The sequence below is a fragment of the Pseudoalteromonas sp. OANN1 genome, from assembly GCF_024124685.1.
GTDB lineage: Bacteria > Pseudomonadota > Gammaproteobacteria > Enterobacterales > Alteromonadaceae > Pseudoalteromonas > Pseudoalteromonas piscicida.
This window is the reverse complement of the sequence record NZ_JAMXSE010000002.1, coordinates 173015-230685: the sequence shown is the minus strand read 5'-3', so window position 1 is coordinate 230685 and position 57671 is coordinate 173015. Positions and strand designations below refer to the sequence as shown.

Below are 57671 nucleotides of genomic sequence, written 5' to 3'. Positions count from 1 at the left end.
GCAACCAGTTGTCCTCGCCAAACAGCACAAATGGCCGCATGATTAACCCTTGACGCATCGCTTGCTCCACAAACTGTTTGTCGGTTAGCTGTAAAGTAACAAAGTTGCCTTCGCCGCATAATATTGCGCTTACGAACTCGCTGTCTTGTAGCCATTGTATAAGCTTCTTTTTTGCTAGGTTCAAAATAGAGACTTGCCGACGCATCTGCGTTATCGCATCTGACGTTAACGCTGTTGCTGCTATTTGTGCCACAACTGTAGAAACAGGGTAGGGCGCAATCACTTTTCTCACTGGTGCCAATAGCGCTTCACTCGCTAGCATAAAGCCAACGCGAAGTCCTGCCAGTGCAAACGCTTTAGATAGTGTGCGTAGCACAACAACATTTGAGAACTCTTTGATAAGCTCAACGCAGGTTTTTTCTTCACAGAACTCAATATACGCTTCATCAACGACCACGATTGCACGGCCTTTAAGCTTATCAGCAAGTGCAGCGACTTTGCTGGCAGGTTGCATTGCACCGGTTGGGTTATTTGGATTACAAACGAAGACAAGTTTAGCGTCGCCAATTGCAGCGGTTAGTGTATCCACATCGTCATTTGCAAGCTGATCTTGGCTTAATTCATTAATAGCGATGTTGTGGGTGTCTGCCGTAACTTTGTACATACCATAAGTAGGGGTAAAGATTGCAATACTATCTTTAGCCGGTTCACAATATGTGCGTACTAATAACTCAATGCCTTCATCGGCACCACGTGTCATCAATACATTTGTTTGCTCGACCTTTGCGTAGCCTGCATAAGCATCAATTACCGTTTGTGGCTGCGGATCCGGATAACGGTTTAAGTTATCAAAGCGCATTTCAAGCACACGAGCGTATGGACTTTCATTGGCATTGAGCCACGTAGTACCTGTTAGCTTTGCACTTTTCGCAGAACTGTAGGCCTTAAGCTTTTCAATGTTATTTGGTAGCGCAATATTAGTCATTATTATTCTCCAACCTCACTTTGACGGCGTTCGCATGTGCATCTAGTCCCTCAGCTTGTGCCAAAGGTAAAATGGCAGAGCGCAAACCACGCAGGCCTTCTTTTGTGATGGTTTGTACTGTGTAAGCCTTATAAAAATCCATTAGGTTTAAACTTGAGTAGGTTTTTGAATAACCATAGGTTGGCAATACATGGTTGGTGCCAGACGCATAGTCACCTGCTGATTCTGGCGTATAGTCACCAACAAACACTGAGCCTGCGTTTTTTACTAGCGGCAGGAAACGCTCTGCATCCCTTATCTGTAAGATAAGGTGCTCTGGCCCATACTCTGCTGAGATCTCAAATGCTTGCTCTATGCTCTCAACTAAAATCAGCGTGCTATTTTTAAGCGCAGCTCTGGCAATATCAACGCGACTAAGCTTGCTTAGTTGACGCTCGATTGCAGCTTCAGTTTCTTCGATTAGTTGACTGTCGGACGCTAATAATATTACTTGCGAGTCTTCCCCATGCTCCGCCTGAGAAAGTAGATCGGCGGCGATAAATTCTGGGTTAGCGCCCTTATCTGCAATCACTAACACCTCTGAAGGGCCAGCTGGCATATCAATCGCAAGTCCCGGCACTGACTGAGAAAGCAGCTGTTTTGCCATTGTGACAAAACTATTGCCTGGACCAAAAATTTTGTTCACTTTTGGTACGCTGTTAGTACCTAGCGCCATGGCAGCAATTGCACCTGCACCACCACATTCAATCACATCGGTAACGCCACACAATTTAGCCGCATACAAAATCGCAGGATGTATTTGGCAATCACCTTTGACCGGCGTCGCCAACACGATTGTTTTTGCACCACTTAGTTGCGCACACACGCCTTGCATCAATACAGAAGAAGGCAGTGGCGCACTACCACCTGGCACATATAAACCTACGGCTTCTATCGCTTGATATCTGAGCTCGCAGGTCACGCCTGGCTGAGTCTCAATTTTCTTGCTTTGTGGTAACTGCAACTGGTGAAACCTCTTAATGTTGCCATACGCTTGGTCAATAGCACTTTTAAGTTCAGGTGTTAATGCAAATTCGCTTTCAATAAGCTCTGATCCCGTTACCCGTATTCTTGGGCTAACACGGGCGTCAAACTGCTCGGCATAAGCAAGTAATGCGTTGTCGCCGTTGTGAGCGACGTTATCAATTATCTTTTCAACAGTTGCTTTTACCTTATCACCCACTTTGACCGCAGGACGGCTCAAGCATTCGCTGCGTTGCTCGCTGGTGGCTTGCTGCCAATCAAACATGCTATTACTCCATCATCTTTTCAATTGGCATGACGAGAATTGAGTTAGCACCAAGCGCTTTTAACTCTTCCATCGTCTCCCAAAATAGGGTTTCAGAGCTGACCATGTGAAGTGCTACATATTCATCGCTGCCAGCAAGTGCAAGTAAAGTTGGCTGGCCTGTGCCAGGAAGTAATGCACATACTTCATCTAACTTATTCTTTGGTGCATGCATCATGATGTACTTGCTTTCTTTTGCCTGTTTCACCCCTTTAAGGCGTGGCATTAGCTTATCGATCAGCGCAAGCTTACTTTGGTCAGTCAATGCTGCATTTTGAATGAGGCAAGCATTAGATTCTAAGATGGTATCGCCTTGCATCAGGCCATTAGCCTCAAGCGTTGCACCGGTTGATACTAAGTCACAAATGGCGTCAGCAAGGCCTGCTCGAGGTGCTACTTCTACCGAGCCTGTTAACATGACCACGCTGGCATCGATGTTCTCACGTTTTAGATATTGCTTTAAAATCTCTGGGTAGGTGGTTGCGATGCGTTTGCCATTAAACCACGCTTTCTCCTGTTGACCTATCTCTTGTGGCCACGCCAGCGCTAAGCGGCAAAAACCAAAGTCCAGTTTTGAAAGCTTAGTGACCTCAGCAAACTGCTCGTTGCGAATACGCTCAGCTTGAGCTTCTTCTAACACGTTTTCACCTACAATGCCTAAATCACAAACGCCGTCCATTACAAGGCCAGGGATATCGTCATCACGTACTCTAAGTACATCAATAGGCATGTTGGTAGAGTGGGCGATTAAACGTTGTTCACGTAGGTTTAGTTTTACACCAAGTTGTTTGAGTAGGGCTTGGCAATCCTTTGAAAGACGGCCTGATTTTTGGATTGCGATTCTTAAACGGTTGCTATTGCTCATTATTTATTTCCTAATTCTTTAAACGAAAAACCCCGAGGCGGAACCTCGGGGCGAAATAAATATTAACTCTAGTTTACATCTCGCCGGAGGTTCCTTTCAGGAATAACCCACCAGCGAAATAACTGACAGGCTATCCCGTATGATGATGGTGATGATGTTTTGCTGTCAGTGTCATTAGCATGATGTTACCTTTGTAATTAATATGCTATTCAAAAAGTTCATTTATAGATAAACATAATTTTGTTCTACTTGGCAATCATTTTTTTACGCAAATTAAAGAATAGCTTATAACAGTCGATAATAAGTAAAACCAACAGTAGGTTAGTGGGGGAGCAGATGGATGCTTTTAAACCTTTTTTAGGCCCAATCGTACGGCTAGATGTAACTCATAAGTCTGCATTTCATGTAGCTGGTGTGCAGCACTATAAGATTGAAAAAGTTAAGAAAGATCTAAAAACCGAGATTGAACTTAAACGCCAAGCTGCTGAGCATGAAAAAATTAAAGAAGGCGAAGATGAAAAAGATGAGGAGGAAAAATCTCACGAAGAACATAAGGGTGAGAATCTAGATACATGGGCGTAGATTTATTTTGCACAAAATAACCTATTGAACATTTCTCAATACCTGAGTGTATCTATTCCCCAACATATCCCACCCGCTTTTTCGAACCTAGCTTATGTATCGTCTAGTCCAGCGAGAGCCCGGTGAATATCTCGCTCAGTTGAACGCATTTTGGTGAGATTCAATGCCTGAAGGTACGTACTTCTAGCCTTTTCGTTTTGTTTCAGTACACGGTATAACTCAGCCTGAAGCATTAAATACTCCATATGCAGCTCATCCTGTACTCGCTCTTTTCCCAATAAGCGCTCCATAGCATCAACAGCCCTAGGCTTATCACCGTGTTGCTGAAGCGCTAAATAAGCCGATGAAACACAAACATCTCTCCACGTTGGTAGTTGGCTTAGTGCAATATGCTCAATCAGGCACCCGTTAGTGAATAAACGCTGCGCTGCATCTTTCGCTGAAAAAGTCCACAATAAGTTAGCAGCTCGATGGATCAAAACGATATCTTGCGCATAATGTTGACCCACATAAGCTACCGTTTTTAGGGCTAACTCTTCATTTTGTGTGTTTTGTAAGTAATCCATAAAAGCCAAGTTATAGTAACGGTCATCCATTGCTTTTAGTCTATCAACTATCGCTTTTGATGCTTTTTTTTCAGAATCCCAAAAGCCACTTTCTATAGCTAATGCTTTCGCTGCAGATACTAAGTACTCAGGATTATTTGGCGCCAATTCTGCAGCTTTTATAAAGTGCTTGTTAGACTTTTCAACTAAGCTAAGTTTATTAAAAAGGTTTGACTGTTGCTTTATTTGATACCATAAATTACCAGCAGTAAAATGCACCTTTGCATTGTCTATATGACGCTTAATCAAGGTGTTTAACAGTGCTTCTTTATTATCATCATTTTGCGCAACCGCAACTGACACGGCCATTATTTCAGCATCAAGCTCTTTATCTTTTAGCGTGTTAAGGATTTTAGTGACTTGCTGATACTGACGATGATAAAAAGCAGACTCAAGCATTGTTATTTGAGAATTGGGTTGCTGTGCATATGTTAAAGCACTATACAAAATAATAACCGCGCAAGAGGTATAGATAAGCGATTTAATAAACATGTTGTGTCCTTTTTTAGTGTGTCCGTTATCACTATTGTATGTTTTCTAACGTAAGCTTAATTTGCAGTTTTGATACCAGCTTTTACTTTCTATATTTTTATTCATACAATCAATATGATGTAGACTGTTATCGCTTTACTCTTGCTGTATTTTGCGTGCCATTATCGATACACTCGCCATGTTCTGTTTCGATACCGACACATTTGATAGTTCTGTTTGTATTCAGTAATTCAAACAAAGTTGCATAAATTAACGACCATTTATTTAAGGAGAAATAACATGTCGTATAAGTCAGTAAAAAATCTCATAGGTTGGTTCGTTGTAGGTCTGTCTGCGCTAGCGTTAGCTCCCAGTGTTGTGCCCGGTAGCATGGCTGTTTTAGCATTTTACTTAAGCCTTGCACTGCTCTTAGTTTCCTTGTTTACCATTTCTTCAGCCAATCACCGCCACTTTCAATTGACAGCCATCATTGTCGGTGTCGGTATGCTGGTTTTGAACGATTACTTGCGTGTTATCATGCCTTCTCCAGAGCCCACTTGGCTTAACCGCATCGCTTTATATCTCGTGTATCTCACTATTTGTGGGATAGGCATGATTAAGGTTAAACGACAACTTAATAGGTAATACCAGTTGTATTAAGTAAATGATCTATTTTGAAGCAGGGAAATAGCTTTAGTAGCTAGGCAAAAATTTTGCTATTTAGTGTTCTAAATGAGAAGTTTTTAACGAAGCTAATATGCTATTTCACCCTTCAAATTGATTAGAGAATTAATTCAATTGGTATCAACACTCAGTTATTGCCAAACAGCGGTTGCGATTTGCTGCTTAGCCACATACAATTTCGCGACCTGTCTGTTTGTAAACTACATTACTTTGGCTGTATCTACGACTTTCTCTTCTACGGGGCCTTTAGCCCAGCATTTCCCGGGCTATCAACCAAGACAGCCTCAAATTGATATGGCTATTGCGGTAGAAGAAACCATACAAAATGGTGGACAATGCATCGCCGAAGCAGGAACAGGGACGGGGAAAACGTTTGCCTATCTCATTCCTGCCTTTCAGTCTAAAGGTAAAGTCATCGTCTCAACCGGCTCTAAGGCCTTGCAAGAGCAATTATTCCATCGCGACGTACCGACCCTAAAAAAGGTGCTTAACAGTGGTAAAAAAGTCACTTTGCTAAAGGGGAGAGCCAATTACCTTTGCCCTTACCGTTTATCACAGCATTTAAGCCATGTGCCAACCGACGACCCAGATGTTATGCACCAACTTGCCATGGTTGCAAAGTTCGCTTCTGAAACACACAGTGGAGACTTAGCTGACTGTGTGGGTATCGAAGAAGACGCAAAGGTATTACCCTACGTTACCTCAACTGCAGATAACTGTTTAGGAAAAGAGTGCCCAGACTACGAAGACTGCTATATCCGAAAGGCAAGATTAAAGGCAGTCGATGCCGATGTTGTGGTGATCAATCATCATTTATTTTTTGCCGATATGGCCGTAAAAGATTTAGGCTTTGCGGAGCTAATGCCAACCGCGGATAGCTATATCTTCGATGAGGCACATCAATTACCAGAAATAGCCAGTGACTACTTTGGTGAGACTATCAGCACTAAAGCTTTACAAGCGCTTATTAACGATTTAAGAGTGATCTACCGTTCTGATATTCCAGATATGTTGCAACTTGGCAAAACACTCAATAAATTGGAAACCAGCGTCGCCGATTTGCGTTTGGTATTTGGTGGCGATGGTGCCCGTGGTGATTGGCGTGAGGCGCTGTCGAATAAACCGATTTGCGATGCCATGCATCGAGTGATAGCTAACTTAGACTTTCTCTATAAAGTGCTCAAGCTTTGTCTGGATAGAAGCGAAAAAATAGAACACCCATTTGAAAAGGTTATGACCTTTAAAAATCAGTTTGAACGTGCCTTTGATACCAGTCAAACTGGATTTAGTTACTGGTTCGAAACCACAAGACGCTTTTTATCTATTCATATCACGCCGCTTGATGTATCAAGTAAGTTTGCACAAATTGTCAAAACCACTGAGGCAAGCTTTGTATTTACCTCCGCCACCTTATCCGTTGATAATTCCCTAGAGCATTTTAGTCGTAGCTTAGGGCTTAAACCGACCTCACAATTTATTGTTGATAGTCCATTTAATTATAAGCAGCAAGCCTTACTATGCCTGCCACGCTATCTGCCAGAAACCCGTGACGACTTAATGCCACATGCGCTGGTAAAGCTTGCAAAACAGGTGATTGAAGCTGCAAAAGGGCGTACATTTTTACTATTTACCAGTTATCGCGCGATGCATTTAGTGTACGAAGGACTGAATACGGCACTGCAATATCCTATTTTTATGCAGGGTCAAGCATCGAAACGGATAATTTTAGAGCAATTTATTCGTCACGGTAACGCCGTACTACTTGGTACAGCCTCCTTTTGGGAGGGCGTGGATGTGAGAGGTGACACTTTGAGTTGTGTTGTCATTGATAAGCTACCATTTGCTTCACCAGATGACCCTTTATTGCAAGCGCGCATGCGAGACGCTGAAATGCGTGGATTAGAACCCTTTGATGCAATACAACTCCCCCAAGCTGTTATAGCGTTGAAACAGGGGGTTGGGCGATTAATTCGTGATGCTAACGATAAAGGTGTACTGATTATTTGCGATAATCGCTTAGTTACGAGAAAATACGGCCAGACGTTTTTAAGTAGTTTGCCTGATATGTCTCGCACGAGAGACTTAAACAAGGCAATTCGATTTTTAGAGAATATTGATAAAAATGAAAAATAACCTGTTGGCCATAGACGCCTCCACCGAAGCACTCAGTATTGCATTGCACTATGAAGGCAAGTTTATTCGCCACTTCGAGGTTTGCCCACAGCAGCATAGCCAAAAGATACTTCCCTTAGTTGAACGTATTTTACGCGAAGCCGATATCACCCTTCGTGAGCTTGATGGCATTGTATTTGGACGTGGTCCTGGCAGCTTTACTGGTGTGAGAATAAGTACAGCGGTTGCTCAAGGCTTAGCATATTCTTCAGGTCTTAAGTTGGTTGGTGTTTCAACTTTGCAGGCTATGGCGCAACAGGCATACATGGAAGCAGCCAAGTCCAGTGTAGTGTCGGCAATAGATGCACGTATGGGTGAGATCTACTTATGCCAATACAACGGCGAAACTAGTGGTGTTATTCAACCAAGCACCGAAGAAACAGTTATTAAACCTGAAAATATCGACTTTACATCAAGTGGTGCGGCTGGTGTTGGTACAGGATGGCAAGCATTCTCAGAGCTTGCCACACAGCTTGAATGCGAAATCATTGACAATATCACGTTACCTGATGCTTATTACATGCTGTTTATAGCTGACGATAGTTTCACACAAGGCTTATCTGTGGATGCTGCTGACGCCCAGCCACAATATGTGAGGGATACTGTGACGTGGAAAAAGTTGCCAGGTCGAGAATAAAGGCGTATTTTTATACAAGCATATCGTATTTATTGAGCTAAACCGTGAAACTAAATTCAATCATTCAACAAGCAGGTACATATCAAGTAAAGCCACAGCCTAAAAAGGCAGTGAATCCTACTGTTGAAGCAGGAAATACGGCTAAGCTCAATACCGCTCAGATCAAAACCAGTGAAAATGGCATTGCGTTGGTGGAGCAGTTCCAATCTCAGCAACGCTCTACTATCTACGACCGCCCTAACTTTCGTACTGGACAAGCAATTAGTGAATACAAAGCAATTGCAACCGAAGCAAGACGAGATGAGATCAAAAGTATGATTGGCGTTTCTGTTTACGCGTAATATCTCTTCCAAGACTCGAGAAAAAGAAGGTCCGCAAATGCTGACCTTCTTTGTTTTTGAAAGTAAATGAAGATTTTTACTTTTTTATAAATCCAATCAGTTTATCAGCAATTGCAGTATTGTTTTGCGAGCCGATAAACGCTTCTTTACCTTTACCATGGGCAAACACTTGTACATCGATAGCGGTGTGACCACCCGTTGTCCAACCAGTGAAAGATGCATCACTAACTGCCTCTTTTACGACAACACTAAGCGCCTTCGGACCTTGTGAAAGTGCTTCTTTTACTTTTAGCTCAGTCGCACTGTCATATTCGAGACCTGTGAGATCTTGCCATGTTGCTTTAACGTCTTTTGTCTTTGCGAGTGCTTTTGCTATCTCGCCCGCTGAACCTTTCACTTTAGCGATAATATCACGCTCCCAGCGATACTGACCATTCGCACCAAGCGTTAATCCACCGGTAGAGTGATCTGCTGTGATCACCAAGATAGTGTCAGGGTTGTTATCGACAAAAGCCTTTGCCAACTTAATTGACTCTGCAAAGTCGTCCATTTCATGCATAGCACAAGCGATATCATTAGCATGTCCACACCAGTCAATCTGACTACCTTCAATCATTAAGAAGAAGCCTTTATCATTCTGGTTTTCCAATAATGATAATGCCGTTTTAGTCATTTTAGTTAGGCGCTGCGGCTCTTCATCAATTGCGAATGGCAGACCTACTTCTGCGAACAGACCCATCGCAGGAATTTTATTTAGCGTATCAAGCTTAGATAAAGCATCGACGTATTGATAACCTGCGTCTTTAAATTCATTAACTAGGTTTCTATCTTCACGAATGAAGTATTTAGTGCCCCCACCAAGCATAAGATCTACAGGTAATTTTCCTGCGATTTTATTGTCGATGTAATCATTGGCAATGTCGTCATAGTTACGACGTGATTCATTATGAGACGCGAAACTTGCAGGTGTTGCGTGGTTGATTTGCGATGTCGCAACAAGCGCGGTTGTTTTACCTTTTCTTTTCGCCACTTCAAGCATCGTTTCCAAATGTTCTTTATGGGTATCTACCGCAATTGCGCCATTATAGCTTTTAGTTCCTGTACTTAAGGCGGTTGCGCCCGCAGCACTGTCTGTTACAACCGTGTCGTCGTCTGGGTAAGTATGCGCCATACCTACCAAAATAGAGTCAAAAACCGTTGGGTCAACCACTTTCGTTGAAGGGTCATCTTTAAAATAACGGTAGCCCGTAGTGTAAGCCGGCCCCATGCCGTCGCCAATCATATAAATAATGTTTTTTGGAGCAGCCAATGTCGGAGCCGCAAATACTAATCCAACAAATGAGGCCAAAAGGCTAGTTTTGAAATTCATTGTTATTCCCGTGTACTTATTGTGATAGAGGTATGTGATTCTCTACTATTTGATCGATTTAAAACACATTCTTAATAGAATGGATGTTCGATAAAAATATTTTCAACAAATCAAAGTAGTAAGTTCAAATATGTCACGGTAAGATGATAAATCAATGATGGTACAATGAACACTAAAAGAATTCGTCGATGTCTCTATATGCGATAAAAGAACAAAAAATCGGGCCATTCTCCTACCAAAGCTGGGGAGAGGGAAAGCAAACCGTTATCTACCTTCATGGTTGGCAAGACAACAGCAACAGTTTTGTACCGTTTGCGCCATTTTGCAATACACAGTACACACATATCGCACTTGACTTAGCAGGTCATGGACACTCCGATTGGAAAAGTGCCGACGCCTTTTATTACTTTATCGATTATGTCTATGACTTAAAGTGCTTTTTAGATTTAGCACAGATCAAAACGTGCCATATTGTTGGCCATTCTATGGGGGCAATGATAGCTAACTTGTTTGCAAGCTGCTATCCAACACGTTGTTTATCGTTGGTACTAATCGAGGGAATAGGGATCGTGAGTACCTCAGAGAGTGATACCAAAACCCAGCTCATTAATGCGTTTAATTCCCGAGATAAATTAAAACAATCTGAACCACGGGTTTATCCTGATATAAATACACTTGCGCAACTGCGTAGTAAAATCAGTGATGTTTCTTTAGAAATAGCGGCGCTGCTTGTGACAAGAAATACCCAGCCGCATCCTGATGGTGTGCAACTTAGATTGGATCCCCGACTAAAGCATCACTCCGGATTTAGGTATTCCATCTCTCAAGCAAAATCGGCGATTAATGGGATATCCATTCCAACCTTATTGGTGTTAGCGGAACAAGGCTATGACATGATTGTCAGACAATATAGTCAATTTAAAGGCTGTTTCGATTCACTCAAGCTTGAGAAAATACCTGGCGGCCACCATTGCCATATGGAAAACCCGGAAATTTGCTATAAGCTAATTGAGGCACACCAAAACTGCGACAAAACATCGTTTACAACTGAAGGAGCGTAAAGAATAAACTAATCATGGAAAGAAAAGTTCACAAAGAGCGCTAAAGCCCACGTTTCAACAGCATCTAGATTGTAAATCCTCAGATATTGTGGGAATATGGCGTTTTTAGAGTATTTGCTCAATTGTTAAAGTGCCTTACATCGTTTATGGTTTAGGGTGAATATAAAAATAACGAGAACACAGGAGCTAAGAGTGGAAAAAATCTGGCTTAAGCGCTACCCAGAAGGTATGCCTGAAACTATCGACCCAGAGCATTACAACTCATTGCTTGAATTATTTGAAAAAAGTTTTGCAGATTATGCTCAGTATCCAGCCTACACCAATATGGGTAAGACACTGACTTATCAGCAAGTTGATGAAAAAACCAAAGCAGTTGCTAGTTATATACAAAATGAATTGAAACTTGGCCGTGGCGATAAAGTTGCTGTCATGATGCCAAACTTGTTGCAAACTCCAGTTACTATTTTAGGTGTGCTACGTGCTGGCTGTACGGTTGTAAACGTTAATCCGCTATACACCGTGCGCGAATTAGAGCATCAGCTAAATGACTCCGAGTCAAAAGCTATCTTTATTCTTGCAAACTTTGCCCATACACTGGAGCAAGCCTTACCAAAAACCAGTGTGAAGCATGTAGTGCTGACAGAAATTGGTGACATGTTAGGTGGCTTCAAAAAGCACTTGGTGAACTTTGTTGTTAAGCACTTCAAAAAAATGGTGCCTGACTTTAGCTTGCCAAATACCATTCCTTTCAAAGAAGTAATTGCAGCAGATCCTACAAAATATCAGAAACCTGATGTGACGCTAAGTGACCTTGCCTTTTTGCAATACACAGGCGGTACAACTGGCGTATCTAAAGGCGCGATGCTTACTCATGGCAACATGGTAGCAAACCTTGAGCAGGTCTCTGGCTGTTTAGATAAAGTATTAGATAAAGGAAAAGAGGTCGTTATCACGGCGCTACCGCTATACCATATCTTTGCATTAACAGCGAACTGTTTGACCTTTATGAAGTACGGCGGTCACAATATCTTGATCACCAACCCGCGTGACATGCCTGCGTTTGTAAAAGAGCTGGCAAAGGTGCCATTTACCGCTATCACTGGTGTTAACACCTTATTTAATGGCTTGTTGAACACACCAGGTTTTGCCGACTTAGACTTTTCAACCCTAAAAATGTCTCTAGGTGGTGGTATGGCCGTACAACGCCCTGTCGCTGAGCGCTGGCAAAAGGTGACAAAATCAAAGCTGATGGAAGGGTATGGCCTTACAGAATGTGCGCCGCTAGTTACTATTTGCCCACATGATCTTGAAGCCTACAACGGTTCTATTGGTTTACCTGCACCAAGCACTGACATTAAGATTGTTGATGACAACGGCAATGAAACACCTAAAGGTGAGCCCGGTGAGTTGTGTGTTAAGGGCCCGCAGGTGATGGCTGGTTACTATAACCGTCCAGACGCAACCGCCGAATGCTTAAAAGACGGCTGGTTTGCAACAGGTGATATCGCTACTTATGATGATGATGGTTTCTTCTACATCGTTGATCGTAAAAAAGACATGATCTTAGTGTCCGGCTTTAACGTTTTCCCTAATGAAATCGAAGAAGTCGTTGCTATGCACGAAGGCGTGTTAGAAGTTGCGGCGGTTGGCGTGCCACACGAGGTTAGTGGTGAGCAAGTTAAAGTTTTTATTGTTAAAAAAGACCCATCTTTGACAGAAAAAGATATAATTGCACATTGCCGAGATAATCTAACGAACTATAAAGTACCAAAGCTAGTTGAGTTTAGAGATGAACTGCCAAAGACTAACGTTGGTAAAATACTGCGTAGAGCGTTAAAAGAATAACAAATAGAGCCGGCACTAGCCGGCTTTTTTATAGCTAGTATGATATGGCTAGTTATGTAAATTGCATGGGAGTAACAGTGCAGTATCAAGTTATTGAAAGCCAAACAGCACTAGATGAATTTGTCTTGTCTATTTCGAAAGCCAAAGTGCTTGCCGTCGACACCGAATTCATGCGTCGCCGCACCCTATACCCAGAAATTGCTCTGTTACAGATCTTTGATGGTAATCACCTTGCCCTTATCGATCCACTAGCCGATATAGATTTTAGTGAGCTGTGGACATTATTTTCCGATACTAGTGTTTTAAAAGTACTTCATTCTCCATCAGAAGATATCGAAGTATTTCTAAAGTTTGCAGGTTTTATCCCATCACCAATATTCGATACCCAGTTTGCTTTACAGTTGTTAGGTGAGGGTAGTTGTATTGGTTTTGCTAATATGGTGAAGCAACTTAGAGACGTGGACATTGACAAAAGTGAATCCAGAACAGATTGGTTACGCCGCCCTTTAACTCAAAGCCAATTAGATTACGCCGCCTCCGATGTATATCATTTACTACCATGTTTTGAGACTATTCAAGCTCGAGTAAATGAAAAGCAGCTATTTAACATAGTGCTTCAAGAGAGTGAGTTGCTAGCCCAAAAGAGAAGCTTCCGTCAACCAGATGAAGTGCTTTATCTCGATGTCAAAAACGTGTGGCAACTTAAGCCTAGAGATCTTGCTACCCTACAAGAACTTGCAGCGTGGCGCAGAGCCAAGGCAGAGAAAAAGAACTTAGCGCTAAACTTCGTGCTTAAAGAACATAACATGGTAGAAATTGCCAAACGTCGTCCAAGCTCACTGGGCAGTTTGCGCAATGTTCCAGGTGTTGAACCAATGGAAGTCAATCGCTCTGGTAAAGAAATTCTTGCCTGTATAGAAAAAGCAAAAGAAGTGAGTGAACAAGATTGTCCACAGCGCGTGAGAAGACTTATCGACTTTAAAGGTTACAAAGCAGCATGCAAGGATATCAAGCAGGTTATCGCCGAAGTTGCCAAAACTAACGATATTCCGGTTGATGTGTTTGCTTCGAAAAAACAAATCAATCAGGTGATCAGCTGGTCTTGGAAAAAGTCACCGGAAGAAAAGCAATTACTGATGAAACCCGATCTTGCTTTAGGCTGGAGAGCTGAGCTTGTTGGAGATAAGTTAGACAGTTGGTGGCAGTAGCAGCACTCCTGTCGAATAAAAGGTGAAAGATAAAAAGCGAAAGCGATAGTAACATCCACCTTCCTAAGAAGGTGGATGTTACTAAACTAGTCTTTTGGTTGTTCGATACCAAAGTACACGCAATGTAACACAGGTAATACAATCAACGTCAGTATGGTCGCAAAACCAAGACCGAACATAATGGTGACCGCCATGGATTGGAAGAACACGTCAAATAATAGCGGGATCATACCCAGTATGGTTGTGATTGCAGCCATAGACACCGGCCTTACACGACTCACACCAGAATCAAATACCGCTTGGTAAGGGGACTTACCAGAGTCAATTTCGATATTGATTTGATCCATCAGTACAATACCATTTTTAATCAACATGCCGGATAAACTGAGCAAGCCTAATAGTGCCATAAAGCTAAATGGTGCTTGTAGCAATACGAGGCCTGCCGTTACCCCAATAATAGCAAGCGGCACGGTAGACCAGATCACTAATGGTTTTTTCACCGAGTTAAAGAGTAATACAGTGATCATAAACATCGCTAAATAACCGATTGGTAATGAGCCAAAAATAGCTTTCTTCGCTTTGCTTGACGACTCATACTCGCCGCCCCATTGCATTTCGTACCCTTGGGGTAGTTCAATGGCTTCGATATCCGCTTTGACTCTTGCAAATAACTTAGCTGGGGTTTCATCGCCGATAACATCATGATCAGCCATTACGGTGATGGTACGTTTGCGGTCGCGGCGCATGATCAGGCTATCTTCCCAAGTGACACTAAAATCATCCACGATTTGTGAAACAGGCACGTAGACGCTAAGGACAGGGCTGAATATTTGTAAGTCACCTAGATTTTCAACATTTAGCCTCTCTTCCTCTGGAGAGCGTGCAATGATAGGCAACAGTTGCGTACCATCTCGATATAACCCAACCTTGTTACCTGACACCGAAGTCAGTAGCAACTGATCTAAGTCAGATTTACTGATCCCCAAACGACGCGCCTTCAATTCATTAAACTGCGGGCGGATCAACTTGGTTCTCTGTCGCCAGTTATCACGAATATTAAACGCTTTATCGTCCTGGCTGATAATACCTTTGGCTTCTTCAGCTAGTTGGCGTAACACAACAGGATCTGGTCCCGAGAACCTAGCCTCAATTTTTGCGTCGGTTGAAGGACCAATTTCCATGCGCTTTATTTTGAGACGCCCATCTAGCTCATTTTCAAGCTCATAATCACGAAGCTTGGCAATCATAGCCACTACGGCATCGCGGTCTTTTACACGTACAATTAGCTGACCATAAGCGTCATATTGTTTTTCAGGCGAATAGGTCAACATAAAACGAGGCGCGCCTTGACCAATCGTTGCCGTTACTTCGTTAACCATAGGGTCAGCCAGTAAAAAGGATTCTATTTTCTCAACATTTTTCGCCGTACTGCGTATATCGGCACCTTGATAATGCCAATAATCCACATAGAACATCGGTGTATTTGAAGCCGGGAAGAAGGACTGCTTAACCGATTTAAAGCCAACAACTGCAGCAACTAATAGCAGTACCATAGAAATAATGGTAATAGCACGATTTTTAAGGCAGAAGGTCAGCATGGATTTATAAACGGTGAAGATCACACCTTTATAAGGGTCGTCTTCTTCACTGGTATCTGATGACTTTTCCTTCGGTCCTTTAAACATCATATTGGCAAAAAATGGTGTCAGTGTGATTGCAGTTACCCAGCTTAGTAGTAATGAAATTAACAACACCCAAAATAAAGATCCGGCAAACTCACCACTGGCGTCGGAGCTTAAACCTATCGGTGCGAATGCAGTGATCCCGATAACGGTTGCGCCAAGAAGTGGCCATTTTGTCTGTTCAACAATGTTCACAGCAGCTTTTACTTTAGATTGACCCCGTTTAATGTTAATCAAAATACCTTCAGTCACTACAATGGCATTATCGACTAGCATCCCCAGTGCAATGATCAAAGCACCTAATGAAATACGCTGTAAATCAATGGCGAATATCTTCATAAAGATAAAGGTACCCAGCACAGTAATAAGCAAAATACCGCCGATTAAAATACCACTCTTCACACCCATAAAGATAAGCAGAACGATAATGACAATGGCAACAGCCTCTAAAAGGCTAACGATGAAACCATCAACCGAGGTTTCTACTTCTGTTGGTTGATTGTAAACCGTGTTGATCGTAATACCGTATGGGCGCTGATATTCTAGTTGCTGTAAGTGATGTTCAATTTCTTTACCCACCTCAACAACATTTACACCAGAGGTAAAAGAAACCCCAACCAGCAGTGCACGTTTTTGATCAAAACGTGTAATATGATTCGGCACTTCTGCATATTCGCGTGTCACTTTTGCCACGTCACCCAAATAAATAAGCTCTTTGGCGCCCGGCTTTGAGATAAGTAACCCCTCTAGCTCAGCAACGTCTGTAAACTCACCAGTAGGGTGTAGGCGAATAGACTCGTCTCCAACTCGTATTTTACCCGCATTAGATACCGTATTTTGAGCTTGTAACAACGAGAAAATGTAGCTGGGCGCAATACCTAGTTGTGACAGTTTTTGTGTTGATATTTCGACGATCACTTGCGCTTGCTGCTCACCCGCAACAGTAACCTTACTCACACCTTCAACTAGCACTAATTCGCGCTTCAAAAAGTCAACGTAATCTTTTAGTTCATCATACGAATAGCCTTCGCCAGTTATCGCGTAGAGTTCACCGTAAACATCAGCAAAATCGTCGATAACGCTTGGCGGCCTAACACCTGGCGGTAGCTTCTGCGAGAGATCATTTACTTTACGGCGCAGCTCATCCCAGATCTGTTGTAAGTCTTTCTTACGGTACTTACTCTTCATCTCAACAGTGATCTGCGACTTACCGGGAGAAGAAATCGAAGTTACATAATCAACATAAGGCAGAGACTGAATTGCATTTTCAATCGGGAAGGTGACTTCCTCTTCCACTTGTTGTGGCGATGCACCAGGATACATGGTCACGACCATGGCTTTTTTTAGCGTAAATTCAGGATCTTCTAGTTGGCCTAAGCCCAAATAGGATACCGCTCCAGCAATAAGCAGGAGCAAGGCAAACATCCAACTGATAACCTTATTCTCAATTGACCATTTGGCTAAACTCATATTACAGACCTCTTTCTTTAGTCCAAGGTCTCACTTTTGCGCCTTCTTGCAAGTAATGCACGCCCGCAGCAACAATTTCTTCACCAGGTTCAAGACCCGACAATACCTCAATACCGGTATGATTAAGTTGACCAACGGTGACTTCGCGTTTTGTTACGGTCTGCTTATCGCTTTGATATACCCAAACGTAACTATTTCCCTCTGTGCCTTGCTTTTTATCGGAGAATACTGCTTGGTTAGGTACGATGATTGCCGTATTTTCACGGTTCGTAATTTTGCTTGGGTCAACGTAAACATGGCCAGTCATACCTGCGAACAAATTAAAGTCCTCGGGGATTGGAAGACTAAATACGACTTTGTAGGTTAAGGTTGCAGGATCTGCCTGCGTATCCCATTCCTTAATTGTAAGCGGGTAAGACTTACTTGGGTAGCCATCAAAAACAACAGTCGGTTTGTAATCAGAATCTTTATCAACACGTGCAACGATGCGCTCAGGAACTTGAATAACCACATCCATCATATCGCGTGTTTCAAGGCGAAGAATATTTTGCTTTGCTACGACGTTTTCGTAATTTTTGACAAATACCTTGGCAACAGTACCACTAAACGGTGCTCTAAGTTCGCTATATTCGAGGTTTGTTTTAGCAATTTTAAATGCAGACTCGGCAACTTGCTTGTCTGCATTTGCTTTATCAAACTCAGCTTTAGTCGCTATGCCTTTTTCAAATAACGGTTCAATTCTCGATAACTGCGATTTAGCCAGTTCAAATTGGGCTTTACGTTGTTCATATTGCAGGTTGAAATCTTCAGGATCGAGTTTTGCTAGCAATTGCCCTTTTTGTACATCTTGGCCTGCGAGAACTGGAAACTCGATAAGTTCACCATTCACACGAAAGGCTAGGTAGGAGCCTTGATTTGCCACCACTTCAGCAGGGAAACTACGAAGCGTGCTGCTATTGGGATCCGAAACCGTGTGAATTTTAACCGGTCGGTTAGGGGCTTCTGTTGGGGCTTGTTCTGCTTGCTCTTGGCAACCTACTAATAGGGTAGCCAGCACAATTCCAGAAAACACTCTTAACATATTGTTCTCCATGACAACGTCAATTTTAATGCGTGCAGAATAATGGAATTACATATAAAATAAAAATTATAAAACATTCTATACTGCATAAGATTTATTTATGAAGATTTCGGACTTAGCAGCGTTTTGCACCGTTGTTGAAGCGCCTAGCCTTACCGAAGCGGCAAATAAGCTTCATAAGACACAGCCTGCGGTCTCTCAATCAATTAAAAGATTAGAACAATCTTTGGGATTTGCCCTTTTTGAGCGTGAGAAATATCGCAATGTGTTAACAGAGCAAGGTCGTCGATTTTATTTTGAAGCCGAAAAATTGCTTAATCATCATAGAGATTTGTCATTACTCGCGACTGAATTCGCGGCGGGTAATGAACCAAGCTTTAACATCTGTTACGAACCGATCGTATATCAAAACCAGATTGATCAAGTATTAGGCAATGCCTTCATTAAGTTTCCCGCAACTGAAATGAACATCTCAAGTGGTAAACGTTTTTTTGCGCTTGAGCAAGTCACACAGGGGATTGCAAACCTTGGCATTGGCCCTTGGTTTGACCTTTTTCATTCAACTGGCGATTTAGAATCAATGCCGATTGGACACGTAAAATTAGGCTTAGTCTCATTAACAGGCTATATGCCACCAGAGCTTAGTTTTTCAGAGCTTGCGCAATACCCATCTCTTGCAATGAAAGAAAGTAAATTCAAGTTTGACAGTGAGCGCTTGGCATACAGAAACAGTAACAATGTCATGAAACTCGATGACGCACTGGCAATAAAAAGATACTTATTACAAGGTATGGGCTATGCCCTAATCGGCCTTGACCTTTGTAGAGAAGAATTAGAGTCTGGTGTTTTACAACAAGTGAGGGTGTTTGATAGAAAGGATGAATTTGAAGCCGAGATCCACGCGTATCGTTTGCATATTTCCCACCATGGGCCAGTAGCAAGATATTTTTGGGATAAATTAAAAGAGTTAAATATTCAATATGAAAAGCAGCAATCCTCAGCAAGAACTCGCTGAAAAAGTCTTCACCGTAATTGGTGGTATCCCATTTGGAAAAGTTGCGTCGTATGGGCAAATAGCGAGATTAGCAGGCTCCCCAAAACATGCGAGAAAAGTAGGTCAATTGCTGAAAAACCTACCAAACGGTTCAACTTTACCTTGGTACAGAGTAGTAAATAGCCAACGGCGTATTTCATTTCCTCAAGACAGTAGTAAATTTCAAGAGCAAAAATCGCGCTTGCAAGCTGAGGGCGTCACATTCTCAAATAGTAACGTGATAGCTAAACACTGTGTTTGGGAATAGTTATAAATTTAGCGTCAACTGATCCAGATAAATAGGGCAGTCGTAATTATCGTTAGTTTTTGTATATTTGAACGGGAATTATGAAACTCGCTTTATTTCCATTGCCAATATTCTTGCTTCCAGGCGGGTTCACCCGCTTGCGGATCTTTGAGCAGCGCTATTTATATATGGTAAAAGAGGCCGCGAAAACAGAGCTAGGTTTTGTGTTGTGCCCATACCTCGCGGATACGCCGAACAATGTGTCAAAAGAAGGCGTGCACGTTAAAATCGTCGACTTTTCACAAGATGATGATGGTCAGCTGCTCATTGATGTTGAGGCACTATCGCGCGTCGCGATCAGTAATGTGGAAGTAGACTCACAATCTTTACGTTATGGCGATTGTGACGTTATTGATGGGCCGCCATGGCAATGTAGCGAGGAAGCATTTAGTCTAGTTGACGAAACTCTTGTTGATAAGCTTCAGAGTGTTTTTATCGCTAACCCAATCCTTGATGATTTGTACCGCGACAAGCATTTTACTCAACCTCTTTGGGTTGCTTATCGTTGGCTAGAAATCTTACCTATCTCTATGACTCAAAAACTGAAAATAAAACAAGCACAAACATTTGAACAGGTGGCAGAGTTCTTACATACTGTATTAGATGAGAAATAGTGATCCATGCCAAGTTTTCCAGCGTACTACAGCTTATAATTATAAATTGGAAGGTGAGCTATGTTAGGCCAACAGCAATCTACCGATTGCAACGTTCAGTCAGGAACTCGCAAAGCAGTGCAAGAAACTCCCTCTCAAGCGTTATCGGACGCTTTAGTTAAGGTTGCAGAAAAACGAGATCGCAAAGCTTTTGCGTTCTTGTTTGAGTACTTTGCGCCAAAAATCAGGCGCTTTGGTGTGAAGCAATTTGGTAATGACGCCCAAGCGATGGAGCTCGTACAAGACACGATGACGTCAGTGTGGCGTAAAGCACACCTTTATCATCATGACAAAGGCGCAGCCACAACGTGGATCTATACCGTAATGCGTAACGCGTCATTCGATGCATTGCGTAAAATGAAGAGTAATAAAGAAGAACACATCAGCGAAGACATCTGGCCGATAATTCAAGATTCACAGGCTGACGACGACGGTTTTCAAGACCACTTGCAAACGGCGCAAATTCAAAAATACATCAATAAGTTGCCGCCAGCACAACGAGACATAGTCAAAGGCGTGTACTTTCAAGAAATGTCTCAAGAACAATTGGCAGAGCATCTTAATATACCTGTCGGGACAGTTAAGTCACGTTTACGGCTTGCTTTACAGAAACTTCGCGCAGAGATGGGAGATCAAGCATGATTAAGCATCACCCTAATGATTCATTATTAAGCCAATTTGTTGAAGGTAATTTGCCTGCAAGTATCAGTGTCGCAATTGCAGCACATGTCGAACTATGTCCTTGTTGCCAGAAAAAGACCCAACAGCTTGAAGCGCAAGAAGCGAGAGTTCAGCTTGGAGGAGATATGGACTCTGCACTAAGCAGCGATTTTGAGGCAATGATGCAAGCGATAACACTGGATGATGAAATAGACGAAGTTAAAGAATATATCCAACCCACATTTAACTATCAGGGCAGGGATGTTCAGTTACCTCGGGCTATTGCGAATATCAACCGCACCAAATTTTCAGGTGTAGGCAAAATCGCCCGCTCCCGGTTATTGCTAGAAGACGGCAACTTACGCTCAAGTCTTTTACAAATTGGTGCGGAAGGCGAAATTCCAGAGCACACTCACACAGGCTTTGAAATCACCTTGTTACTTGACGGCGATTTTGCAGATGAAGCAGGGGAATACGTACCGGGCGACTTTATTTGGCAAGACGGCAAACATAATCATTCTCCGCGCACAAAAGAAGGCTGCCTGTGCTTTACCGTGGTAAGTAGTGCACTACACTTTAATAAAGGGTTAAGTAAGCTGTTAAACCCAATTGGTAAGTTGATTTATTAAAGGAATAGTTGCGAAATGAAATTTTCATCACCAATAAAAATTGGCATTAGCGCGTGTTTGGCTGGAGACAAAGTTCGATTTGACTCAGGCCACAAGCGTTCAAACTTTTGTATGGATGAATTCGCCGAACATGTCGAATATGTGCGCTTTTGCCCAGAAGTTGCGATAGGCATGCCAATCCCAAGACCAACCATCAGACAGATCCGTGTAGGCGACATTATCAAAGTTAGTCGCCCTGATGGTAAAGAAGATGTCGCACCAAAGCTCAAGGAGTTTGGCGAAAAGGTTGCAACCTCACAGACACAAAGTCTTTCCGGCTTTGTGTTTTGCGCCAAAAGCCCAAGCTGTGGAATGGAGCGTGTCAAGGTCTATAACGAAGCCGGAACTGGTAACACATCTGAAGGTATTGGTATTTTTGCTGAGCAAATCATAAAACACAATCCGCTTTTACCTTGCGAGGAAAATGGTAGATTGAATGACATGCATCTCAGAGAAAACTTCGTAATGCGGGTATTCGTCTATAAAAGCTGGCAGGAACTAACTCAATCGGAAAACATCGGTCTACACGAGCTGACTAATTTCCACGCCAAGCACAAATATCTGTTGATGAGCCATAATTACCAAGCCTATAAAGATTTAGGGCGTTTACTTGGTGATGGCAAGCAATTTGATAGAGACACGCTGAAACATAAATATATCAGTGGTTTGATGTCAGCACTGAGCAAGCCTGCCAATCGCAAAAATCAAGCAAACACGTTAACGCATCTACAGGGATATTTTAAGAACGAGCTTTCGAGCATCGAGAAACAAGAGATGTGCAGTGCAATAGATCAATATCGCAAAGGTATTGTACCTTTATATGTACCGTTGACCTTGCTCAAGCATCATCTTATTGTGCATCCGAAAGCGTATTTGCAAAGCCAAGTGTACTTTGACCCATACCCCAACGAACTGCGTTTAAGATTCGGAATTTAATAATGAAAACAGCTTTTTGGTTTCGCCGTGATCTCAGGGTTTACGGCAACGAGGCTTTGATTGAAGCCGTGAATGAGGGCGCACGCGATGCGCTCTTTTTTTATTGCAAGCCACAGTGGCAATCACACAACGTAGCCAGTATTCAGCTCGACCTACTTGAGCGCAGATTACTTGAACTTGGCAGCCAGCTTAGTGAATTTGACATTACGCTACATATCATTGAAGCGAGCACATTCGCTGAGCTGCCGGCGCAGCTTCAAGTTGTTTGTGACGATAAAGGCATTGATTGCTTATATGCAAATAAAGAATACGAAGTAAATGAAGTGGCCCGCGATGAAGCGTGTGAAACTGTGATCGCGTTAAAATTATTCGATGGCGATCTCGTTGCCAAACCGGGCTCTGTGCTTACGGGCTCCGGTGAGATGTTCAAGGTGTTTACCCCCTTTAAAAAAGCATGGTTAAAGCGTTTTGTGGGGCAGCAATTTCACTTCTCTAGCTGGCCATTGGACAAACAACATGAGGCAAACTTCAAAAAGCCAACTTTCTTCGAGATGACCAATGAATCTGAAAAGTGGCCAGCGGATGATAATGCCATTGTCACGATTGTAAATCGTTTTATTAAGGACAAACTAGCAGACTACCAAGATGACCGTGATTTCCCTGCAATCAAAGGAACTTCAGGGCTCAGTCCATACTTGGCATTAGGCATTGTATCGCCCAAGCAGCTCATCGCACAGATCCAACTTCATTACCCTGAAGTGCTTGAAAACCCAAGTAAGCCAGAGTTTTGTTGGGTGAACGAACTCATTTGGCGTGAGTTTTATCGCCATCTTATCGTCGCTTTCCCGCGTTTATGTAAAGGTTTTAATTTCAACGATAAATATAACGCGGTTAGGTGGCGTGACGACAGCCAAGCATTTGAGCTCTGGTGTAATGGTCAAACTGGCTATCCGATTGTCGATGCGGCAATGCGTCAGCTCAATAAAACTGGCTGGATGCACAATCGGCTACGCATGATTGTTGCCAGCTTTTTAACCAAACACTTGCTCATCGACTGGCGTAAAGGCGAGGCCTATTTTATGTCAAAATTAATAGATGGCGACCTTGCCAGTAATAATGGTGGCTGGCAGTGGGCTGCAAGTACGGGGTGTGACGCGCAGCCTTATTTTCGTATTTTTAATCCCATCACGCAGAGCGAAAAGTTTGATCCCGATGGTTCCTTTATTCGTACATATGTGCCTGAATTGAAAAATGTTCCAGCAAAGCATATTCATTTTCCTCATGACTATTTAACGGCATTTGGCGGAAAAGACGACTATGTAGAGCCGCTGGTTGATCATAAAGAAGCAAGGGCGAGAGCACTTGACGCATTTAAGGTTTAAATAGGTATGGATCACAGAACGCAGCGATTCGTGGCAATTTATAATGAAATAGACAAATACTGCCTCGGTAAATTGGCTTCAATCTACACCGAGGACATTAGTTTCGTGGATCCTTTTCATAAAATTCAAGGACTTGATGCGCTAACGAGTTATTTTCAGGGGCTATATGAGAATGTCTCTGAAATCGAATTTCTCGTTACGAACGCCTATCAAGTTGATGACGTCAGCTTTATCTACTGGACTATGTCCTATCAACACCCCAAGCTAAATGGCGGTAAGATTATAGAGGTCGATGGTCATAGCCGTTTGAGTTTTATTGGCGAAAAAGTGGCGCAACATCGGGATTACTTTGACAGTGCGCAAATGCTGTATCGCCAAGTCCCACTACTCGGTGGTGTTATTCGGCTATTAGATAAAAGGATCACGGCATGAGTAACATTTTAATTACTGGCGCAACATCAGGAATAGGTAAAGGTCTTGCTGAATTTTACGCAAAACAGTCCCATCAAGTAACAGCTTGTGGCCGCAACCAAGAAGTGTTAGGCGAATTAGAAAATAGCGTAGGCGCGAAGAGCAAAGCATTTGATTTAACAAACCGCGATGAGATAGAAAACAACTTCAAAGATATTGACGGCTTGGATCTCGTGATCCTCAACGCAGGTGGTTGTGAGTATATCGATAATCCCAACCAATTTGACGGCCATTTGTTTGAGCGAGTAATGCATATCAACGTCATCTCACTCGGCCATTGCCTAGACGTATTACTGCCAAAAATGAAAACAGGTGGGCAACTTTGTATCGTAAGTTCCAGCAGTGCATTTTTACCTTTACCTCGTGCCGAAGCGTACGGTGCGTCGAAAGCGGCTGTCAGCTACTTAGCGCGTACCCTAACAGCAACATTAAAAGATATTGATGTCACCTTAGTTCACCCTGGATTTGTAGAAACGCCGTTGACAGATAAAAACGACTTTCCGATGCCATTTATTGTAAGTGTCGATGAGGCCGTGGGTTACATTAGCAAAGGAATAGAAAAGCGCAGCAAAGAAATACATTTCCCAAAAAGATTTACTCTATTTTTAAAACTTCTAAGGTTACTGCCGTTTTCGTTGTGGTTACCTCTCGCTAAAAGGATAGCCCGTGGCTAAGATTGCAATAATTGGAAGCGGTATCTCAGGTATGACCGCAGCATACCTGTTAAGTCGTCAACATGACGTGAAAGTCTTTGAAAAAAATGATTATATTGGCGGACATACGGCAACTATTGATATTGAATACCAAGGTGAAAAGCTCGCAATTGATACTGGCTTTATCGTATTTAATGACAGAACCTATCCAAAGTTTGAAAAATTGCTGGCTGAAATTGGTGTTAGTCGCCAAGAAACCGAAATGAGCTTTAGTGTTCACAATAGTCAATCCAAGTTTGAGTACAATGGCCATTCACTCCGTACGCTATTCGCACAGAAGCGTAACCTACTGAGGCCAACTTTCTGGCGATTGCTAAAGGATATTGTGCGTTTCAATGGTCTTTGTAAGTCATTGTATGAAAAAGACGACTATCGAGGTGTTGAAACGCTTGGCAAGCTGCTACAGCAGCACCAATTTAATGAGTTTTTTAAGCTGCATTACATCTTGCCGATGGGCGCCGCGATCTGGTCAACCAGCATCAAAGAAATGCTCGACTTTGAAGCTAAATTCTTTGTCCAGTTTTTCTTCAACCATGGGCTATTGGACATCACAAATCGTCCTCAATGGTATGTTATCCCTGGAGGTTCAAGGGAGTACATTCAACCATTAGTGGCAGAATTTAAAGACAATATTGTGCTTAATGCCGACATCGAGACAGTAGTTCGTGATGAATCTGGTGTCACCATCGTCTTCAAAGATGGCCGTAATGAGTACTTCGATAAAGTCGTCTTTGCATGTCATAGCGATCAGACTTTAGCTTTACTAAATACACCATCGAGTGATGAGCAAGCGATACTTGGCGCTATCCCTTATACTGCAAACTCAGTGGTGCTACACACTGACACTCGTTTATTGCCAAAGCGTTCTCTGGCGTGGGCGAGTTGGAACTATTTATTAAACGAAGCGACGGACAAAGCTGCTGTTGTCACCTATCAAATGAACATACTGCAGGGGCTTGACGCCAAACATCAATACTGTGTCACGTTAAATCATGATGAAGGGATAGCTGAAGACAAAGTGATCCGCCGCTTTGTCTATCATCATCCGGTTTTCAATACCACCAGCATTGCGGCTCAAAAACGTAAAGCCGATATTGATGGTAAACACCATAGTTATTTTTGCGGTGCGTACTGGTTCAACGGCTTTCATGAAGATGGTGTGAGAAGTGCGGTAGATGTGGCCGAGCAGTTGGGTATTTCATTTTGAACAGTGCAATACTGGTTGGTAAAGTTCGGCATCGGCGATTCGCTCATGCCGAGCATGCTTTTTCTTACCCCATGTATATGATGTGGCTAGATTTAAGTGAGCTTGACGCACTCAATAGTATTTCATCGAAGTTTGGTACATCTGGCTTAAAACTGCTTAAATTCAATCAAGCTGACTATATCCTCACAGAAGGTGAAAGCTTAGTTGAGCGCGCACGTGCTAAGTCAAATGCGCTTGGTAAACCCGTTTCTTCACAAACAAAAGTATATTTAATGGCGCAAATACGCTGTTTAGGCTTTTACTTCAGTCCGGTTAATTTCTACTTTTTTGAAGACGAGAAGGGTTCTGGTTTTAGCCATATGCTCGCAGAGGTGAGTAACACGCCTTGGAATGAGCGTCATTTTTATTTAGTTGAATTAAATAAAGAAGTGAACTTTAAAAAGCAATTTCACGTATCACCTTTTATGAATTTGGATATGCACTACCATTGGAAAGTGAAGCCGCCCGGTAATAATACGCTAATCCATATTGAAAATAGAAAAGGTGACGAATTGCTATTTGATGCCACGATGACGCTCAAAAAGCAGGAACTCAATGAAGCAAATATCAATCAGTTGCTCAAGCGGTTTCCTGCAATGACATGGAGCATAGCTAAAGGTATCTACTGGCAAGCGTTGAAGTTATTTTTAAAAAAAGTGCCTTTTGTTGGGCACCCCGGAAGAGTATAAGATGGAAAATACCACGACAATATCCTCATCAATTTCGCTTTCTACATTCGATAGAGTGTACAAAAAGCTCGTCTTTGGCGCGTTGAATACCTTAGAAACCGGAAAAGTGGTACTTGTCGAAGGCGACCAAAAATACTGTTTTGGTGAGTCAGAAACAAGCCTAAGCGTTGATATTTATGTTCATTCAGCGCAAATGTATAAGCTATTTGCACTTGGCGGCAGTGTCGGCGCAGGTGAATCTTACATTCTTGGTCACTGGAGTTGTTCGGATTTAACCAAGCTGATTGAGATCTTCGTCCTAAACCAAGCTCAGCTAGATGCGTTTGAAAATAAGTTTGCATTTTTCTCCGGCATTGCGAATAAGATAAAACATATTAAAAACAAAAATTCAAAACAAGGCTCAAAGCGCAATATTGTCGCCCACTATGACCTTGGTAATGACTTGTATGAATCGTTTTTAAGTGAAGAAATGCTTTACTCTAGTGCAGTGTATCCCTCAAAGGAGGCATCGCTTGAAGAAGCGCAGCAATATAAGTTAGCCGCAATCTGTAAGCGCTTGGATCTTCAGCCAACTGACAAAGTTGTTGAGATTGGCACTGGCTGGGGCGCATTTGCAGTCTATGCTGCAAAACACTATGGCTGTCATATAACCACAACAACTATTTCAGAAGAGCAGCATGCGTACGTAAAAGCATTGATTGAAAAAGAAGGGTTGCAGCAGCACATCACACTACTAAAACAAGATTATCGCGAATTGGATGGCCAATACGACAAGCTGGTGTCTATCGAAATGATTGAAGCGGTTGGACACGCGTATTTATCGGGCTTTTTTGCCAAATGCAACGACTTGCTAAAACCGACAGGCGCAATGCTGATTCAAGCCATTACCATCGCTTGCCAGCGTTATCAGCATTACCTCAAGCAATCGGATTTCATTCAGCAGTACATTTTCCCTGGCGGTTGTCTTCCTTCCGTGAGTGAAATGAGCAAACAAATCGTAAATTCCACCGATATGGTTGTCCATGAACTCCATGATATCGGTCTGCACTATGCCAGAACGCTATACGACTGGCGTGTTCGGTTTGAAAAAGCATGGCCTTCGCTTGATAGCAAACGTTTCGATGAACGCTTTTATCGCCTTTGGCAATTTTATTTATGCTACTGCGAAGGGGCGTTTAAACAAAGAGCAACTAGTGCCGTGCATTTAGTCGCCAGAAAACCTAGATACCAGTCAAATGTCTGTACTCAAACATTGGATTACTAACGCGCTACTCTTCCAAAGTATTTGGTTTGCTGCATTATTTTTTCAAGCAGACGCGCTTTGGTTGATGTTGGCAGGCTGTCTCGTCATGCTCGCAGGGCACCAAAATAAGCGTCTCAATTTGGTGCTTGCACTCGTAGGTTCCGCCATAGGAATGAGCATTGAATTGATTGCGGTCAACACTCAGCTCATCAATTACCAAGGTAGTGAATTACTTCCACTTTGGCTTTGGGTTTTGTGGATAGCATTGGTGCTGACAATAAATAATGCGCTTTCCAAACTATTAACGTTCAAAGCGCCGATATTATTAGTGGTATTTTTGGTCTGCGCGCCACCTAGCTATCTTGGCGCAGCTAACTTTGATGTAGTTTCTATCTCAATGCCTTGGTACATTTTTTGGCCAGCATTTGGCGCACTGTGGAGTGTGGGGTTCTATCTGATAGTGAGTTTTAATCGCATTTTATGGGGTACAAAGCTTGCGCAGTTGCCAGCAAATTGATAGCGTTTGATTACAAACCCACAGGATCCGGGGCGAAACGCAATAAAATAATAAATATTTCGTCGAATTTCGCAATTTTGGGGTTGCACATAAACGCAAAATGCATAAACATAGGTTTTGCTTAGGCAAATTATAAAGTTATAGGAATCTAATAATGAATAAAGCTCAACTAGTTGAAAAGATGGCGGCAGACGCAGAGATTTCAAAAGCAGCGGCAACCCGTGCTTTAGAAGCGTTTACTGGCGCAGTAACTAACACACTAAAAGATGGCGGTTCTGTTGCTTTAGTTGGTTTTGGCACATTCTCAGTAAAAGAGCGCGCTGCGCGTACTGGTCGTAACCCACAAACTGGCGCTGAAATCCAAATCCCAGCTGCGAACATTCCTTCGTTCAAAGCAGGTAAAGGCCTAAAAGACCAAGTAAATCCTTAATCCACTCGCTGGACAAGAAAAACCTCCCAAGTTGGAGGTTTTTTTATACCTCTCATATTCATTATATTTGATAGCGCTATCTTGAATTTGCTACTATCACCCCAATCTCGTATTTTTATCTAATAAGTTGTTTAATCAGTTTTCATGAAGCGTTCTAACCTTTTCGCCGTTATGTCATTACTCATGTTGTTATGGGTAGCTGCTGCGTGCGCGACAGGAACGCCTGATAATCACTTATCCCATACTTCTGATCCGCACAGCACGAGCTTCGAAAACATCACCCAAAAGGGCCTCGCTGACTCCAATCAGTTACCCAGTAAGCCAAGTCCTGCGAATCCAATAAAGCTCAGTGGTGAAACCACGCATCACGAAAAGGGCTTATTGCCGGAACGCGAGCGTACTAGTCACCCTAGTTATTTTCTACATCCTAAACAACAAGCCGAATATGCGCTTGTATTTGAGCTTGCAGCAGAAAAATATGTACCGGCATCAGTCTATGACATCAATAGACCTAAACCCATACCTTGGTATATGTGTGATACTCGGCCAAATAATGGCTTTATCGACAACTGTAAGCCGGCAAACTTAACCTTCAAAGGCAGCCTCAACTTCGCCTCTTAATCATTATCTACTACCAATAAAGCACCCAAATAGTAGTTTTTGATACCAGCACCCTAACGCCTGTATGACCAGTACTCGTTAGCAAATCGGTATCGCTCAGATAGATAATGGAAAAATATGAAAGATATAAATTCGCCAACGAGGTCATCAACCCCTCGTGGTACAACCGCGCGTGCAAAACGCTTTTTTACCGCGCTTATTGTGTTCCTGTTGCTCCTTTGTGCACTACCAAACTTGTATCCCAATAAGAATTTGATTCAAATTCAAGCAAGTAGTAACGAGGCTGTGTCTCTGTCGCTGCCTGAGCTTAAATCTCAACTAGAAGGCGAGGGATTCAAAGTCAAGCAAATCGAGTCTCATCAAGGTGGCTATTTAGTTGAACTTGAAAACCGCACGCTAACCGCCGAAGCGCGTGCTTATATGGCTGAGTCTCACTCAAAGCTAAGTGTTAAGGTTGTTAGTGCTTCAACAATGCCACAGTGGTTAGAAAGCACAGGACTCAAACCTATCAAGCTAGGACTAGACTTGGACGGCGGTGTGTTGTTCGTACTCAAGGTGGACACAGAACAAGCGGCGCAAAATAAACTTCAGTCACTCGCAGACGAAGCCAATAGCCTACGGATCAAAAATCGTTATCGTAACCTATCTATTCCTCAAGTTATCAGTGGCGAGCAGGTTGAGGTCATTGCTAAAGCGCAAGGGCAAAATGAACTCGTTGCGCTTACTGCGACACTGCGCGAGCTCTATCCACAATTTACCAGTACAACTCATAAACAAGGCAGTTTAACGAAAGTGAATTTCCGTTTTGCCGAAGCGAAAAAAGCAGAGTTCGATAAGCAGTTAATGACCCAAGCGATGTCTACTTTACGCTCGCGTATTGAGGAACTTGGGATCACAGAAGCGGTTACGCAACGTCAAGGCACTAATTATATACGAATTGAACTACCTGGCGTGCAAGACCCAGAACAAGCCAAGCGTATTATCGGCGCAACAGCAAAGCTTTCATTTCATGCATTACAAGAAATGGGAGGTCAAAAATTAAAGGATAAATCTGGCGCTTTGGTTTCAGTCGACCCAGTTGCCATTTTTGGCGGGGATGAAATAGAGTCCGCAACAGCAGGAAGAGACGAATACGGAAAGCCTTTAGTGCAACTATTCTTATCTTCTCAAGGCGGTGAAAAGATAAACCGATTTTCTAGAAACAATGTTGGTAAACCAATGGCCACCGTATTCAGCGAATATTACGCGGATACAAAAGGAGAGATTAAGCGCAAAACGGAAGTGATTTCAGTAGCCACTATTCAACAAGTATTAAATACCCGATTCAGTATTACCAATATGCAGTCAATGGAACGCGCGCAGGAGTTAGCATTATTGTTGCGGGCGGGTTCTCTAGACGCACCAATCACCATTGTGAAAGAGCAAACCATTGGTCCTTCATTGGGCGAAAAGAATATTGAAAGCGGCTTTAAAGCTTTGGCGTTAGGGCTAAGCCTAACTTTGCTGTTTATGGCAGTATGGTATCGCAAGCTAGGCGCAGTGGCCATTACCTCATTACTGGTAAATTTAGTTTGCCTGATTGGATTAATGTCGCTGCTTCCTGGTGTTGTGCTTACCTTACCCGGCATTGCGGGCCTAGTTTTGACTATCGGTATGGCCGTCGACACCAATGTGATTATTTTTGAGCGAGTTCGCGAATTACGACGTAAAGGCATCGGGATGGTTACTGCATTAAAGCAAGGTTATCAACAAGCCATGTCGAGTATTATCGATGCTAACTTAACCACGATGATAACTGCTCTTATCCTACTCGGTATCGGTTATGGACCAGTAAAAGGGTTCGCGATCACCTTGGCGCTGGGCATAGTAACCAGTATTTTCGCCGGTGTGGTCGTCTCCGGTATGTTATCAGAATCTCTTTATTCAAAATCACGTAAAGGCGTAAAGTAAAATGACAAGTAAAACGCAAAAGGCAAGGTTCGTCGGGCTAATTTCTGGATTGTTACTTGTCCTTGCAAGTCTCATAGCCATCACCCAAAAAGGCATTGTATTAGGCCAAGACTTTACCGGCGGTTACGTTACGGTTATCGACTTACCCAAGCAAAAGAGCCAAACAGAAATGCAAAACAAGCTAGCTGAGCTTGGTGTTCAAGATGCGCGAATTGATCTGCAAAACGATGGTAGCTGGCGAGTTTTCCAAACCCCTGAGTCCACCGATGAAGCACACGTCAAACAGTGGATAGAAGGACTTGAAACACAATGGCAAGCAAGCGTATTAGACGCCAGTTATCTTGGTGCGCAGGTGGGTAATGAGTTAATCGAACAAGGTGGCCTTGCAGGTATATTCGCATTACTTAGTGTATTGATTTACTTGGCGTTTAGATTTGAGTGGCGCTTAGCGGTCTCCGCAAGTATCGCGCTTTTTCATGATGTGATTGTGACGCTAGGTTTGTTTGCAATAACGCAAGTAGAATTTGACTTAACCGTGCTTGCAGCGCTGCTGGCGATTATTGGTTACTCACTCAACGATTCGATTGTGATTGGTGACAGAGTTAGAGAGCTTTTGTTCGAAGAGCAGTGGAAAAACAGTCCCGTGGGCAATACCATAGACCAAGCGATAAAGGATTCAATGAGCCGCACGCTTATCACCTCATTAACGACGCTCACAACGGTGTTAGCGATATGGTGGTTAGGCGGCGCAGGACTTAATAGTTTTGCCATGGCGTTGTGTTGTGGCATTCTCATTGGTACTTTGTCTTCCTTGGCAATTAGCGCAACTTTACCGCAGTTTTTAGGCTTGTCGTTTAACAACTACCTAAAAGAAGAATCTGAGGCAGCGAAACAGCAACTCGCTGAGCCATAAGCGTTATATTCGATTTAGGTTAAAAAAGTAGCGATTGCTCTTTTTTAACCTTGTCGTGCTGATGTATAATCCGCACTTCGAAAGGAGCCGGATAAGGATTAATGTCAAAATATAGTTATCAGACTCGGTGCGGGAAAGTAACCCTCTGGACCGAGCAAAATATCCTCTTTGCCTGTTTCGAAGGAAATATTAATGAGTCTATGATCCATTATTTTTCTAGGGCATTAGAGCAATGTCGAGCTGAGATCCATTCTTCGACATGGGGTTACGTAAGTTATTCCGAAAAGGCCATAGCTGCGACACCAGAAGCCTACAAGTTACTGGTAAACACAGCAAAGCGCTGTTTGCAGTTAGGCTGTGTTAGTGCTGCGTATGTGTTGAAGTCGGCAATTGCGAAAAGCCAGATTGAAAAAATGCGCAAAGAAATTGGCATGCCAGAGCCATTAGATCAAGTTTTATTTGCTGATGTAAGCGCTGCCATTGAGTTTGTAAAAAGTACTTTAGCTACACCTGAAAAGTTGTCGGTATAAGACATCCTAATTCTATATAAGTGACGTTGCCTATTGGGACGAGCATTTATAATCAGTTTGATTGCGCCTTCACTGTTAAGGCCTCATTGGGCCGCATCTCGCAACGTGCGATGATGCGGTTGTTTTTATCTTCTTCCTGTCTAAGCAACATACCTTCGTCATTCTTTGTCCACCACACAAACCCATCACCTTGATATTTTGCACCGCTGGCTGAACGAGCAATCTTCATCTTAACCACTTGTTCGTTAAAATGGACAGTAGCCTTATCACTGTCGTTGTAGTCAACCTTTATCACCGAATCATTATCACATTGATAGCGGCTAAGTGTTTCACTAAGCTCAATTTTACGATTTGAGATGTCCTCGCCACATGCACTGAGAACAGCGCTAATTAAAACAGCAAAGGCAATTTGAGATTTCATAAACAGACTCCGGCGAGAAAAAGACGGTATCTGATAATTTAGCGTAAGCGGATGAAGTTAAGGTGAATAGTGTGGTTACAAGGCAATAAAAAGCAGCATAAAAAAGGCCCAACGGGCCTTTAAACATGATTACAAGTTATTAATCCTTTACTGGAATGGTATTGGGGGGACTCTGCGCTTCACGTATTTTTGGCGTGTATAATCGCTTAGTCATCGCCGTAAAGAAAATAGGCGTAAACAATAGACCAAATAAGGTAACCCCTATCATTCCTGAAAATACTGCAATCCCCATGGTTTCGCGCATTTCAGCACCCGCACCAGTTGCTAGTACCAGAGGTACAGCCCCTGCGGTAAAGGCAATTGATGTCATCAAAATAGGACGTAAACGTAGTTTACATGCCTCAATAATTGACTCCAAATTAGTCTTGCCTTGCTCGTACTCTTCTTTTGCAAATTCCACCATTAGGATTGCGTTTTTGCACGCTAAAGCAACCAAAACGATAAGAGCAATCTGGGTAAAGATATTATTATCGCCGCCTGTTAGCCACACCCCAACCAATGCTGACAGTATGGTCATTGGCACAATGAGGATGATTGCAAATGGTAGCTTTAGGCTTTCGTATTGCGATGCCAAAACCATAAACACCAAGAGTACAACCAGTGGGAAGATATACACCATCACATTACCCGCGAGGATCTGCTGATAGGTGACTTCAGTCCACTCAAATGCCATGCCTTCGCTAAGCGTTTCGTTTAGCACTGCTTCAATTGCCATTTGCGCTTGATCCGAAGAATATCCGGGCGCAGGGCTGCCATTTAACTCGGCAGTAGGGTACCCGTTATAGTGCATAACGCGATCAGGCCCCGTTGTCGGCGTGACTTTGAGTACCGCGCCAAGTGGCACCATTTGACCGTAGTTGTTTCTTACTTTGTAAGACAGAATCTGTGCAGGATCTGCCCGAAAATTAGCGTCAGCCTGAGCGGTAACCTGATAAGTGCGACCAAATAAGTTAAAGTCATTGACGTACATTGAACCTAAATAGATCTGTAATGCATTAAACACTTCCTCGAGCGGTACGCCTTGTACCATTGCTTGCTCACGGTCGATATCAATGTCCATTTGTGGTACTTGGATCCTAAAGCTTGAGTACAGTCCCATTAGCTCCGGTTGCTGCTGCGCTTTTGCGATCACTGCTTGTAAGTCAGAGAATAGCTTCTCAAAGCCAAGATTTGCTCTATCTTCAATTTGCAGTTTAAATCCACCTGTGGTGCCCAACCCTTGTATTGGTGGCGGTGGGAAAACCGCGACAAACGCTTCATCTATGATGGCAAACTTCTGATTAAGCTGCGCAGCGATTGACGACGCATACAACTCTGGTGACGTACGATTTTCAAATTTATCTAGGGCAACAAATACAATCCCGCTATTTGGGCTGTTTGTAAAACCATTTACTGAAAGCCCAGGGAAAGACACGGAATGTAAAACGCCTGGAGTCTGTAGTGCAATTTGTTCCATCTCACGTACAACGGCTTCTGTTCTATCCAAACTTGCAGCGTCTGGCAGTTGGGCAATCGCAACAAGATACTGTTTGTCCTGTTGTGGAATAAAGCCGCCAGGGATGGTGCTAAACAACTTAGTAGTAGCAAAAATTAACCCTAAATAAACCACCAACACAATGGTGCTCAATCTAATAAGCTTTTTTACTAGTCCAACATAACCGTGAGCTGCCTTATCAAAAAAGCGATTAAACGGTTTGAATAACCACTGACCAAACAATTTATCTAACACTACTGTGAGTTTGTCTGGTTTAGCACCGTGCGGCTTTAATAGTAGTGCAGCTAGCGCTGGTGATAATGTTAATGAGTTAAATGCCGAGATCAGCGTCGAAATCGTGATCGTGAGGGCAAACTGTTTGTAAAACTGGCCTGACAAGCCGGTAATAAAAGCAGTTGGAATAAACACCGCACAAAGCACCAATGCAATCGCTATAATAGGGCCTGTCACCTCTGACATCGCTTGTTTAGTTGCTTCAAAGGGCGCAAGGCCGTTTTCAATATTACGCTCAACGTTTTCAACCACGACGATGGCATCATCGACCACTATACCGATTGCGAGTACCAAACCGAACAACGACAAAGTATTGATAGAAACACCAAGCCACTGCATTGCAGCAAAGGTACCAACTAACGATACTGGCACTGCCACGAGCGGAATAATAGAAGCGCGCCATGTTTGCAAGAATAAGATAACGACTAATACCACAAGTACAATGGCTTCTAATAATGTCGAAATTACCGCATCGATTGAGCCGCGAACAAAGATTGTCGGATCGTAAACGATATCGTATTCAACCCCTTCAGGAAAACGTGTCGATAACTCTTTCATGGTTTCACGCACCTGATCCGACAGCTCTATCGCATTAGAGCCAGGACGCTGAAAAATCGGCATTGCCACCGCTTCGTTACCATCTAGCAACGCTCTTAATGCGTAGTTATCTTGTCCAAGCTCAACTCGACCAATATCTTTGAGCCTAGTGATCGCGCCATCGCTCGATACGCTAACAATAATATTGTCAAATTCACTGGTATCTGCCAAACGGCCTTTAACGTTTAACAGAATTTGAAATTGATTTTCATTCGTTGTAGGTTGAGCACCTAAAGAGCCAGCTGCTACTTGGCGGTTTTGTTGCTGGATTGCTCGGACCACATCGCTTGCGGTTAAGTTTCTTTCAGCCAATTGCTCGGGGTTTAGCCATATCCGCAACGCGTATTTACCGCCGCCGAATAGCTTTACATCACCCACTCCCGGCAAACGCGCAATCTGATCTTTGACATAAATATCGGCATAGTTAGAGAGGTAGCTTGTATCATGCGAGCCACTTGGCGATACCAAGTGCACCACCATAGTGAGATCTGGAGACGCCTTCTCAGCCACAACCCCTAAACGTTGTACTTCTTGCGGTAACCTTGGAATAGCGCTATTTACACGGTTTTGCACTTGAACTTGGGCACGGTCAAGGTCAGTGCCAAGTGCAAAAGTCACGGTAAGCGTTAAACGACCATCACTGGTTGCTTGAGAAAACATATACAGCATGTTCTCAACACCATTGATCTCTTGCTCAAGTGGCGTTGCAACGGTTTCAGCAATGACTTTTGGGTTTGCACCGGGATAGGTTGCAGATACCACAACCGTCGGCGGCACCACCTCTGGATACTCGCTCACGGGAAGCTGAAATAGGGAAATGGCCCCTGCGATTAATATCACGAGCGACATCATCGCCGCAAAAATAGGGCGCTTAATGAAAAAATGGGAAAATTTCATTATTAGTTTAATCCTTGTGAAGAATCGCTTGGCGTCATCGCAACCACTTCTGTGGCAATGTTATCTGGCAAGGTAAGCGTCACGGAATTTGGGCTTATCGGCATGCCTGGTCCTACACGCGCAGGACCATTAACAGCGATACGCTCTCCTGCGGCTAAACCCGACTCAACAGCACGAAATTCGCCATAGCGGTTACCCAGTGTGATCAGACGATATTCAAGTGTATTAGCGTCGTTGACGACAAGAACAAAACGATTTTTAAGATCTGTACCCACTGCGCGGTCTGGAATTAATACTCGATCGTTTTGCTCACCGGATGAAAGACTCACTCGCGCAAACGAGCCAGGTCGTAATTGTCCACTGTGATTATCAAAAGAAGCGCGTACTTTTAGGGTTCCGGAGTGTTCATCAATGGCGTTGTCAATAAAGTCTAGCTCACCCATGACTGGCTGTGACTCACGGCCCAATAGCTGTAATTTCACAGGAAGCGGCTCACCTTCCGTCACTGATGCAAACTGGCTATTCCAAGTGCGCTCGTCGATATCAAAGTACGCATACATCTTGTCGGTTGCGACTATCGTAGTGAGCAAGGTGTCGTTTGCTCTAATGGTGTTACCTTGAGTGACCTCTGCAAATGAAATTTTACCGCTGATTGGTGCTGTGATCTTGCTAAACTCTAAGTTTAACTGAGCTGCTTTATATGAAGCGCGAAGTGCATCTAGTTCGGCTTCACGCTGTGCGGTAAGCGAAACACGGGCATCGACTTCTTCGGTTGAAATCGCTTTTTGCTTGCTTAAACGAAGCGCACGCGCTGACTCACTTTTTGCTTGCGAAAGGGCTGCTTCGGCACGTTTCACTTGTGCGGCAAGGCTGGCAACCTCAGCCAAGAAAGTTCTATCGTCCAGCTCAAATAAAACATCGCCTTGGTGCACCGTATCTCCTTCTTTGAAGTTTACCGAGCTGATAACACCTGTGACCCGAGCGCGAAGTGCGACTTCGTTTGGAGAAGAGAGGCGTGTTGTATAGGTGTGCCAATCAGCAATACTAATTTGCGGTGTTGCTGCTACATCAATTGGTTGAAGAGGCGGAGTTTGACTGCTTGCCTGCTCAGCTTCGCCACATGCACTTAGCAGTAGCAAAGCAGAAATAATCGTTGCGAGTTGCGTTGGTTTTAACATAGTTCCTCCTTTGTGTATGGAGGTAACTATACGTTTCATTTGTTGCATTAAACATAAGTGAAATGGAATATAATTGGTGCCAAACTAGAATCAATCGATGTAAATAACGAAATCAAAATGTCTTTTTTGTGTGATTTGCGCGAGATCTAAGATAAATCTTCCCGATTGATTTAAAATAACAAAAAGCCTAACGGAATTGAATTATGTCTAACGCTAACCATTTACAACCCCTACTGAGTGGCGTGCTCAATAAAAGTGACGATGCAGTTGCTATTGTTAGCAACAAGTCGATTCTTGAATTTTGTAATAAAGCAATGACAAAGCTAATCGGACAACCCTCGTCTCACATAACAGGGCGTACACTGAGTAATATCTTTGACCCACAAACAGACGATGCGTTTGATGACAGAATCGACGGCGATGAACTCACGGAATGGTTTTTAGGCTTAAGCAACGGCTGTGAATTAGACTATCCAGAAATTGAAATTGATACCTTAAGCGGTGAGTTCTTCAGATTACGATGTTTTTCGCTGCAAGATGATACCTTTGTTATCTACGGAGATAACATCACCACAACAAAAGCAATGCATAGCGAACTCGAACACTTACGTAAAGAACTTGATTTTATTACCAAAACTGATCCATTAACGGGCGTCGCCAGTCGTAGGCAGCTAAGCGATAAAATTGACAGTCAAATTAGGTTATATGAACGTTACAGAACACCATTTAGTGTGATATTGACCGACCTCGATAATTTCCGTGCAATTAACGAGCAATTTGGCCATGAAGCAGGGGACATAGTGCTGGTTCATGTAAGCTCGCTACTCTCAGAAATGTTACGAGACACGGATTTAATAGCTCGGCTAGGTGGAGAGGAATTTGCCCTGGTACTCCCTAATACCGGCTTAGAGGGGGCAATCTTAGTCGCCGAGCGGGCACGCATTATGATAGAGCAGGCATCATTTCAAATTGCAGTCGGTGAAGAGGTCGATATTACCAGTTCATTTGGGGTTGCAGAATTTGGCGCAGGTGAGTCTGGCGTTGAAAGCATTATTCGTCGTGCAGATACGATGTTACAAGAAGCCAAAAGCAGTGGCAGAAATCGAGTTGTTCCAAATCCGCACTAATTAAGACCAATCGTTAAATTGTAATAATGCTTAACTAAGCTAGTTCCTTCAAGTAGTAGATAAGTGCGCCCAATATGGCGCATTTTGCAGTTAAGGAACAATAATAATGGCAAGTTTTACCCGTCGAGATTTTATTAAAAGTGCATTAATGGGCGTTGGCGCAGCAACAATTAGCGTTTCGTTAGTAGGTTGCGGCAGCAGTGATAGTAAAGCGGTTGCAAGCAACGATTTTGCTGTCGCATTTAACCATGGTGTCGCAAGTGGCGACCCTTTAGCAGACAGCGTTATACTGTGGACGCGAGTCAGTCCTGAAGGTACACCTAGCAGTGTGGATATCACTCTACAAGTATCAGAGTCTGAAGATTTTGGAGTCTTACTACAAAGCCATCAGCTTGCCGCATTAGCAAAAAATGATTACACCGTTAAAGTAGACCTTAATGGCCTGACTGCAAATAGCCGCTACTTTTATCGCTTCGTCACTAAGGAAACGCATTCCCCCATAGGTAAATGCAAAACCTTGCCCGTTCACGATGTAACTGAGGTAAAACTTGCAGTCATGTCTTGTGCAAATTATCCGGCTGGTTACTTTCATGTTTACGCAGAAGCTGCAAAACGCAGCGATTTAGACGCGGTGTTGCATTTAGGTGATTACATATACGAATATGGTATGGGTGGGTATGCCACTGAAAATGCCGACGCCATGGGGCGAGGGCTGGATGCAGATAATGCGAGCGAGATTATTTCATTAAATGATTATCGTCGTCGCTACGCAAAATATCGTACGGACCTTGGTCTGCAAGCTCTCCACGCCAGTACGCCATTTATTGCGGTATGGGATGACCATGAAGTATGTAATGACTCATACATAGATGGCGCTGAAAACCATAACGAAGGAGAAGGGGAGTACACAGCCCGAAAGCTTGCTGCACTGCAAGCCTACTATGAATGGATGCCTGTGCGTCCGATGGTTAAGGATCAACTTGAGAGCCTCTATCGTAAATTTGAATTTGGCGACTTGTTATCACTTTATATGCTAGATACTCGTCATGAGAGCCGCGCAAAAGCACTCGACTATCAAGATTATATTGACCCTACAACAGGACAAGTAGATTTTGCCGGATTTCAGGCGGATCTCACCGCGCCTTCACAACAGCTATTGGGCGTAAACCAATTGACTTGGCTCACAGATAACTTAAAGACATCTGCGGCGAAATGGCAAGTCTTAGGGCAACAAGTATTGATGACCAAAATGATGATCCCAGCCGAGCTGCTCATGTCTCTTGCCAACCCTTCTGCACAAATGTCGACGCAATTAACAGAGCTTGCTCAAATAAAGGGAAGAATGCTTGCTGGTGACTCAACGTTGTCAGAACAAGAAAAAGCGCGAGTCACGTTTACCGCACCTTATAATTTGGATGCATGGGACGGCTATCCGGTTGAACGTGAAGTGATTTTACAAACAGCAAAAGCGGCCAATAAAAATTTAGTAGTCGTTGCTGGAGATACACACAACGCCTGGTCTGGTAAACTCTGCGATGCAAGCGGAGCTGTTTGTGGTCAAGAGTATGCCACAGCTTCTGTCAGCTCTCCGGGGCTTGAGCATTACTTGCAATTAGGCGATGAGCAAGCGCTACAATTCGCTGAGGTATTGCAATTATTAGTCGATGATCTTGAATATGCCAATATTCATCAGCGTGGTTATTTAACGCTTAATTTTACAAAAGAGAAGGTGGAAAGTGAGTGGCATTTTGTCAATACAGTTAAGCAAGAGCAGTTTGAAAGTCACAATAAACAGCGCGAGCTTATTCTGTAGGTACGGCAAGCTATTCGCGCTACGCTTTATGTACAGCTTAGTAAAAAGTGTGTAAAGGGGCTTTACAGCCCCTTGCATTTAGCTATTTTATCTTGCGAAAGAAGCGGTGTTACCTTAAATGGCTTCTTTTTACCTCCCTTAACTTTAACCTTTGCAATATCTAAATATTGAAAGTCTCCTGGGGCGTTAAGACGCCATAAATTCTTTGACTGTTCAGAAAAGCAAAACTCTCCCGTATCTCCATGTATCAACAGCAACGGATAACTGAGTTGAGCCGCATATTCTGCGAGTGCTTCTCGATATAACTGATAACCGTCGCACTTAGCTTTTGAGTTTTTATCACAACGTCCTGAGTGCTTCTCTTTTTGATACAGGTCAGCTTGTAGAAATATCACCGCGGCTTTATGGCTTGGTGTTAGCAAGCTATCCAACCACTTAATATTCTCTACATCACGACGATGGGACTCTTCGTGCACTACTTTTTTATCGGATAATAAGATTTGTCTGCGACCATTGTTGGTGCCAGGTACATGCAAAGTTAAAAACTGCACATCATCCACTATCCAAGATTGATTTTCAGGTACTGTTTGCTGACGTTTAAACTTTGGAAGGTTAGGTATTTGCACCGCAAAGTGTTTACGGATGAAATCCAATCTTTCTAACTCATCAAACCTAGGGTTCAGAGTTTCGCGGTCACAGTCAGTCCAATCATTATCTCCGGGCGTGAATACAAAAGGTTGGCTACTCACACTTGAGATCAGGGCATAATTATCTTTAAGCAGCTGGTCTGTACAGGGCTCAGCACCGGATTTCATATCACCTACGTGCACCATAAAATCATGCTGTATATCGTTTACCTTTTCACGCAGTGCACCATTTGGCATCAGCATGCTTCTGTCTATCTCCGTATAAGGCATATCACCAAAGACTAAAAATGACGTAGCCGAGGCCTGAAATACACTGAGCATAGGCATCACTGCCATGACGAATAATTTAACGAGCTGCACAATAATTCTCCTTTATGTTAGCCCCTATAATACATCAACTCTGTGACAGAAGAAGTCGCTCTCTCAATAAAAAACGCCGCTAATTGCGGCGCTTTACTACTTAAGATGTTTTTCGAAAAAAGCTAAAAACTCAGTAAGCGTCTTCACTCTATGTGCTTGATAACTCAGATGGTGGTTGCCATCCTCGAGCTCTATGTATTTGAATTTCTTGTTATGATCTTCAAGTTCATCTGCCATGTCACGACTATGATTCACAGGCACGACTTTATCGTCATCACCATGAATAAGTAACACGGGGCGGTTAATCTGCTTAGCGTAGTTAACAGGAGATTGTGCCTCAAGTTTATCAGTATCTTGTCCAAATTGGTCACGAACAAGCTCTTTGTTTGTGAAAAAGCGCGCACGACTGACTATCGATTCTAAGTCTGTAACACCAGCAAAACTTGCTGCACATTGAAACGTTTCAGGATGTTTTACAACAGCCATCAGTGCCGCATAGCCGCCGTAACTCGCACCACCTATACAAATTTTATTTTTGAGTGCATACTTTTCTGCAATCAACCAGTTTGCCGCATCTTGTAAGTCATCTTGCATCTTTCCTCCCCAACCTTGATTTGCTTCATTAAAGAAGTCAAAGCCATAACCAAAAGAGCCTCTAAAGTTAGGTTGGAAAACCACAAAGCCTCGGCTTGCCAATAGTTCAGACCAATAATCAAAGCCAGCGTAGTCGCGAGAGTATGGTCCACCGTGTGGAAAGATGATTGTGGGAGCAGCCGCATCGAATGCTTTAGGTAGGGTTAAGTAACCCTCAATTTCAAGGCCGTCACGGGCTTTAAACGATACCCTTTGTTTGCCCAAATAATTGTCACCAGTAATATCTGGATATAAACGTCCTAACCCCGCTAAAGAGCTGGTTTCTCTGTCACCAATCAGGTACGTACCAGAGTCTTGGTCAGAATCGCCGTACGCAATGTATTTTTTATTATCCGCGCTCATACTTATTACAACGGTGTCGTAGCTTGGTAATGCCGCCTTGAGTGAGCGTTGTAGGAGTTTGCGGTCTTCGTCCCAATAGACTCTCGAGTTATCAAGATTGGAATGGCTGAAGCCTATGGCTCTACCGTCGTGTGAATAAATGATACTGCCATCAAAATCATAGTCTGGATCGGAGAAAATAAGCTGAGGTAAAAGCGGGCGCTTAGTAATGTCTGCTTTAAACAGCGCATTTTTACCATTATGAAGTGCGGTTAGAAAAATGATATTTGGATCTTTATCAAATCCAAGAATACGAATAGCTTCTGGGCCACGAGCCTGAAAAGTGTAGAAATCGGTTAGATCCTTCGTTTTGTTATCATAGAGCATATAATAAGCTTGGATCCCTTCAAACCCATAACCCATTCTTACATTGCCTTGCTGATCGGCTATCCAGCTAGATATTTTTCTTCTTGCTCGAACAACTTTCTCGCGTCTACCTTTAGCTATGTCTAAGATATAAACGCTCGGCTTGTTTGCCATATCGAAGTCAGTTTGTACCAATATCTTGTTTGGTTGTTCTGGCAGTATGCTAATGACATCGTCTTGAAATTGGGCAGGAATTTCATTGCGATAAGCACGGTTGATTTGAACCAATTCATCCGTAGGGTTTTTTAAATCAAATTTAAATAAACGAGATGTTGTGTACTTTACGCCTCGCTGCACTTTGGTGTAATTAGCACCAAATAAGAGCATGTCATCGCTGGCCCAATCGTACCAACCAAGTGCTATCGTTTTATTATCAGTTTGCAATATATAGTTTTTTTTATGCGTTTTTAGGTCATGAACAGTAAGAACGAGATTTCCTTCATAATTTTGTAAATACGCAACTGCTTTACCACTGGGTGAGAGTGAAACTTTACTCATATTAGGGAGTTGCGCGTAACTTTCAATAGGTAACTGAGCGTTAGCAGAGCTAGTGCATAAAAGTGCAATAGCAAATAGAATTATATTTTTCATTTTTAGATAAGATGTAGAATGTTTTATGTGTCTTTAATTTGGCGACATTATTCCCTATTTTGAGGCTAAACTCCAATCTATATGCTTTGGCATACACTATCATTAGCGATAATTTAGGAAAAGTGAGAGCAAAAGTTCGCTACATTGCTCTCACCTTAACGCCGTTGAAATGAAAGCTGCGTACACACCAGTTAATGCGTACGCAGATTGAAACTAACTTTTAGTCTACTATACGTTTATTGGATTTGAGGCGTGAATTTTGTAATCGGTATAACCTTGTTCGCTACCACCAAATAATGTATCAGGCTGATGTTCGTTTAAGTACAAGTCATTTGCCAGTCTGTAGGGCAAATCAGGGTTTGAGATAAAAGGACGACCAAACCCAATCATATCAGCCCAACCTTCATTAAGAGCTTGTTGGGCGCGCGCTTTAGTATACTTTCCGGCATAAATTAACACGCCATTAAATGCCTCTTTAATTGCGTATTTAAATTTCAGAGGCATATCTGGCGCGTCTTCCCAATCCGCTTCTGCGATGTGTACGTAGCACACGTTGAGCGCATTTAGCTGTTTAATTGCCCCGAGGTATGTCTGCTCAGGGTTTTCATCAACTGTACCATTTAAGGTAGTAAGCGGCGCAAGCCTAACGCCCACTTTGTCACTGCCTATCTCGTCACTCACAGCTGTTACGACTTCACGCAAAAAGCGAATGCGGTTATCAACAGAGCCACCATAGCCATCAGTCCTTTGATTTGAGTGAGAGTCTAAAAATTGATTAATCAAATAACCGTTCGCTGCATGTAGTTCAATTCCATCAAATCCTGCCTGCATCGCGTTTCGTGCTGCGTGTCGATATTCGTTAATTACATTATTGATGTCTGCTTGGGTCATTGCTCTTGGTGTTTGTGCTTGAATAAAATCAGGGGAGTCATTTTCATCGATGAAAACTTTCACACCCTGAGCTTGAATTGCTGAAGCTGAAATCGGCTGAATCCCACCAGTGTTACTTTGGTGAGATACTCGCCCAACGTGCCAAAGCTGCGCAAACATAACACCGCCAGCATCATGCACTTGTTTTGTGACTTGTTTCCAGCCAGCAACTTGGGCGTTTGAATAGATCCCCGGTGTCCAAGCATACCCCTTACCGAGTTGCGATATTTGCGTCCCTTCACTAATAATTAAACCAGCCGTTGCACGCTGTGCGTAATAGGTTGCCATCAACTTGTTAGGGGTATCCCCGGGTTGACTCGCCCGTGAGCGGGTCATAGGCGGCATCACTATACGATTGTTAAGTGTTTTACCTGCTAAATTAATTGACTCAAACAAATCAGCCATTTGGCCTCCTCAACGTTTACTTAAACAATGAGAAGCTTAACCGTTTAAAATATCTTCATTAACCGCAATAAATACAAAATATATTTGTAAAAAATGAAAAACTATAGCGTGAGCCTAGGCCCAATGTAGTCTAAAAATGCCGAAATCCGAGAGGATACACCACTATTTTGATAATACACGGCTTGTACTGCTTCTCTGCGATTTGGCGAAATAATTTGCTCGGTAAAAACTTCAACAAGTCTTCCGGCTGTTATATCTTGCCTCACCATAAAGTTAGATAGCAGTGCAATGCCATGGCCAGCAATACACAATTGCCTCACGGTCTCACCACTGGATGCGCTAATGGAAAACTTGAGCTGTTGCGGACTTTGTAAAGGCCAAACGTTGAGATGTGGGGCATCGGTAAAACCTATCAAGTTATGATATGGAAGATCAATCAGTGGTTCATTACCTACAAATTTACTTAAATAGCCAGGGCTTGCTACAAGATGAAGTTTACTGCGGCCCAGCAAACGCGCGTGAAGATTAGAGTCAGCCAAGTCACCAATTCGTATTGCGATATCGGTTTTATGCTCTAGCAAATCGATGATGCTGTCATGACTCGTTATTTCCAAAGTAATATCGGGAAAGGCCTCATTAAAACCTTTTAATATAGGCGTAAGCTGGTGAAAAACGAAAGGACTTGCAGCATCAACTCTTAATTTACCTGCCGGTGAAAATCGTAACAGCCTTAACGCCTCTTCGCCTTGCTCAATGGTATTGAGTGCCTGCCGCGCATGGCGTAAAAATAGCTCGCCTTCTTCGGTTAACTCTATCCGTCGAGTCGTTCGATTGAATAGGGTTACACACAGGGACTTTTCCAGTCGAGTTACTGCTCTTGACACCTTTGCAACTTGTTCGTCCATCAGATTTGCTGCAGCGGAAAAACTGCCAGTATCGACAACACAGATAAAAGCTTCTAGATCTTCGGTTTTAGAGCTAACGGTCATGTGTATTCCTTTTCATTTTCTACAAAAGTATTTTGTCATTTTCGCTATTTTTTGCAAATAAAAAAGCTTTCACACTACACCAACTTATTGCTTATCACTTTAAAAGGGTTATTTATGCCGCTTGCATTACTGGCGCTGACATTAAGCGCATTTGCCATTGGTACCACCGAATTTGTCATTGTTGGTTTAGTACCGACCATTGCTTCCGATTTATCAGTTTCGCTGCCAAGTGCAGGTTTACTGGTGAGTTTATATGCCATTGGCGTTGCTGTTGGTGCGCCCGTTTTAACCGCACTGACAGGGCGATGGAATAGAAAGTCTGTATTACTTAGTTTGATGGCACTCTTTGTTTTTGGCAATCTGCTTGCGTGGCAAGCGCCAAGTTATGAAAGCCTGATTTTGGCAAGGATCATGACAGGACTCGCTCATGGTGTGTTCTTCTCGATTGGCTCTACGATTGCAACTAGCCTGGTCTCAAAAGACAAGGAGGCAAGTGCCATCGCCATTATGTTCACGGGACTGACCGTTGCGCTCGTAACAGGAGTCCCTTTGGGTACTTGGATTGGCCAACAGTTTGGCTGGCGAGCCACTTTTCTAGTAGTTTCTGCTTTAGGTGTTATCGCTCTATTGGGAAGTGCATTATTAATACCAAAGAACCTAAAGCAAAACGTATCTGCCAGTCTATCTGAGCAGGCAAAGGTATTATTGCAACCCAGATTACTGCTCGTCTATCTTATGACCATACTCGGCTACGGTGGAACCTTTACGGCATTCACCTATCTTGCGCCAATTTTACAACAGGAAGCTGGTTTTAACGCCGCTACAGTCAGTATTATTATGCTGGTTTATGGTGTATCCGTTGCTGTTGGCAATATCTATGGCGGAAAATTAGCCGATAAAAAAGGGCCGATAAGCGCTCTGACCGTCATCTTCGCGTTACTCTCGGTCATTTTGGCTGTGTTGACATTTACCATGCAGTCGAAAATCGGCGTGGTGATCACAGTACTAGTGTGGGGAGCATTTGCTTTTGGAAATGTACCTGGTCTTCAGGTCTATGTTGTACAGCTAGCCGAAAAGTTTACTCCAAATGCGGTGGATGTCGCATCAGGGTTGAATATCGCAGCCTTCAACGTTGGCATTGCGCTCGGTTCTGTCTTAGGTGGCCAAATTGTTGAAAATATGTCGCTGCAGGACACTGCTTGGGTAGGGGCACTTATCAGCGCTGCAGCCTTATTAGCAACCCGTTTTAGTGGCTATCTCGATAACAGATCTTTATTGAAGGCTCAAGTTGTAGAGTAGGTGGTAGCTTATCATGGGGCCTTTTATTAAGAGAGTGCCACCTGAAGTGGCTCCTACGAAAAGGCGATCTGATTTAGTGAATAATTAAGCCTCAACAAAGTAGGAGCAGGTTAATCCTGCGAGCTTTTGCTAACAGATCGCCACCTGAAGTGGCTCCTACGCAAGGTAATCTGATTTAGCAAACATTCAAGTCACAACAAAGTAGGAGCAGGTTAATCCTGCGAGCTTTTGCTAACAGATCGCCACGTGAAATGGCTCCTACGCAAGGTAATCTGACCTACCAAATATTTAAGTCTCACCAAAGTAGGAGCAGATTAATCCTGCGAGCTTTTGTTAACAGTTCGCCACGTGAAGTGGCTCCTACGAAAGGAAATCTGACCTACCAAATATTTAAGTCTCACCAAAGTAGGAGCAGATTAATCCTGCGAGCTTTTGATAACAGATCGCCACGTGAAGTGGCTCCTACGAAAGGAAATCTGACCTACCAAATATTTAAGTCTCACCAAAGTAGGAGCAGGCTAATCCTACGAACTTTTGTTAACAGTTCGCCACGTGAAGTAGCTCCTACTAGGCTGTAAAGTGCGAGTACTACACTATTGTTTGGGGATCGCATTTCCTTTAAACGACACTCTGATATTCGTCACTTTACTTAAGTCATAAAGCTGTGGATTTTTCAGCTTAATTGACCAAGTGGTAAACGGAGTTGGTTTAAAGTAATTAATCGCATAATCGTTTGCGATTGCACCACTGGTGATTGGATCTATGCTCGTCGTTTCGCTATCTAACAGCTCGTAACTTACCAAACGGTATAACGACTCTGCACTAAATTGATAGGGTTGCCCTTTAAACCTATCTTGATATGAACCACTAGATCTTACTTCGATATCATAGCGCTGGTTCTCATTTAACCCCGAACCTTCTAGTACAACATTGACCTCGTCTAATCTAACTCGATCAAACTGGGAAAAATTAATATCTTCCAACGACAGCGTAAAACTCATTTCACCGTCTTGCGCAAAATCCAGCAATTGTTGCGGCGCATCTAACTCTTCTATGGTGAGCATAAAATCTTGAGGTCGAGGGTTAAAGCGTAATAATGACGCGGCCTCTTGCTCACGTAGCAAGGCTAGGTCAAGGCGGTATTCTTGATAACTTTGATTGAGGCTTGGTGTCACAATGGTGTCATCAAGAGACCAGTAGCTAAATGCCGCCTGATAGTTTGTTAATGCAACAAATATCGGACGTTTTAGATTATTCAAAGTCCGGAATAGCTGTTCCTCCATGCCCTGAATTTCATCTAGACTGTTTTGAGTGTTTTGTAAAAATGCATCTATACGATTGATTTGTTTAAGCTTTGCATCAGCGGTGATGCGCAAATCTATCTGTCTGGACTGCTCCTGGGCAATATCAATCTCTACAGCAACTATTGCCTTGCCATGATTAATCAACTTTTCGATAGCAACAAGGTAGTCGCTTGCACCATCAATATCTTCATCTATGGCTTTTTTCATTTGCGCCTTAGCGGTTATCAAAAATTCGTCCCAAATTCGATTTGCCTCTTCTTTGGTTGGAATGAGTGAGTTAAGGCGATTGAACTCTTGTGCAAGCTCACTGCTAGAAAACGGATCTGCAGTTTTTTGCGATAGCACGTTTAACTGTCCACTAACCGTTTGCACTTTATCCATTAATGACGCGATATCATCAATTTTGGTTTTTAACTCATTGATCTCTTGGATTGTGGCGGGCAAGCTCGCGACCAAGTCTTTCAGACCGCTGGTGTCACCCCCAGCAGCACCCGCAAATGCAGTGCCTGCACTAATTACGGTTTCAAGTACTTTAAGCCCAATTTCAGTGATTTTATCTAGTTTGTAGTCCAAAATTCCTTGTTGAAACTCGACCCCTGAATAGAAGACATTATTTTCTTGTCCGCTGAATGATGCTTTTTGTTCATCAAGTGTCTTTACCAAGCTCGTCAGTTGATCTACAGAGCGAGAGATAATTCGTTGCTCAGCAGATGCGACATCGAATAGGTTATTCTGCATCAAAGTGAGATCTTGGCGCTTGTTTTCTAAACTTCGGCCTTGTTGCTGAAAATTATTGTAGCTGTCCTGATATGCTTCCATCGCTTCAATATATGCTTTAATCGTTAACTCATAAAAGTCGCGGGATAGGCTAGGTACATAGTTTTTGTTAAGTGTTGCGTACGACAAAAACTGTTTAAAATTAGCAAGCTGCAAGTAAAAATTCTTTGCTTGAACGGAAGATTCTCTAACATCATGAGATACGTTTAAAATAGATTCAGGCCAGCTCAACATCTCAATACTCAACGCTGGATTTTGATCATAGATGGAAGCCGCCATATCGAATGACTTTTCAAATGCATCTAAAAAGTACTCTTTATGCACAGAGATAAGTGACGTTAACGCTGGTGAAATAGGCGTTGCGAACTTATTGCCTTGTATAACTTGATATAGTGTACCAAACGAGTCTGGAGCAATACTAAAGCGTTCAATTTCACCATCACTTGGCGAATGAGCTGTGATTATATTGATATTAGCCTCAACTTTATCAGCCATAAATACCAATGTTGATGCTTGCGCATTTTGGGTGTCTAAATTGATACTCACCGTACCATTACCCATTATTTTACGTGCGACGATAAAAATTCGTTTGTTTGGCGCATCGAAAATCATGTTTCGGTCTATTTCTAGAGTGTCAGCAGCAATGACGATAGTATTATGATCTCTTGCACTGGTAAGCACGTCATTCAAATTGACATGTAAGGCCGAGACCAAATAATTTTGTGTGTCTATCTGTTGTTGATTTGAAGTCGTAACGCTCGGTAGGTTTTGACTTAGCTCAAGATTATATAGCTCGTTCCAAGTCGCAGCTTGGCTCGAAAAAGCGCAGCCAATCAATAGGCTGAGTAAAGTTGGTTTCATAGTAACTCCTTATGTACCTGAGCATATTTAGCTCAGGTACTGTGATATATTCCTTATAGCAATAAGGAATGCATGTTGTATTTGATTACTGCTCAGAGATAGGTAGATAAGCGTTTTGCAAAAATGCTCTCGCTTTGTCTGAAATGTCTTTCCACGAGTTTGTTGCGCTGCTTGCAAGCGGAGATGAAACAATACCAGCTACCACAACATTAGCATTTCGAAGTGCATTTTCACTGTCTAGTTGCTCTAAGACTTCTTTAAGTGACCGCATATCTCCTAGTAGAGACTGCCAATGCACTTGCACTAAGCGTACATTATCGATTGCTTTGAGGATCTTATCATTCATGCCATCTACTTGACCTTTAGCAATCTCGTAAGATGCGGCCAGGCTCACTGAATGTGCTAGGTCTTTGTTTGAACTATCAATTTGTGCTTGAACCTTATCTATTTCATCTTTGAGTTCTTCGACTTGGCTGCCAAGCACAGAACCGCCGATTAACAACACTAAAGGTCCCCCAGCAGAGAGGCCTGCTACTATCTTCAACTTAGTGTCTTTTTCGTTGTTAAGACTGTTTAGGCGATTTTGCAAGGTACTAATTTTTTCGCGAATATTCGCAGGCTGATCTTTATTCAAGATATCAGCAAATGTACTCTCAAGCGTTTCCAACTCCCCTGTATGCGTAGTCAATCCCCCCTGAAAACTAATAAGTTCATTCACCACTTCTTCTGTTTTATTCAGGTTTGAGTCAATAAAACTCATAAAAGTATTGAGAAATGAAATTGCGGCTTGGCGACTCTGCTCAGCAGCTTGCATATCCCCCGTAAGTGAAGCGTTATGTAAGTTGGTTAATTGGCTGATAAACGGGTTAATTAACAGTGCATGAGTGTCTGAGTAGTTAGCAAGTTTTGTCGCTAAATCAATAACGCTAGGGTAGATATTATGATTCCAGTTTTGACCAGATGCGTTGATTTCTCCAAACGTTTCCATTAACGCTTTATAGTGGTTATTCAAAGGCGTGTTGTCAGGGTAGCGCGTTGAACTTCTAAATGCAGACTCGTTGTTTGGTAACCCAACAGCAGCTTGAGCGAATACTTGAATTGTGTGCCATTGCTCTTGTGTTAATAGAAAATCATCTGAACCAACATCTACAAACAAAGGTGCACCTTCAATATCTCCTTGAAGTGTATCGTACATAATTGGTGAGATTTCTGGGACGTCGGTATTCGCAGTTGCGAGCTGACTAAGCCCAAATAATTGGAGTGACGTTACGATAGCAATTGCGCTTTTCTTTAACTTAATTGATTTCATCTTTCATATTCCTTAATCAATCGGTGTTCTAACTGTTAAGTTGCACTAGACCTTTACCGGTCTCCAAAGTGCAACTGAAGATAAAAGTGCATGTAGTTAATTTGTTAACCAAATGTACTTTTAATATTATTGATATAGGGATAATAAGAATGGAAGAATTTCTACACTTTCTAACAAATTGAGCGGTTTAGTTGCATTCCCAATAACACCAAACACCACGGTATACAATCTACAAAACAACAAATTAAGTAAATAAAAGTTAACAAAAGCAAGCTAAAACTTGGCCATCTAAAGCTTTAGATGTAGAGGAATTTGTTACAGACAGATAGTCAACAGTTTATTTTTACAGCCACTTTCGCTCAAAATTCAACCTTAATTAAACTGTTTCATAAAATCGAACTCAATGTTTCTACCGCTGTAAATGAGACGCACATTCTTTGTTGAGAAAATAAATTCAATCTATTGTCAGCCATCTGATCTTGTATAGAAAAATCAAAGTAACTGCCCGTTAGCGCAGCCACTTTAAGTTATCTAAATGACTTAAAAATTCAAACAAGGTTAAACCTAAAACGATTAAGAAAATTATCAATAACCACTTTTAGCTAGGTTGGGAAAGTGCCGCTGAATTTGGTATAGACCAAAAAGCACATTTCATTTATAACTATTAAAAATACATGTTTAATTTATGTAATATTTATGTAATTTTACTTAAGTGTGGCGGTCTTTATCTTATAAAGTAACGTGAAAAGAGAAGTTAAAATGAACAAACTAAGAAGAATGATGATATTTAAGGGGGTGGTAGAGTCAGGATCACTGACCAAAGCCGCGGAGAAGTTAGCTTTGTCCAAATCAGTGATCAGCCAACATCTCAAGAAACTAGAAGAAGAAATAGGAACACCACTACTATATAGAAACACACGAAGCCAATCATTGACCAACGTTGGTAAAGACTTCTATGCATACTGCCTTGAAATCAGCCATTTATCAGAATTAGCTTGGGAAAAAGCAAGATCAAAGCAATCAGTACTCGCAGGGCAGTTAACAGTTACAACATCCTATGCTTTGATGCAAACCATCGTTGCACCTGCACTATGTAAGCTGATTAAGACACACCCTAAAATCCGCCTGAATTTAATTAATGAAGATCGCCCTCTCAATCTAGTGGAGCGGGGGATAGATCTTGCTGTTAGAGTGGGAAAAAGCGCAGATGTGGAGCAATCACAGCAATATATTGGTTCATTTAGAGACGTGCTGTATAAAGCAAAGGACAGTGAATTTAACGACACAACCGCTCCTTACATTGCAAACTCTTGGGAAGGCAAAGTCACAAATTATGAATTTATCCATACAACACAAAATATCGTTAAACCACTTTCATTCAAAGCACATCACAAAACCAACTCAGTTAGCGATACAATAGGGCTCATTGAAAGCGGTTTGGGTATTGGGTTAGTGCCAGAAATCATCGCATTTAATAATCATAACCTAGAGCGTGTAGATCCCGAATTCGAGCTGGAAAAAGTGGAAGTATTTTGCATTCATAAAGGTAGTACTGATGTACCCGCGACGATACGAATTGCGCAAAGTGCTATTAAAAGCTATATGGATGCTCATCAATTTGTATTGAAAAATGCTGCGATGCACTATTGAGCGCAAGATGGAATGTTGTCCTCATTTGCGTTACTAAGAATCTACGTTATGCTTGCAGTAGTTTAAGAAAATTAATTCACTCTAAACATGAAGTTAAAGGAAAATCTATTCTCCCATTGTACCTTGGTATTTGGGCTAATATTATTTGCGATAGTGAGTCAAAGTACTCAAGCGAAAATAACCATCGCGGTTGTAGGCAAAACTAAAAATGACACCTTTTATGAACAATCGTATAAAGGGTGTGTAGACTTTGCAAAACAACATCCAAATGTAGAATGTATCTACGATGGTGCAGACGACTATCAAGATTTTAGAACGCAAAGCCTTATCATCAACGAACTATTGAATAAAAAGGTAGACGGTTTATTAATATCAACTACCGATTCAAACTATCTCGTGTCACGTTCACTCAAAAAGGCGAAGCAATTGAAGATCCCGGTGATCACTTTTGACTCTGACCTTTTAATAGAGCATAAAGATTACCGTCTCGCCTATGTAGGAACCGATAACTTTGCATTTGGTGTTGCCCTAGGAGAAGCTGCCAAACCTTATAAAACGGCTGCGCTTCAATCGTTTTGTATTCAAACAGGTCATCACTCAACACCTAATTTAGATAAAAGAATTAATGGCGTTAGATATGCACTTGCTACACATACAACAGACAACCTTTCAACAACAGGAAATGATCTCAAGCAGGGATGGCAAGAGTACGAACGATGCCCACTTTACACAATGGGTAAACGCGAAGATGCGATAAGCCAACTATTGACCTTGCTAAGTTATGAAAATCCCCCGATTTTTATTGCTGTAGCAGGCTTCGCCCAATTTCACTCTAATTATATTGAACGCGTCTTACCCTACAAAGAGAAGATCACGAATCACGATGCTGTGATCATTTCCGCAGATACAGAAGAGATACAACTTAAAGCTTTGGGAAAGGGGCTTTCAACAATCAATATTGGCCAAAACCCCTATGAAATGGGCCGAAAAGGAGCGGAATTGCTTTATAATACGATAGCGCTTGGCCAGGCGCCCTCCAAGGATAACTACTACTTAGACTTTCATTACTGCAATCAAACAAACATTCTTAGATGTACCGTTAACCACTAGCTTTAATGACCTTGCTATACGTAACCTAAGCTTCAGTCAATATAACGGATAGGTTTCAACATCTATTTTTCACGCCACAAAAACAATACTAAAGTACCAATTTAAAAACCTATTTAGAGACGTAAAACATCATAAAATCTGGTTTTTCGGTTATTCATTGACCGCAAACTTAAAAAATACGACAATGGTATTATATTAAGTGATGTTAATGTAAACAAAAAATTTACATTAGCTCTATTTTATTGGAGTGGCTATGAAACTTAACTTTGCAACCTTAGCGTTAATGTCAGTTGTTGGTACAGCAAGTGCAGCCGACAATTTAGTCGTTAACGGCTCGTTTGAAACATCAGGCAATATTTCTGGTGATTGGGCGTTATTTGACAATCTCCAAGGTTGGAGCAGAGAAGGTGCCAAATTCGAAATTCAAAAACAAAGCCTTGGTATTGTCGTACCTCAAGACGGCAATCAATACCTAGAGCTTGACTCGACGGCAAATTATACAATCTACCAGAATATCCCAACCACGATTGGTAAAAAGTATAAAGTGAGTTTTTATTACTCTCCTCGAGTGGTAAACAATGATTCAACTAATCGCGCACGTGCATGGTTTGGCGATAATACACTAGTAACGATGACTGCAACGACCCGTGGCTGGACAAAGTACGAGTATACGGTTGAAGCGACAGGTAGTTCGACACAGTTACGTTTTCAGGGTTTAGGTACTTCTGACTCATATGGTGCGTTATTAGACAACGTCGTCGTAACAGAAGAAGAGGAAGTTATACCTCCAGAGCCGCCAGTAACCTGTAACGTAGGCGTGTATGGCATCAATAACTTTGGTGAAGACAGCAATAGCTATGTTTATAAATTCGACATGGTTAATGGTACCTATGCATACGTTGACGGCATCGCTAACACAGCCTCAAATATTGCTGCGCACAATGGCGCACTTTACTTTATGGAACAAAACGACAGTGCAACTAAGGCGTCATCACTTTGGAAAGTTTCACTAGATAGTGCAGAGCAGACGCTAGCTGCTAATGCGGTTTCATGGCCATTATACCGTTCAGCAGTAACGCCAGACGGTACTAAATTACTCGCAAGCAGCAAAACTTATCTTTATGAGTTTGACATGCAAACAGGCGCAAAAACAGTGCTTGGTAAACTAAGCTATGCAGGTGATGACTTCTCACATGGTGATATTGCATATTCAGCAGATACTAACGTGATTTACGTACTAACAGGTAAAGCACTTTACACGCTAGATAAGGGTGACATGACTTTAGATCTTGTTGGCGAGCATGGCGTAAATTGGGCATCAGGTTTAGCAGTAAGCTCTGACGGCACTTTATACGTGTCTGGTCGTAATTCAGGTGAAGATGCGAAGATCTACACACTAGATCCAAATACGGCACAAGCGACCTTTGTTATGGATGGCCCTGAGCACATCAACGATTTAACGTATGTAGCGAATTACTGCGAATAGGTCTGTCTAATTAACCTGAGGTTTGGATAAGGAATGTTCCAACTCATTGTTTCTAAAGAACAACTTAGTTTTTTCCTTTTCTAGCCAGAGAGTTTTAGGGAAAACAAGGCGAATTTACGCACCAATATCTGGCTATTGGAAGTGAATTCAACGCAGTTAGCGCTAAAACAGGCTGCTAGAAAGGCATCAATTATCCGCAGCTCAGGTTAATTAAGCAAGGCGAGGGGTAACCCTCGCCTTTTTTTGTTTATAGCTAAAGTAACTGATTGTTTTATATTAGAAGCCTAACACCATTAATTTTGTAAAAGCCTTAGCGAAGATGCTTTGATATTTCCAAGAGATATAAAATTTATAAGATAAAAAGATATTGTTTGGGCGTCTAATCCTGCATTCTCTCTAAAACCTCTTTTTGAATTTCTTCTTTACTCGGCCTGCCAATTTCTAAAAGAGGAAACACAAAGTGAATAGCAGTTCCTTTTTTTGAGCTTTTAATACTCAACTTGGCTTTATAGCTTTTCGCAATTTGTTTTATGGTATAGATCCCTAATCCAAAATGAAGTCGTGAATAAAGCGCCATTCCATTACCATTATCAGAAATCATGACATGAATTTTATCTTGTTGTTTACTAATAGACAGGCTGAGTTGTGTTGCTTTTGAATGTTTAAGCGAATTATCAACACAATGGTAGGTTACGCTGTAAATGTCCTTTTCCAACTGTTTTTTAAGTTGTGTCTCACCAATGGAAATATTGAAATCGAGATCCATATCACTCATATATGAACAATGAGCCTGCAACATACTGATAGCAACGCTCAGTTTTTCTTTACCAAGTGCCGCATGACCTCTTGCCAATGGTTCGAGCTTCAAAAGTGCTTGGTCGAGTTTGTCTAAACCTTCTGAAATCGTAATATCATCACCGCTACACAACTTTTTAGCCTCGGCAACTTTAAGGACAGCATCACTCAAGTCTTCTTTTTGGTATTGGCGCTGATTATTCCTGAAAACTTTATGAAAACTCTGCACCCAAATATATATATACACAGAAATCGCTATCACTAGGATGAAGACCAAGGCAGCATACACTGAAATAGCTAAAGGTGTTGAATACCACGGCGCAGCCACGTTAAAAGTCAATGACGTAACGTTACTGTAGCGTCCCTTATTCTCAACCCTAAATAAAATATCGTATCCTCCTGGTTTTAGGTTGCTAAGTTGCATTCCCGCAGCTAACAATTTTTGCCATCCAGTATCGTTTATGTTTGCTTCAAACGAGTTGACATGCTGATCTACAAAATTGTAGTCACTAATCGTTATTTCAATAGCTGGATGCTGACTAACCAGTT

At 42.4% G+C, this 57671-nt stretch carries 49 protein-coding genes (2 of these 49 running past the window's edge); 32 read left to right on the top strand and 17 right to left on the bottom strand.

All coding sequences use genetic code 11. The features are described 5' to 3' along the window. The 3 genes in view from hisC to hisG are tightly spaced (at most 4 nt apart) and all read right to left on the bottom strand, a layout consistent with a single transcriptional unit that may run on beyond the window. A protein-coding gene (gene hisC, locus NH462_RS03030) for a histidinol-phosphate transaminase (protein WP_010377148.1) crosses the window boundary here: on the bottom strand, window positions 1-985 show its 5' portion. It extends 83 nt beyond the left edge of the window; only the first 985 of its 1068 coding nucleotides appear in the window; its start codon is at window positions 983-985; its stop codon lies off the left edge, out of view. Continuing rightward, the gene (hisD, locus tag NH462_RS03025) at window positions 978-2273 is read right to left on the bottom strand and encodes a histidinol dehydrogenase (RefSeq protein WP_253103848.1); all 1296 of its coding nucleotides are present in this window, start codon (window positions 2271-2273) and stop codon (window positions 978-980) included. Before hisD ends, hisC begins: the two co-directional genes overlap by 8 nt. 4 nt (window positions 2274-2277) lie before the next feature. Then, window positions 2278-3177: an ATP phosphoribosyltransferase gene (gene hisG, locus NH462_RS03020; protein ID WP_010377151.1), complete on the bottom strand. Its 900-nt coding sequence runs from the start codon at window positions 3175-3177 to the stop codon at window positions 2278-2280. Between the two features lie 336 nt (window positions 3178-3513). Here hisG and NH462_RS03015 point away from each other — a divergent pair, with 336 nt between their 5' ends. Continuing rightward, window positions 3514-3759 (top strand): hypothetical protein, encoded by a 246-nt coding sequence (locus NH462_RS03015; RefSeq protein ID WP_253103845.1) that lies wholly within the window; start codon window positions 3514-3516, stop codon window positions 3757-3759. A gap of 92 nt (window positions 3760-3851) precedes the next feature. On the opposite strand, the gene NH462_RS03010 is transcribed toward NH462_RS03015, so the two are convergent. After that, on the bottom strand, window positions 3852-4856 hold the full coding sequence (locus NH462_RS03010) for a hypothetical protein (protein ID WP_010377155.1): 1005 nt from the start codon (window positions 4854-4856) through the stop codon (window positions 3852-3854). 279 nt (window positions 4857-5135) lie between these two features. On the opposite strand from NH462_RS03010, the gene NH462_RS03005 reads away from it, so the two are divergent. From NH462_RS03005 to NH462_RS02990, 4 genes are all read left to right on the top strand, one after another. Further along, a complete protein-coding gene (locus tag NH462_RS03005) occupies window positions 5136-5480 on the top strand; it encodes a hypothetical protein (RefSeq protein ID WP_010377157.1) in 345 nt (114 codons plus the stop codon). Window positions 5481-5813: 333 nt separating this feature from the next. After that, window positions 5814-7652 (top strand): ATP-dependent DNA helicase, encoded by a 1839-nt coding sequence (locus tag NH462_RS03000; protein WP_010377159.1) that lies wholly within the window; start codon window positions 5814-5816, stop codon window positions 7650-7652. Beyond that, window positions 7642-8328 (top strand): tRNA (adenosine(37)-N6)-threonylcarbamoyltransferase complex dimerization subunit type 1 TsaB, encoded by a 687-nt coding sequence (gene tsaB, locus NH462_RS02995; RefSeq protein WP_253103842.1) that lies wholly within the window; start codon window positions 7642-7644, stop codon window positions 8326-8328. Before NH462_RS03000 ends, tsaB begins: the two co-directional genes overlap by 11 nt. A 44-nt stretch (window positions 8329-8372) precedes the next feature. Beyond that, window positions 8373-8669, top strand: a complete 297-nt coding sequence (locus tag NH462_RS02990) for a hypothetical protein (protein ID WP_253103839.1) — start codon at window positions 8373-8375, stop codon at window positions 8667-8669. Between the two features lie 76 nt (window positions 8670-8745). On the opposite strand, the gene NH462_RS02985 is transcribed toward NH462_RS02990, so the two are convergent. Beyond that, window positions 8746-10038, bottom strand: coding sequence for an alkaline phosphatase (locus NH462_RS02985; RefSeq protein WP_253103837.1), 1293 nt, complete (start codon window positions 10036-10038; stop codon window positions 8746-8748). 188 nt (window positions 10039-10226) lie between these two features. On the opposite strand from NH462_RS02985, the gene NH462_RS02980 reads away from it, so the two are divergent. The 3 genes from NH462_RS02980 to rnd all read left to right on the top strand — a co-directional run bounded on the left by NH462_RS02980 (window position 10227) and on the right by rnd (window position 14152). Beyond that, a complete protein-coding gene (locus NH462_RS02980; RefSeq protein WP_010377167.1) occupies window positions 10227-11099 on the top strand; it encodes an alpha/beta hydrolase in 873 nt (290 codons plus the stop codon). Window positions 11100-11291: 192 nt separating this feature from the next. Continuing rightward, entirely contained in the window at window positions 11292-12944 is a 1653-nt protein-coding gene (gene fadD / locus NH462_RS02975) for a long-chain-fatty-acid--CoA ligase FadD (RefSeq protein WP_045988558.1), read from the top strand. A gap of 77 nt (window positions 12945-13021) precedes the next feature. After that, on the top strand, window positions 13022-14152 hold the full coding sequence (gene rnd, locus NH462_RS02970) for a ribonuclease D (protein ID WP_010377171.1): 1131 nt from the start codon (window positions 13022-13024) through the stop codon (window positions 14150-14152). A gap of 86 nt (window positions 14153-14238) precedes the next feature. Here the strand turns inward: rnd and NH462_RS02965 are convergent, their stop codons facing one another. Both NH462_RS02965 and NH462_RS02960 read right to left on the bottom strand, forming a co-directional pair. Then, window positions 14239-17304: an efflux RND transporter permease subunit gene (locus tag NH462_RS02965; RefSeq protein ID WP_017216819.1), complete on the bottom strand. Its 3066-nt coding sequence runs from the start codon at window positions 17302-17304 to the stop codon at window positions 14239-14241. A 1-nt stretch (window position 17305) separates the two neighbouring features. Beyond that, entirely contained in the window at window positions 17306-18385 is a 1080-nt protein-coding gene (locus NH462_RS02960) for an efflux RND transporter periplasmic adaptor subunit (RefSeq protein ID WP_045988555.1), read from the bottom strand. Window positions 18386-18485: 100 nt separating this feature from the next. Here NH462_RS02960 and NH462_RS02955 point away from each other — a divergent pair, with 100 nt between their 5' ends. The 18 genes from NH462_RS02955 to NH462_RS02870 all read left to right on the top strand — a co-directional run bounded on the left by NH462_RS02955 (window position 18486) and on the right by NH462_RS02870 (window position 33347). After that, entirely contained in the window at window positions 18486-19400 is a 915-nt protein-coding gene (locus NH462_RS02955; protein ID WP_010605459.1) for a LysR family transcriptional regulator, read from the top strand. Then, the gene (locus tag NH462_RS02950) at window positions 19366-19686 is read left to right on the top strand and encodes an MGMT family protein (protein WP_010377180.1); all 321 of its coding nucleotides are present in this window, start codon (window positions 19366-19368) and stop codon (window positions 19684-19686) included. Before NH462_RS02955 ends, NH462_RS02950 begins: the two co-directional genes overlap by 35 nt. Before the next feature lie 80 nt (window positions 19687-19766). Continuing rightward, window positions 19767-20339, top strand: a complete 573-nt coding sequence (locus tag NH462_RS02945) for an LON peptidase substrate-binding domain-containing protein (RefSeq protein WP_253103834.1) — start codon at window positions 19767-19769, stop codon at window positions 20337-20339. A 60-nt stretch (window positions 20340-20399) separates the two neighbouring features. Beyond that, window positions 20400-21020, top strand: a complete 621-nt coding sequence (locus tag NH462_RS02940; protein WP_010377183.1) for a sigma-70 family RNA polymerase sigma factor — start codon at window positions 20400-20402, stop codon at window positions 21018-21020. After that, complete coding sequence (locus NH462_RS02935; protein ID WP_253103832.1) at window positions 21017-21667, top strand: ChrR family anti-sigma-E factor; 651 nt, start codon at window positions 21017-21019, stop codon at window positions 21665-21667. The genes NH462_RS02940 and NH462_RS02935 overlap by 4 nt, the downstream gene beginning before the upstream one ends. A gap of 15 nt (window positions 21668-21682) precedes the next feature. Then, window positions 21683-22642: a DUF523 and DUF1722 domain-containing protein gene (locus tag NH462_RS02930; RefSeq protein ID WP_253103829.1), complete on the top strand. Its 960-nt coding sequence runs from the start codon at window positions 21683-21685 to the stop codon at window positions 22640-22642. A 2-nt stretch (window positions 22643-22644) separates the two neighbouring features. Continuing rightward, complete coding sequence (gene phrB / locus NH462_RS02925) at window positions 22645-24024, top strand: deoxyribodipyrimidine photo-lyase (RefSeq protein ID WP_253103826.1); 1380 nt, start codon at window positions 22645-22647, stop codon at window positions 24022-24024. A 6-nt stretch (window positions 24025-24030) separates the two neighbouring features. Further along, window positions 24031-24456: a nuclear transport factor 2 family protein gene (locus NH462_RS02920; protein WP_253103823.1), complete on the top strand. Its 426-nt coding sequence runs from the start codon at window positions 24031-24033 to the stop codon at window positions 24454-24456. Beyond that, window positions 24453-25169: an SDR family NAD(P)-dependent oxidoreductase gene (locus NH462_RS02915; protein WP_253103821.1), complete on the top strand. Its 717-nt coding sequence runs from the start codon at window positions 24453-24455 to the stop codon at window positions 25167-25169. The genes NH462_RS02920 and NH462_RS02915 overlap by 4 nt, the downstream gene beginning before the upstream one ends. Further along, on the top strand, window positions 25162-26415 hold the full coding sequence (locus tag NH462_RS02910; RefSeq protein ID WP_253103819.1) for an FAD-dependent oxidoreductase: 1254 nt from the start codon (window positions 25162-25164) through the stop codon (window positions 26413-26415). Before NH462_RS02915 ends, NH462_RS02910 begins: the two co-directional genes overlap by 8 nt. Next, window positions 26412-27143: a DUF1365 domain-containing protein gene (locus tag NH462_RS02905; protein ID WP_253103816.1), complete on the top strand. Its 732-nt coding sequence runs from the start codon at window positions 26412-26414 to the stop codon at window positions 27141-27143. Before NH462_RS02910 ends, NH462_RS02905 begins: the two co-directional genes overlap by 4 nt. Window position 27144: 1 nt before the next feature. Then, the gene (locus NH462_RS02900; RefSeq protein WP_253103813.1) at window positions 27145-28407 is read left to right on the top strand and encodes a cyclopropane-fatty-acyl-phospholipid synthase family protein; all 1263 of its coding nucleotides are present in this window, start codon (window positions 27145-27147) and stop codon (window positions 28405-28407) included. Continuing rightward, on the top strand, window positions 28379-28903 hold the full coding sequence (locus NH462_RS02895) for a DUF2878 family protein (protein WP_253103810.1): 525 nt from the start codon (window positions 28379-28381) through the stop codon (window positions 28901-28903). The genes NH462_RS02900 and NH462_RS02895 overlap by 29 nt, the downstream gene beginning before the upstream one ends. A gap of 154 nt (window positions 28904-29057) precedes the next feature. Further along, the gene (locus NH462_RS02890; RefSeq protein WP_010377204.1) at window positions 29058-29333 is read left to right on the top strand and encodes an HU family DNA-binding protein; all 276 of its coding nucleotides are present in this window, start codon (window positions 29058-29060) and stop codon (window positions 29331-29333) included. A gap of 144 nt (window positions 29334-29477) precedes the next feature. Next, window positions 29478-29954, top strand: a complete 477-nt coding sequence (locus NH462_RS02885) for a hypothetical protein (protein WP_253103796.1) — start codon at window positions 29478-29480, stop codon at window positions 29952-29954. A 117-nt stretch (window positions 29955-30071) separates the two neighbouring features. Next, window positions 30072-31904: a protein translocase subunit SecD gene (gene secD / locus NH462_RS02880; protein ID WP_253103793.1), complete on the top strand. Its 1833-nt coding sequence runs from the start codon at window positions 30072-30074 to the stop codon at window positions 31902-31904. Between the two features lies 1 nt (window position 31905). Beyond that, window positions 31906-32817 carry a protein translocase subunit SecF gene (gene secF, locus NH462_RS02875; RefSeq protein WP_253103790.1) on the top strand — a complete coding sequence of 304 codons (912 nt, stop codon included), beginning with the start codon at window positions 31906-31908 and terminating at the stop codon, window positions 32815-32817. A gap of 101 nt (window positions 32818-32918) precedes the next feature. Continuing rightward, entirely contained in the window at window positions 32919-33347 is a 429-nt protein-coding gene (locus NH462_RS02870) for a hypothetical protein (RefSeq protein ID WP_253103787.1), read from the top strand. Window positions 33348-33399: 52 nt separating this feature from the next. Here the strand turns inward: NH462_RS02870 and NH462_RS02865 are convergent, their stop codons facing one another. The 3 genes from NH462_RS02865 to NH462_RS02855 form a co-directional block, all read right to left on the bottom strand. After that, window positions 33400-33768 (bottom strand): MliC family protein, encoded by a 369-nt coding sequence (locus NH462_RS02865; protein WP_010605442.1) that lies wholly within the window; start codon window positions 33766-33768, stop codon window positions 33400-33402. Window positions 33769-33907: 139 nt separating this feature from the next. After that, entirely contained in the window at window positions 33908-37090 is a 3183-nt protein-coding gene (locus tag NH462_RS02860; RefSeq protein ID WP_253103784.1) for a multidrug efflux RND transporter permease subunit, read from the bottom strand. 2 nt (window positions 37091-37092) lie between these two features. Continuing rightward, window positions 37093-38268, bottom strand: a complete 1176-nt coding sequence (locus NH462_RS02855; protein WP_010377218.1) for an efflux RND transporter periplasmic adaptor subunit — start codon at window positions 38266-38268, stop codon at window positions 37093-37095. A gap of 203 nt (window positions 38269-38471) precedes the next feature. Between NH462_RS02855 and NH462_RS02850 the strand changes: the two genes are divergently transcribed. Both NH462_RS02850 and NH462_RS02845 read left to right on the top strand, forming a co-directional pair. Then, window positions 38472-39395, top strand: coding sequence for a sensor domain-containing diguanylate cyclase (locus tag NH462_RS02850; RefSeq protein WP_253103781.1), 924 nt, complete (start codon window positions 38472-38474; stop codon window positions 39393-39395). 106 nt (window positions 39396-39501) lie between these two features. After that, window positions 39502-41208, top strand: coding sequence for an alkaline phosphatase D family protein (locus NH462_RS02845; protein WP_253103777.1), 1707 nt, complete (start codon window positions 39502-39504; stop codon window positions 41206-41208). A gap of 62 nt (window positions 41209-41270) precedes the next feature. On the opposite strand, the gene NH462_RS02840 is transcribed toward NH462_RS02845, so the two are convergent. The 4 genes from NH462_RS02840 to NH462_RS02825 form a co-directional block, all read right to left on the bottom strand. Then, entirely contained in the window at window positions 41271-42215 is a 945-nt protein-coding gene (locus NH462_RS02840) for a hypothetical protein (protein ID WP_253103774.1), read from the bottom strand. A gap of 96 nt (window positions 42216-42311) precedes the next feature. Beyond that, window positions 42312-44114 (bottom strand): alpha/beta fold hydrolase, encoded by a 1803-nt coding sequence (locus tag NH462_RS02835; RefSeq protein WP_253103771.1) that lies wholly within the window; start codon window positions 44112-44114, stop codon window positions 42312-42314. Between the two features lie 321 nt (window positions 44115-44435). Beyond that, window positions 44436-45542, bottom strand: coding sequence for an alkene reductase (locus NH462_RS02830; RefSeq protein WP_253103769.1), 1107 nt, complete (start codon window positions 45540-45542; stop codon window positions 44436-44438). A 101-nt stretch (window positions 45543-45643) separates the two neighbouring features. Beyond that, complete coding sequence (locus NH462_RS02825; RefSeq protein WP_253103766.1) at window positions 45644-46531, bottom strand: LysR substrate-binding domain-containing protein; 888 nt, start codon at window positions 46529-46531, stop codon at window positions 45644-45646. A 114-nt stretch (window positions 46532-46645) separates the two neighbouring features. Between NH462_RS02825 and NH462_RS02820 the strand changes: the two genes are divergently transcribed. Next, window positions 46646-47830 (top strand): MFS transporter, encoded by a 1185-nt coding sequence (locus NH462_RS02820; RefSeq protein WP_253103763.1) that lies wholly within the window; start codon window positions 46646-46648, stop codon window positions 47828-47830. Window positions 47831-48423: 593 nt separating this feature from the next. On the opposite strand, the gene NH462_RS02815 is transcribed toward NH462_RS02820, so the two are convergent. Both NH462_RS02815 and NH462_RS02810 read right to left on the bottom strand, forming a co-directional pair. Then, entirely contained in the window at window positions 48424-50772 is a 2349-nt protein-coding gene (locus NH462_RS02815; RefSeq protein WP_253103759.1) for a hypothetical protein, read from the bottom strand. Between the two features lie 85 nt (window positions 50773-50857). Beyond that, window positions 50858-52081: an alpha-xenorhabdolysin family binary toxin subunit A gene (locus NH462_RS02810; protein ID WP_045988529.1), complete on the bottom strand. Its 1224-nt coding sequence runs from the start codon at window positions 52079-52081 to the stop codon at window positions 50858-50860. A 759-nt stretch (window positions 52082-52840) separates the two neighbouring features. On the opposite strand from NH462_RS02810, the gene NH462_RS02805 reads away from it, so the two are divergent. From NH462_RS02805 to NH462_RS02795, 3 genes are all read left to right on the top strand, one after another. Next, window positions 52841-53731, top strand: a complete 891-nt coding sequence (locus tag NH462_RS02805; protein ID WP_253103755.1) for a LysR family transcriptional regulator — start codon at window positions 52841-52843, stop codon at window positions 53729-53731. A gap of 87 nt (window positions 53732-53818) precedes the next feature. After that, a complete protein-coding gene (locus NH462_RS02800; RefSeq protein ID WP_253103752.1) occupies window positions 53819-54841 on the top strand; it encodes a substrate-binding domain-containing protein in 1023 nt (340 codons plus the stop codon). 253 nt (window positions 54842-55094) lie between these two features. Next, on the top strand, window positions 55095-56327 hold the full coding sequence (locus NH462_RS02795; RefSeq protein WP_253103747.1) for a DUF642 domain-containing protein: 1233 nt from the start codon (window positions 55095-55097) through the stop codon (window positions 56325-56327). Window positions 56328-56706: 379 nt separating this feature from the next. On the opposite strand, the gene NH462_RS02790 is transcribed toward NH462_RS02795, so the two are convergent. Then, window positions 56707-57671, bottom strand: the 3' portion of a protein-coding gene (locus tag NH462_RS02790; RefSeq protein WP_253103745.1) for an ATP-binding protein. 1732 nt of this gene lie beyond the right edge of the window; only the last 965 of its 2697 coding nucleotides appear in the window; its start codon lies off the right edge, out of view — the gene reads right to left on this strand; its stop codon occupies window positions 56707-56709.

Bases quoted from the DNA above. Each gene is read 5' to 3' on its own strand.
- NH462_RS02865 (WP_010605442.1), bottom strand. From the start codon at position 33,768: ATGAAATCTCAAATTGCCTTTGCTGTTTTAATTAGCGCTGTTCTCAGT.
- NH462_RS02860 (WP_253103784.1), bottom strand. From the start codon at position 37,090: ATGAAATTTTCCCATTTTTTCATTAAGCGCCCTATTTTTGCGGCGATG.
- NH462_RS02850 (WP_253103781.1), top strand. From the start codon at position 38,472: ATGTCTAACGCTAACCATTTACAACCCCTACTGAGTGGCGTGCTCAAT.
- NH462_RS03015 (WP_253103845.1), top strand. From the start codon at position 3,514: ATGGATGCTTTTAAACCTTTTTTAGGCCCAATCGTACGGCTAGATGTA.
- NH462_RS02800 (WP_253103752.1), top strand. From the start codon at position 53,819: ATGAAGTTAAAGGAAAATCTATTCTCCCATTGTACCTTGGTATTTGGG.
- NH462_RS02825 (WP_253103766.1), bottom strand. From the start codon at position 46,531: ATGACCGTTAGCTCTAAAACCGAAGATCTAGAAGCTTTTATCTGTGTT.
- NH462_RS02960 (WP_045988555.1), bottom strand. From the start codon at position 18,385: ATGTTAAGAGTGTTTTCTGGAATTGTGCTGGCTACCCTATTAGTAGGT.
- NH462_RS02835 (WP_253103771.1), bottom strand. From the start codon at position 44,114: ATGAGTAAAGTTTCACTCTCACCCAGTGGTAAAGCAGTTGCGTATTTA.
- NH462_RS02830 (WP_253103769.1), bottom strand. From the start codon at position 45,542: ATGGCTGATTTGTTTGAGTCAATTAATTTAGCAGGTAAAACACTTAAC.
- NH462_RS02900 (WP_253103813.1), top strand. From the start codon at position 27,145: ATGGAAAATACCACGACAATATCCTCATCAATTTCGCTTTCTACATTC.
- NH462_RS03005 (WP_010377157.1), top strand. From the start codon at position 5,136: ATGTCGTATAAGTCAGTAAAAAATCTCATAGGTTGGTTCGTTGTAGGT.
- NH462_RS02890 (WP_010377204.1), top strand. From the start codon at position 29,058: ATGAATAAAGCTCAACTAGTTGAAAAGATGGCGGCAGACGCAGAGATT.
- NH462_RS02935 (WP_253103832.1), top strand. From the start codon at position 21,017: ATGATTAAGCATCACCCTAATGATTCATTATTAAGCCAATTTGTTGAA.
- NH462_RS02895 (WP_253103810.1), top strand. From the start codon at position 28,379: ATGTCTGTACTCAAACATTGGATTACTAACGCGCTACTCTTCCAAAGT.
- NH462_RS02855 (WP_010377218.1), bottom strand. From the start codon at position 38,268: ATGTTAAAACCAACGCAACTCGCAACGATTATTTCTGCTTTGCTACTG.
- NH462_RS02820 (WP_253103763.1), top strand. From the start codon at position 46,646: ATGCCGCTTGCATTACTGGCGCTGACATTAAGCGCATTTGCCATTGGT.
- secF (WP_253103790.1), top strand. From the start codon at position 31,906: ATGACAAGTAAAACGCAAAAGGCAAGGTTCGTCGGGCTAATTTCTGGA.
- NH462_RS02940 (WP_010377183.1), top strand. From the start codon at position 20,400: ATGTTAGGCCAACAGCAATCTACCGATTGCAACGTTCAGTCAGGAACT.
- NH462_RS02845 (WP_253103777.1), top strand. From the start codon at position 39,502: ATGGCAAGTTTTACCCGTCGAGATTTTATTAAAAGTGCATTAATGGGC.
- NH462_RS02955 (WP_010605459.1), top strand. From the start codon at position 18,486: ATGAAGATTTCGGACTTAGCAGCGTTTTGCACCGTTGTTGAAGCGCCT.
- NH462_RS02920 (WP_253103823.1), top strand. From the start codon at position 24,031: ATGGATCACAGAACGCAGCGATTCGTGGCAATTTATAATGAAATAGAC.
- NH462_RS03000 (WP_010377159.1), top strand. From the start codon at position 5,814: ATGGCTATTGCGGTAGAAGAAACCATACAAAATGGTGGACAATGCATC.
- NH462_RS02795 (WP_253103747.1), top strand. From the start codon at position 55,095: ATGAAACTTAACTTTGCAACCTTAGCGTTAATGTCAGTTGTTGGTACA.
- NH462_RS03010 (WP_010377155.1), bottom strand. From the start codon at position 4,856: ATGTTTATTAAATCGCTTATCTATACCTCTTGCGCGGTTATTATTTTG.
- NH462_RS02950 (WP_010377180.1), top strand. From the start codon at position 19,366: ATGAAAAGCAGCAATCCTCAGCAAGAACTCGCTGAAAAAGTCTTCACC.
- NH462_RS02815 (WP_253103759.1), bottom strand. From the start codon at position 50,772: ATGAAACCAACTTTACTCAGCCTATTGATTGGCTGCGCTTTTTCGAGC.
- phrB (WP_253103826.1), top strand. From the start codon at position 22,645: ATGAAAACAGCTTTTTGGTTTCGCCGTGATCTCAGGGTTTACGGCAAC.
- tsaB (WP_253103842.1), top strand. From the start codon at position 7,642: ATGAAAAATAACCTGTTGGCCATAGACGCCTCCACCGAAGCACTCAGT.
- secD (WP_253103793.1), top strand. From the start codon at position 30,072: ATGAAAGATATAAATTCGCCAACGAGGTCATCAACCCCTCGTGGTACA.
- hisG (WP_010377151.1), bottom strand. From the start codon at position 3,177: ATGAGCAATAGCAACCGTTTAAGAATCGCAATCCAAAAATCAGGCCGT.
- NH462_RS02965 (WP_017216819.1), bottom strand. From the start codon at position 17,304: ATGAGTTTAGCCAAATGGTCAATTGAGAATAAGGTTATCAGTTGGATG.
- NH462_RS02980 (WP_010377167.1), top strand. From the start codon at position 10,227: ATGTCTCTATATGCGATAAAAGAACAAAAAATCGGGCCATTCTCCTAC.
- NH462_RS02885 (WP_253103796.1), top strand. From the start codon at position 29,478: ATGAAGCGTTCTAACCTTTTCGCCGTTATGTCATTACTCATGTTGTTA.
- NH462_RS02945 (WP_253103834.1), top strand. From the start codon at position 19,767: ATGAAACTCGCTTTATTTCCATTGCCAATATTCTTGCTTCCAGGCGGG.
- NH462_RS02810 (WP_045988529.1), bottom strand. From the start codon at position 52,081: ATGAAATCAATTAAGTTAAAGAAAAGCGCAATTGCTATCGTAACGTCA.
- NH462_RS02985 (WP_253103837.1), bottom strand. From the start codon at position 10,038: ATGAATTTCAAAACTAGCCTTTTGGCCTCATTTGTTGGATTAGTATTT.
- NH462_RS02870 (WP_253103787.1), top strand. From the start codon at position 32,919: ATGTCAAAATATAGTTATCAGACTCGGTGCGGGAAAGTAACCCTCTGG.
- NH462_RS02805 (WP_253103755.1), top strand. From the start codon at position 52,841: ATGAACAAACTAAGAAGAATGATGATATTTAAGGGGGTGGTAGAGTCA.
- hisD (WP_253103848.1), bottom strand. From the start codon at position 2,273: ATGTTTGATTGGCAGCAAGCCACCAGCGAGCAACGCAGCGAATGCTTG.
- NH462_RS02915 (WP_253103821.1), top strand. From the start codon at position 24,453: ATGAGTAACATTTTAATTACTGGCGCAACATCAGGAATAGGTAAAGGT.
- NH462_RS02930 (WP_253103829.1), top strand. From the start codon at position 21,683: ATGAAATTTTCATCACCAATAAAAATTGGCATTAGCGCGTGTTTGGCT.